The organism is uncultured Psychroserpens sp. (assembly GCF_947492715.1).
Taxonomy (GTDB): domain Bacteria; phylum Bacteroidota; class Bacteroidia; order Flavobacteriales; family Flavobacteriaceae; genus Psychroserpens.
This window is the reverse complement of the sequence record NZ_CANLNS010000001.1, coordinates 1-57,671: the sequence shown is the minus strand read 5'-3', so window position 1 is coordinate 57,671 and position 57,671 is coordinate 1. Positions and strand designations below refer to the sequence as shown.

Here is a 57,671-nt window from a genome sequence, read left to right as displayed (position 1 = left end):
GACCAATGGTATTAGGACATGCTTATGCGCCTGTTGTTGATGCTGTGATAGAGAGGGCAAAACTCGGTACGTCTTATGGAATGCCTACTGAAATTGAAACAAAAATAGCAGAGCTGGCCGTATCAATGGTGCCTAATATTGATAAAATTCGCTTCGTTAATTCAGGAACTGAGGCTTGCATGAGCGCTGTGCGTTTGGCACGTGGTTATACTGGAAAGGAAAAAATAATAAAATTTGCTGGTTGTTACCATGGACATAGTGATGCTTTTTTAATTCAAGCTGGAAGTGGAGCTGTTACTTTTGGGAGTCCAAACAGTCCAGGGGTAACTCAAGGAACGGCTAAAGATACCCTATTGGCACGTTTTAACGACATTGAGCATGTTAAAACACTAGTTGCTGCGAATGCTGGTGATATTGCTTGCATTATTATAGAGCCTGTCCCAGGAAATATGGGGTGTATTCCTCCTAAAGAAAACTTTTTAGAAGCACTAAGACTTGTTTGTGATGCGCATGATATCTTGCTTATTTTTGATGAGGTGATGACTGGTTTTAGGTTAGCTAAAGGTGGGGTTCAGGAGCTTTACAATGTTAACGCAGATATCGTTTGCTTCGGAAAAGTAATAGGTGGAGGACTGCCAGTGGGAGCATTTGCGGCACGTAATGAGATTATGAATCATTTGGCTCCGTTAGGAAGAGTGTATCAGGCAGGAACATTAAGTGGTAATCCCTTGGCAATGGCAGCTGGACTTACAATGTTAACTGCTATAAACGCTGATGAAGACTTGTTTAGTCGATTGGCAGATAAGACAGAGTACTTACACGAAGGTTGTGCAAAGGCTCTCGATAAATATGGTGTTGTACATACAATTAATAGACGAGGTTCGATGATATCAATTCATTTTTCTGAAGATGAAGTTGTTGATTTTGACACTGCCGCAAAAGGGAATAATGAGACTTTTAAACGCTTTTTTCACGGCTTACTAAAGGAAGGTATTTATATTGCTCCAAGTGCATTTGAGACCTGGTTTATCACAGACGCCTTGAGTTATGCCGATTTGGATGAAACTATTAGAGCTGTAGAAACAGTGGCTCAAACATTATAACAATAAAAAAAAAGCGACTTATAGTCGCTTTTTTTTTATTGTTATCTTTAATCTCTGCTATAGACCTCTTATGAGTTCTAAATAGTTGTGAAATTGTTCTTCAGTAAGTATCGTTTTTAGCTTTTCATCTAACACTTTTTCAATTTTTTCTAGACGAACTTTATTACCTTCTAGATTGCCACTTATTTTTTTGTATGCTATACCATAGGCTTGATAAGCTCTATATACATCATCCATTTTATTTTGCTCAAACTTAATTTTTTTTCTAAGTTCTTTGGTTTTTGCATTTGCAGTCTCATTGATTTCCAATGTGTTCTGAGCAGTTGCATTTTGTGTGCTGCATAATAATGCAAAGGCAAATAAGCAAAGTGTAATTAATTTTTTCATTGTCTTTTTCGTAAATAGTTCAACAGCCTTAAAATTAGTGATTTTTATGATAAAAAAAAGCATCGACTGTTAAAATCGATGCTTTGTTTATAAATATCTGCGAAATACATTTAATGTTTAGACTTCTTCTTGGCTTTTCCTTTCATTTTATGATGACGTCTGCTTTGCATTTTTTCCCATTTCTCATATTGCTCAGAAGTTAAAATAGATTTCATTTTCTTTTTCATCTCAATTTGGTGATCGAGTTTTTCGTTTAGGATTTTAACGCGTTGTTCTTTTGCGATCTTTTTATCCCCTTTTTCTTTTCCCATTTTCTCACGTTTATCCCTTTTTGCTTTCAAGGTCTCTGCCTGCTCCAACATTAGTTTTTTTACTTGCACTTGCTGTTGGTCCGATAAATCTAAAGCGAGGGTCATTTTTTTTGTGCTGATAGTGGCCATGTCTTCAGCAGACATGTCATGTCTCATATCTATTTTAGCTTTTTTAGCTTCTTTAAGCTCCTTTTTTTCTTTGTTTTGAGCAAAGGCTTGGACCGATACAAATGCTAGAGCAATTAAAATTAATTTTTTCATAATCTGTTTTGTTTTAATTTAATATTATACGTTTTTTTAATCGATGTATCTTTGACCTCATTTGGCAGAAATAGTTTAATTAGGCTTGTAATTTTAACCTCTAATTAACAATTTGTGCTTTTTTTACAAGTTCTAATGTTGTTTCGTATAAGGGTTTTGATTCCATTTTACTTTTGAGCCATGCATAAAAACTCATTACAAAAATGTCTTCTTGTTTTTCATCAATCCAGATAAACGCATTTTCAACTTTATTTTTGAAATCTTTAGATCTAATTGTCTCAGGATTTTTAAAATAAAATGTGACTAAATTTATAAAAATAATTGCTCTTTCTTGGTTAATCTGCTGTAAATAATCAAAATAGGAACGTTTGAAACTTAATAATCTAGATTCAACAAGATCAATTTCACCCAATTCAATGAAGAGAATTATTTCGGCTAGGTTCTTTTTTATAACCCATTCTTTACCCGCTTTTTCTATGTAATATTTGTCGGTGTGGTAAAATTTTGAGAAGATAGTTTTGGCATTTTTAAAATCGGATTTTTGGATGTAAAACATGACTAAACCTAAATGAATATCTAAAAGCGATTCTATATCGGTGTGTTTTGTTTGTTTCACAGATTCTAAAAGTTTAACAGCATCTTCTTGCTTATTGCTGTAGTTGTAATTTAATGCTGTAAGGAGGCTATGTTTTAATTTAAATGTGGCATAATATTTTCTTCGTTGTTGAGTCATTAATAATTGCATCTCATTTAGATAGTTTAAGGAATGATCAAATTTTTTATTCCTAAACAAGGTGTTGGCAATCATGTAGACCACTTGGATATGATAAACCAATTGCTTGTCTTTGGTTTTATGGTCTTTGATGCTTTGGTAGGTGTCGACTAAAAAGGATTCAATCTTGAGGTAGTCATTGGTTACAAAAGCAGAAAGACTTACAATTGTAATGAGTTGGTATAAAGATTTAAATGATAGTGATTCTGAAACATCAATATTGTGTTCTTCTAGAGTGTTTTTTAGGATTGTTTCAAAATCTAAAACCTTGCCTTTGTAGGTCATATCGCTTAAGGTTTGTCTTATTTTGGCGTAAACCAAATTAAGTTCCTCTTCAATAAAATGTTGCTTTTGATTATATCTAAACTTTATAATAAGGTCGTTAATGTCAATTGATGGGTTTAAATAAGCGTACTGAATCTTCGTGTGATAAATTTCATTGAGAATTGGGAATAAGTGGTGCTCTTTCGCTAGTGTTTCTGCTTTATCTAAAATGTGATAACCAATCTTAGGTTTTTTGTGAATTAGAAAGGTTCTAGATGCCAAAATGTATTTGATGATCTGCATATCCACCGAATTTTCCTCTTCTAAATTGGTGTTGGCTATAAAATCGATAAGCGATTGATAAAGGCGTTTTCGCAAGGCGTGATAGGCATCTTTCCTATAGCTTTTGTAAATGCTAACACAAATTTCTTTGGACGTTAGTTCATTTTGAGCCAATAGTTTGAATAGTGCGATGTTTTTGGTGTCGTTTCTTTTGTTTTTCTTTTCTAAATAGTTGATGAAACGCTGCTCATCTTCCGAAGAAAAGGTTGAAACTATCGCATTTAAATCTGTCATTAAATCGTCAGTTATTATTAATAAATATATGTAAATATAGTATTTATATGTGTAATAAAATATAATATATCGTCAGTTTTTTGTAAAAACTGTGTTTCTGTATTGAGCTAACTGTCGCACATTTGTAGTGTAATCAACAAAACAAAATATTATGAAACGATTTATTCAAACTACAGCTTTTTTAATAGCGATTAGTACAGTGATTATCTTTTCAAAAGAGATTCAAAATGAAATTATAGAAGGTTATAACCATTGCGTAGAGCAACTCGCAAGTCGTACTATAACCAATGCGAATCTTACACGTTTCTAAAATGAAACTCAAGCAAGTCAATACAGCATTTATTGTCACTACTGGAGTATCGGTAGTTGTGTTTGTCTATTTAGTGTTTTTGGGCTATGATGAGATCAAAACTTTAAAGGATGTTATTAAAATTATTGCATCTATTTTGTTCCCATTACCAATGTTATTTTTTGTCCGTTTTCTATTGATTGAACATTTTATACCAGAAAATACAGATGAATACAAACTAAAAAACCAAAAACCAGCTACCATACTTCTTGTAGTGAGTATGCTAATAGGTGTGTTGAGCATGCAGTTTATAGAATGGATGACAGGTCAGAAATTAGAAAACCATCTCATTTTTGCACATCTCATTAACTCCACGACCATTAGCAGTTATGTGCTCAATTACATCTTGTACAATAATTTGAGAGTCAACGGTATTTTAAGCGGTGTCCTACTCTCATTAGCCATTCATATCTTTTTTCTAACCGCTTAATTAATTTAAATAAAGTAAAATCATCAAAAACTTAAAATTATGAATCCAATTATGCAACCTCCGAAACCGAGAACCAATGCAAACAAAAGGGAATTGTTATTTACATTCCAAGCGATTATAGTTACAGCTTTATTAGCATTTACCGCTATAGCGTTTTTTATCTATAATGACCCTCGCATTATTAAGGGGATCAAAGTTATTTTTGCTCCATTTTTATCTGTAGTTCCATTACTTTTTATTTTATCTATTCTTAGAGATTTGAGACGAGGCTTTAAGGAAGGCAACTACACTAAAGATGAGATTGTCAAATTTTGTCTTATTACTGCAGGAATTACAGCCACGTTTACAGGAATAACATTCTTGCTTTCAAAAATAGGGGCATTAGAAATTTTATTAGCTGCTATAATGGCCATTTTAAGTGTCGTGTTCTTTTTAAGAAGTAAAATCAAAGATATTTTAGGAATGAGCATCATCACAGGAATCGCAGAAGGGATTATCGTATATATGATTTTTTTGTTTTGATGATGGGTTGGTTAGTTACCCTAAACCTTTCGGGCGTCATGCCTGAAAGGTTTTAAATAAAGCAAATTTAATATAGAAAAATGTTTTTAAAGCTCAAGAGACAATTCGGTTTTATAATGAAACAACAACTTCACTATGGTCACTTTATTTTAGTTGCAGTTGTTTTATCAGGTCTTGCTTATATGGTTTTCTTGTTAGGCATTATTTTAAGCTGGCTGTGCTGCATGGAACCTGCAGCAAGTGAACACATGTTTTCAGATTGGACGCTTTTTATGATGTTCACTATAGATTTCATAGTCTTAGAATTGATTCTCTATGGATTTTACTGTGGAGCTCGATTGAAAAGTAAAATACGTAGATGTAAATCGTATTTCGTTTTGGGAATTATTATATCAATACTGTATGTATGGACATTGCTTTATTTTTTGGTTGTTATTTAGATCTCATTCGTTATCCTTATGCTAATTAATATGAAAGACACACATAAAATTATATCATTAATTGTTGCTGGATTTTTAACAGTGATTATGGCCGCAGTTGTTCCTACGGAAACAGGAACATCCATGTTATTTATTATTACGGGACCTTTTTTTATTGTGATAGGCTTTGTATTAGCATTCTTATATAAGCGCTTATCACGAAAAATCCGAGATCGAGATGTAAAAGAAATCACGTTTATGATATTGATGTTTTTTATAATCGTTTTCAGTGTATTAGCATTTCCGTTTAAAAATCACAGTTGGATATGAAAGTGAAGCTCACGAAATATTTGATAGATTTTTCAAACTATAGATTGACGAGACCTATTTCTGATAAAGTAAGATTATTAGAGATCATTGCCGTTGCCTTAACAGGAGCTGGTAAGTTTATATTTATGGATTACCTTAATTGGAGATTGCCTTTTGTAGTTAGTGCAATTTTGGCATGGTCTATTTATGTGTATTATCGCTATAAAAAAGATAAGCATGTTTTAAAAGATTGGGGATTTAGATGCGATAATTTCAAAAAAGCGCTAAAACTAGTACTGCCTTTTGGCGTGATTTCGGTCATTAGTTTTATTGTTATTGGATTAGTTCAGGGTACGTTAAACTTAACATGGCATGTGTTGCCGTTGCTAATCACATATCCTATTTGGGGTACTGTACAACAGTTTCTTACTATAGGTTTGGTGGCCGGAAATTTAAGTACATTAAAGTCTATTAAACTTAAGAATGGTCTTGTTGTACTTTTAACAGCGATACTGTTTTCTGTTGTGCATTACCCTTCAGTTTGGCTTATGATAGCCACATTTATTTTGGCTTTGTTCTACGGTTATGTTTATCTGAAAGTTAAAAACTTATATGTACTGGGCCTTTTTCATGGCTGGCTTGGTGCGTTGTTTTACTATACAGTCTTGAATCAAGATCCATTTGCTGATATATTTTTAAAATTTTTAAATTAAAAAAAATGAATTCAAAATTTATAAAAGAATTGCCCCATTTAGTAAGCGAGAATGTGATTTCGTCTGAAGTTGCTTCAAAAATTGAGGCTTATTATCAATCTAAAGCATCACCTTCATCCAATAAATTGTTTACAGTTTTTGGGGTGTTAGGTTCCTTATTGGTTGGTTTGGGTATCATTCTAATTCTCGCACACAATTGGGATCATTTTAATAGAATGACAAAGACAACTTTTGCATTTTTACCATTAGTAATTGGTCAGGTTTTCGTAGCATTTTCAATTTTAAAAAAGAAAAGTGTTGCATGGAAAGAATCTTCTGGAACCTTCTTGTTTTTTGCTATCGGATCTAGTATAGCCCTTGTGAGTCAGATTTATAATATTCCTGGTAATTTAAGTACGTACGTGCTTACTTGGATAGCATTAAGTTTGCCATTAATCTATTTACTTAAATCTAATACAATTGCTTTTTTAAACATAATATTTATTACGTTTTATGCCATTGAAATTGGTTATACTAGCTATTTTTCGATGCCTCAAACGCCATGGATGTACTTGGTGGTTATAGCAGCAATTATGCCTCATTATTTAGTGTTGCTTAAAAAGCAAGAAGCCCCTAACATAACATCAATTTTTAGTTGGTTGTTGCCTTTGAGTTTAACCATTGTGATTGGTGCGTTCGTTAAAGATGTGTCTGAACTTGGTTTTTTAATGTATGTATTACTCTTTAGTTTGTTTTATAACATAGGGAAAATACCATTGCTTGAGTCGCAAAAGTTAAGACGTAATGGTTATCTTATCTTTGGATCTTTGGGTATTGTTATGATGTTGCTAATCATGAGTTTTGATAGTTTTTGGCATATTGAGCATTTCTTTTTTGGAGCTCAAGAAAGTGTTGTTTCAGTGGTTCTTTTGGTGGCAAATATATATGTGCTCTTGTATTCTTATTTTAAAAAATGGCTAAAAGAATTTAACGCATTTCAATACGTATTCATTTTTTGTGCTCTGCTGTATGTGTTTGGATTAAATATTCCTGTGTTAGGCACAATAGCAATTAATTTTAGTGTTTTAGCCCTTGGAATTACAACTATTAAAATAGGAGCCGATAAATTTCATTTCGGAATACTTAACTATGGGTTATTAATTATTGCAGCCTTAGTTACGTGTAGGTTTTTTGATACTAATATGAGCTTTGTTATTAGAGGGTTGTTATTTGTGTCTGTTGGCCTAGGCTTCTTTTTTACCAATTATGTTATGCTTAAAAAACAAAAATCTAGAGTAGAATCTCAAAATCAATAAATCATGAAAACTAAATATATATTTATAATGTTCATTGCATTAGCCATTGTACAAATTGGTATTCCTGGACAAATGATTTTTAAACGTGAGTCCGTTTTAAAAACAGGGACGGCCTATAAGTTTAAAACCCAACCTATTGATCCTTCCGATCCGTTTAAAGGAAAATATATTTTTCTTAATTATGATTTGGACAGCGCTATGGCTAATGATGAAAACTGGCAAAGACATCAAGATGTTTATGTATCTATTGCTAATGACAGCTTGGGGTTTGTGAAAGCCCTTTCAGTTCATGCATATACACCAGAGTCGGGAGATTTTGTAAAGGCAAAAGTAAGATGGTTTAGTGATTCAAATAGTGTTTTGGAGTTTAGCCTTCCGTTTAATGAATTTTATATGGAAGAAAGTAAAGCCTATGATGCAGAAGTAGCACATAGAAATGCTCAGCGTGATTCGATTCCTAACAATACGTATGCTTTGGTTTATGTAAAAAATGGAGAAGCCGTTTTAGATAATGTTTTCATTAATGATATCCCTATAGCAAAAGTCGTGGAGATGCAATAATGAAGAATTGGTAGTAATTTTTTGCTATCTTGTTACAACAAAACCTTTTCTATGCCTTATTGGTTGTCTATTGTAATAACAGTTCTTGCTATTTATATTGCTATTAGTATAGCCCTATACTATTTGCAGGATTATATGTTGTTTAAACCCGAAAAGTTGCCCGCCGATTTTCAATTTGATTATGAAAATCAAGAGACCAAAGAATATAACTTAGAAACACGAGATGGTGCCATTATTAATGGGTTGCGTTTTTTTCCAAAAGGAGAGAGTAAGGGTGTTGTGTTGTATTTAAAAGGAAATTCTAAGAGTATTAAAGGATGGGGGAAATTTGCCGTAGATTTTACAAGACATGGTTATAATGTGTTAATGGTAGATTATCGTGGTTTTGGAAAAAGTACTGGAAGACGATCACAAAAAGCGATTAAACGTGATTTACAATTGGTATATAATAAGCTCAAAGAACAAACGACCGAAGATCGAATTATTCTTTATGGTAGATCATTAGGCTCTGGTTTTGCCGCGAAATTGGCATCGATGAATCATCCTAAAATGCTTGTGCTAGACGCACCATATTATAGTTTAACCAAAGTCACGGCTAGGTATGCACCATTTATGCCTTTGTCTTTATTAATGAAATATCCTTTGCCAACTTATAAATGGCTAAAGTATGTGCAATGTCCTATTCATATTATTCATGGTACGCATGATAAATTGATTCCGTACAAAACGAGCGTCAAGCTATCTCAGGTAAACCCGAAATTAACCAAGCTACATACCGTAATTGGTGGCGGACATAAAAATCTTAATAACTTTGAATCATACCATCGTATGTTAGACGATATTTTAAATAAAGCACCCAAAACCATCGATTTAGAAACCACTAGTATTAATGTCATTCACTCCTCAAAACCGACTAAAAAAAAGGCTTAAAACCGCTATAACGGTAGTTGTATTAATTTATGTTATGATAGGCGCATCACTTCATTTTTTGCAGGAAAAAATACTGTTTTTGCCAACGGTTTTAGAACAGGATTATCAATATGAATTTGATTATCCTTTTGAGGAATTGTTTTTAAAACCAGAGGAAGGTGTTAGTCTTAATGCCATTCATTTTAAAGTTGAAAACCCCAAAGGCGTTATTTTGTATTTCCATGGAAACGCTGGTGACCTTAGTAGATGGGGTGCTATAGCTGAATACTTTGTGGCCAAACATTATGATGTGCTAATTATAGATTATCGTACTTATGGAAAAAGTAAAGGTAAACTCAGTGAAGAGGCATTTTACAGAGATGCTCAATACTGCTATGATTATCTTTTAAATGATTATTCTGAAGATGATATCGTTATCTATGGACGTTCTTTAGGAACAGGAGTGGCGACATATTTAGCTTCAAAAAATAAACCCAAACAATTGATTTTAGAAACGCCATATTATAGTATTTTGGATGTGGCAAAACACCGCTTCCCTATTTTTCCAGTATCTACTTTGCTGAAATATAAATTCCCTTCAAATGAATTTATTGTTGATGTGAGTTGTCCTATAACCATATTTCATGGTACAGACGATGCTGTAGTGCCTTATTCTTCTGCTGAAAAATTGAATACAGTGGCTCCTAGTCAAACAAATTTTATAACTATTAAAGGTGGAGGTCATAATAATTTAGAAGACTTTGATAAGTACCAAATTGTTATTGACGAGATTTTAAATAATTAGATTTTAATTGCATGCCTATTTTATAAAGAAAGTATAGAATTGGGCCTCCAGAAATGGCGGTTAAAACTAACGTAGCCATAGCAAGTTTTCCGCCAATAAATGGGATCTTACTTATCTCTGAAAACACATCAGTCCTGCCCATTATATAATACATAGACATAATAGAAATGCCTATTCCAAATCCAAGTAAAAGATAAGGATAATTAATAATTTTAGAAACAAACAATTGGTATGCCAGAAAGATTAAGCCAACAATAATACCCGAGCATACCATTCTTATAATCTGTCGTTGATTTTCGTAAGCACTACTTAATTTAAAAGATTGTCTTAGGCAACTTGAGCAATAATCGTTGTGTTGATTAATACAGGTGTGACACATGCCTCTTCTACAGCCTTTACAACGCTTTTGAAGAAATAAGTTTGGGTGTGTGTGGCAAAAAAATTGAGCTTTAGTGTTGTGTTCGTTCAAGTATTTGTTTGTTATGATATGTAATAATATAAAAAAAGCTCCAGAATTACCTGAAGCTTTTTCATTATATAGTTTTATAACTACATATTTTATCCGTTCGGATTTAATATTGCATCAATACGCTCTAAAGCATCTGCTATATGAATTCTACTTATAGCATCACCTCCTCGCGCGCTACGTAGCTGACTGCGTAGAGATTTTAATTCGGCTCTAACAACAGCTCTAATGTCAGATTGACTTGTATTGACTCCAGTTGTTTTTACATAAGGACTGAAGGTTCTACCGCTCTGGTTAGGAGCTGTCATTAAAAATGCTAATCTGTCTATATAAGCACGTTGTAGATTACGTCTGTAAGTATCAATTTTTCTACCTGTACGTAATTCACTCCATACACCATTACGTAAATCTCTCATCATTTCAGTTAATGAATAAGCATTACTGTCGTAAGTGTTTGCTTCAATTAAACGTTGCATTTTACCAAGACTCATAATGTTATTTAGCGTTCTAGCTTGTAAACCTCTTACACGTTCTACTGATCCTGTGTATTCAATACGGTCAAAAATGTTCTTATCTAATAACCAACTTGGTGTTGTAAATAAGTTATCCTGAATAAATTTCATTGCTTTCTTTTGGTGCTCTTTTGGAACAGCTGTATAAACAGCACCTGGTTGATCTGCAGCTTTATAATGCTCATAAACACCTCCAATATTATTAGATACGTGTCCCATATAACGGTTAAACTGAGAAATCACATGGCCATACATTTCTTGTAAGTCACCATAATCTTCTCCTGCTTCGGTTGTCCAGTTAATTAAATTTGGAACAATACGTTTTAGGTTTTTAATACCATAATCACTGGCTAACATGGCATCATCACCTAAGTCTTCAGTTTGAGAACTAGGGTCTACGACATCACCCGCTTGTTGATGGCCAAAACGATACATTGGATCGCCTTCGTGGTTTCTAATCCACTGATTTAAAATCACTTTTTCTTCTTCGGCTGTTTTTCCTAAAATAGGCGTGTAACCCCAAGCAATAGCATACTTGTCATAAATACCAATATTTGGCATTAGTGCTACACCTTCATCACCAGGTTGAGCGACGTAGTTAAAACGTGCATAATCCATAATTGAAGGAGCTGTTCCGTATTTTTGAGTAAACTCAGCATCACGCAATTTTTCAACTGGATAAGCCACACTACTTCCCATGTTATGTGGTAACCCTAAAGTATGTCCTACCTCATGAGCAGAAACAAAGCGAATCAAACGTCCCATAACTTCATCCTTAAATTGCGGACTTTGAGCTTCTGGGTTAATAGCTGCGGTTTGTACGAAGAACCATCCACGTAATAATGACATCACATTATGATACCAATTGATATCACTTTCAAGAATTTCTCCAGTTCTAGGGTCACTTACGTGTGGTCCATTGGCATTAGGAATAGGAGAAGCTAAGTAACGCACAACAGAATATCTCGCATCTTCAGGACTCCACTCTGGGTCTTCTTCAATTGAAGGAGCGTCTTTTGCTATAATAGCATCTTTGAAGCCTGCCGCTTCAAAAGCAACTTGCCAATCTTCAATACCTTGTTTGATGTACTTTCTCCATTTTACTGGTGTTGCTCTATCTATATAGTATACTATTTGTTTTTTTGGAACAACCAATTCACCACGCTTAAATTTCGCAATATCCTCATCTCTAACTTCTAATCTCCAACGGTCTAAGTACGTAAGTGATTTACTCTTTTGATCTTCTAAACCATAATCTGTAGTATTACTTGTAAACCATCCTACACGCTCATCAAAATAACGACGCTTCATAGGATTGTCAGGTAACAAAATCATTGAGTTATTTATTTCAATTGAAATGCTTCCTGTACTAAAGTTAGAAGGAGGCCTTCCTGCCGCATATGTTTTTACATGTCGTGCTTCAATATTTCTAGGATAACTTTTTATGTCTTCAATAAAAGATTTGTCACTTTCTAAACGTGTTACACGATAAGGTGTTCTTCTAAACTGAGGTAAACCTAATGACTTTACATCTTTTTGAAATAAAGGCGTTGCATCAATAACTGTACTTGTTGAGTCTTTGCTGTATGCTTTAATAGGAAACGTAAATAAAACAGGTTCGAAATTTGAATTGACTACAGCTTCATTAACAGGAAGAGAATCCGCAGCTGTTACGTTGTATGACACAACGCGTAAAATAACTTTCTTTCCTTTTTTCTGCCAACGTAGCACTTGTTCGTTTTGTTTTCCTCCACCGAAACCTAATCCGCTTGCAGTTTTAGAAATACGTGTAACCATTAACATTTCTCTGTCAAAAAGAGAATCTGGTATTTCGTAATAGTATTTGTCATCTAAGGTATGAACCGTAAATAATCCTTTATCAGTTTTGGCATCTTTAGTGATGACTTTATTGTAAGGTTTTGGGTCATTTTTTCCAGGTTTTTTGCCAGGAGGTTTAGCGGCAGTAGTTGCTGGTTTTGCTTTGCTTGCTTTTTTCGCTGTTGAACACGAAACCGCAACAAAGAATACGGAAACTACCAAAAGTAGTTTAATAGAAAAGTGTTTCAATGTGGTTGATTTTTTAAAATTAGTCACCTAAAGTAATAAATCTCCCATAAGCATAAAAAGGTTCCAATGGTTTTAATACTATTTTAACTATAAAGGCTAGTAATAAAAACAAAAAGAGCTACTTACAAGTAGCTCTTTGATTATATTTTATGCGTTAGAGATTATTCTATAGTATCTAGGTATTCCAATATTAAGGCAACACCTTCATCATGAATTATTGTTGTTCCATTTAGCGGCATACTAAATCCTTGATTATAAGTTGAAATTCTACTAATAATGCTATTTCTTCTACTTTCAATATTAGAATCGCCAAATGGTCTTTCGTAATCTAAACGCAATGAAGATTGTAATTCGCAAAAACCACCTTCAATATGACAGTGTGCACAATTGATGTCGAAGTATGCTCGAGCACGCTCTTCTAAAGTGTAATTAACATCATCATCCCATTTTGGCAATACACTAACCGAAGAAGGATCTGAAAGCCCATCTATCAAGTCGCTGTTTATCAAGCTCTGAAGTTGATTTAACCCACTCACATTAAAGTTGAGTGTTCTCATTTTTGGCCCTATCGGAGACTTGTCATTACCTATACGATGGCAGGTAAAACAATCTGTATCTGATGGAATTTGATAATTAACATTGTTAGTATCGCCATCTGCATCAATCCATGTTACAGGAACCATACTCCCATTAGGGTCTAAAAAGGCTTCTGTTTGTTCGTCATTCCATTTGTAATCACCAGTTTCCCAAGCACCATTAATTTTAATAAGGACTCTCGTTTCTATAATTTTACGTCCCAATGATAAATCACGTTCATCATTGTTGTAGAAAAAAGTTTTTGCTATAACTGTATTATCTGGAAATAGAGGCAAGCCGTCACCATCATAGGTTAATTTTTGACCTTGAGGTAAGACCATGAAACGCTGTTTGTGGGCATAGTCTGAAAATAATGCTGTACTTAGCTCATACTGAAATCCGTATGTTGTTGGTCGCAGCACGTCTAAACTTTCTCCTCCATAAAGGTTTAATTCTGAAAGCGTAGGTAGAAATTCAGGAACCACAAAAGGAGCTGATGTTGTAAAACTATAGACTTCAGAGTACATGCTTACATTAGTAGCAGTACAAACAGTTTGAATATATACATCGTAAGTGGTAGCTGCGTCTAGATTAATTAAAACAGCATCAGTATCGGTTTCTGAAATTGTTGTACCAGTACCTATTGCAAATCCAGAGACACCATATTCTAAGGTATACAATGCTGAAATATTAGCAGGATCCCAAGTAATGATTGCTGAGTTATTGGTAACGACAGTAGATGTTACATTATTGACTGTTTCACAGGCCACTACAAAATCATCATCATTATCACACGCGAATAACAAACTAGCGAATAGAACGATTAGATAGGCTTTTTTTAACATTTGGGTTGTTTTTTCTTATTAATAGCTGATTGCGAATGTAATAAAAATCTTTTTGACCAAAAAGATTTAATCGTTGTGAAGCATATTTTGAGGTATTAATTAACGCTTTAAGGTTTTCATTATTAATCTGATTGTTGATCAAATAGTAATGGAATTAATTCCTTTCCTCCTTTGTCGTTTAAATGATCTTGATTAGAAAAGTAATCATTATTGTTAATGAAAATAGTTCTGTAATCCAGAACCTTAAGTCCTTTTTTTGTAAATAATTCGGAAGCACCATGAGACACATTTCTTGTCAATTCTAAATAATCCCTGGTTAAAGGATATTGTATACCAATAAGCGTAATATTATGATCATTACATAATTTTATAATAGCTTCGAGATGAGAAATAAGTTGTTCCGAATTATAAGAATCGGGGTGTTGATATTCAAACCTAATATTAGCATCAGCCAAGCGCTCTACTTCACTTAATTGCTCCCATGATTTTATAGCTCTATTATTAATTTGATTGCTATCACTTTTAAAGTAGGAAGTGATGTGGTTTTTTAAAATTGTACGTTTCTTAGGTTGTAAAAGAGCAATGTTAAACAGTAATTTGTCTTTAAAATATTGAAATGAATTTGGATAATCTTCTTGTGTAGCATAGTAAATCGAACGATCTAAATTATTAGAACCTTCTCTATAAGGACTTAAAGTGTGATCGTCTACAGTAAGATAAATGGTATCTACCTTGGTATACTTTATAAGATAATTAAGTTTTCTTTTCATATCCATATAGGAATCACTCTCTGCCGAAAAATTATAAATCCCATATGTTTCTGTGTGTGTTTTTAATGGTAAACCACGAGAGTCAGATAGTAAATAGGAATGAAAGTCTAATGCATGTTCTTTGTAAGAGCCCAAGTATAATTCATTTCCGTAGTGGTTAAGTATTGTGTTTAAAACCACTAGAATGGATAAAAAATAAAAAATATTGATAATGAATTTTTTCATATAGATCACCGTTAGAATTGAAAATATATAAATTCAATTTCTTCAGAAAAGTTACCGAAAAAATAAATTACGATTATAAGTATAATATAAATTAACCAACGTAAGAATTTGTTTGCAGGAAGACATTCTATACCATATTTGTTTTCTCTTCCGAGCCACTCTACAATACTAAAAGTTATAATAAGTATAATTATATCTGTAGGTCTAATTTCTGGAATTGTAAAAAGAGATTTTGAAAACATCAAAGAAATGTAGCTCCAAGCATGCTGAATACTTTCAGCTCTAAAAAATATCCAAGCAAAGACAGTAAGTGAAAAAGTTAGCAGTATTTGAACTGACGCTTTGAAGGAGGGGAAGTAACTTCCTTGTGCAACAACGTCTAAATTGTTTCTATTGTTTTTTGTAAGAAATAGAGGTAAAAAGAATAAGGCATTTAAGGCACCCCAAGCTATAAAAGTCCAATTGGCACCATGCCAAAAGCCACTAACAATGAAAATAATAAAGACATTTCGTATTTTAATTTGTACAGGACCGCGACTTCCTCCCAATGGAATATAAAGATAGTCTCTAAACCAAGTTGAAAGTGAGATGTGCCAGCGTCTCCAAAACTCTGCAATGTCTCGAGAAAAATATGGAAAAGCAAAGTTTTGTTTTAGATTGAAACCAAACAAACGAGATGTCCCTATGGCAATATCAGAATAGCCTGAAAAATCGCCATAGATTTGAAATGTAAAAAACAAGGCACCTATAGCTAAAGTACTTCCAGAGTATTCAGATGAGTTGTTAAAAATGGCATTGGCGTATTGGGCACAATTATCTGCAATAACGATTTTTTTAAATAAGCCCCAAAGTATTTGTCGCATACCATCAACGGCTTTTGAGTAATCAAATTTCCGTTTAATATAAAACTGAGGCAGTAGGTTGGTTGCACGCTCAATAGGGCCAGCTACTAATTGAGGAAAGAAACTTACAAATGCCGAGAATGCAATCAAATCTTTAGTTGGTTCAAGTTTTCTTTTGTAAACATCTATAGAATAACTTAGTGTCTGAAATGTGTAAAAACTGATACCAACGGGTAAAATAATGTTGAGAGAACCTACGCTGATATCTGCCCCAAAGAAGGAAAAAGCAGTTATAAAGTTATCTACAAAGAAGTTATAATATTTAAAGAAACCAAGAAAGCCAATATTAACGAAAATGCTTGTCCATAGAAGCAGCTTTCTTTTAGTAGCGTTCTCTTGTTTTGATAGGCTAATTCCTATGAAATAATCAACTAGTGTGCTGGTTAATATTAATGATAAAAATCTCCAATCCCACCATCCATAGAAGAGGTAGCTGGCCAAAACAATTAGCAGGTTTTGTGATTTTAAGTTTTTGTTTGTGACAAACCAATATAGTATAAAAACAATGGGTAAAAATACGGCAAAGTCAATAGAGTTAAATAGCATTCTTTAGTTTTAACTGTTTAAGATTTTAGACGCTATATTAGATGAAGAATTAAATTTTTGTATAATTCTGGTCGAAATTGGTCAACACTAAAGTAGGAAAAGAAACGGAATCTATATAGAATTAATATTGAATTTTTCAAATGCGATTCATTGGATTATTTTACTTCGATTTGGAGATAAAATAAATGCACTATGCTGAATACTATAGGCTTATTGCCATGAGATTTCCTTGCGCAACTACACATATTATTTAAAAGTGTCAGTTCCTTAGTCTAAAGTCAGAAATGAGCATGGCATGATCAGAGGCATTATGATAATGTTTAGTCAACTTAATTGGCTCGTGTCGCTTAGATAACCAAATATGATCTAGTTCTAATAAGGGAATACCAAGCGGCCAAGTTGCGGTAAATCCATTGCTGAAATGATGAAAACTGGTAAAATTAGATTCGTATGGTTTAAAAAACGTGCTCTCATATGGCGCATTAAAATCGCCAACAATAAGGTCTACATCATTATTTTGAGCATAGTTAACTACAAACTCTAAAGGTGCTTTTTTGTTAACAAAAACATTTGCTGTTAGATCTGTAATCATCAACTTAATATGAGATGTTTTAGTACTAATGTCTAATAAATTGACTTTATAAGCATCTTCTTTTAGGTTAAAATCAAGTAATGTAATATCTCCTTTAGCAGCAACCAACATGGCTCCTTTTAAAGTTATAAAGTTATAATTTGATAATGCTGTTTTTAGGGCATCCAAATTTTTTAATGTTGTATGAGGGGCTTCAACAAATGCTAAAATTTCGGGTTGGTAAACATTAACTTGGTTTGTAATACTAGAAATAGATAATTGTTCTCGCTTTGCGAGATTCCAAAATAAAATTTTAGAATTCCCTTTATTTGCTAGTGGTTTAGAAGATAAATAGTAATTCCCGAGCCAATGGAGACTGAGTAAGCACACCACTATTAATAAGGCAATTCTATATGTTTTTCTTCGGAAATATAAACCTAGTAATAGCAATCCAGAAAGTATTAAAAGAGGTAGAGGGGAAGCATAAAATACAATACTCAATGGAAAGAGATAATCTTTCAAAATGAAATGTGTCAGCAACAAAAAAGCATATCCAATGAGGAAAAATGCTTTGTAGTTTTTTTTAAGTTTTAGAGTCAAGACCATAATACAGGTTCTAAAACAAAAAGTCTTTAGAATTATTGTATGAGATCATTTCAGGGAGGACATTCTTTTCTACCTTTTTTTTTGTCTTCACGAATGATAAGCAATTAGGAGTTGTATTAAAGCACAAAGGGAACCTGTACAATGTTATGGCTATTACTTAGATGTTCAAAATGGAGTGCTGACCTATCACGAGTTACAATAAAAAAAGATTGCCAACGGGCAACCTTTTTTATTAATCTATAAAATGTATATAGTTATAGCATTGAAACAAATAGACCTTCATCGGTTTTTTCAACTTTAGCAACCTTCTTACTAGTTAAACCCTTGATGGTTTTGTCCCATTTTTTATTACTCAATCCAGATTGAGACTTTAAGCTGTTTAAATCAACTGGAGAGTTAGATTTAAGTAATTCAAAAACAGCTTTTTCTTCTTCGGTCATCTCTACTTGCTTTTTCTCTGGTCGCATTTGCGGAAAGAATAGCACTTCTTGAATTGATTGATTGTTCGTTAAAAACATGATTAATCTATCCATTCCAATTCCCATTCCAGATGTAGGAGGCATACCATATTCTAGGGCTCGAAGAAAATCATGATCAATAAATTCGGTAGCTTCGTCATCACCTTTTGCAGCCAATTTCAGTTGGTGTTCAAAGCGTTCACGTTGATCAATTGGATCATTTAATTCTGAGTATGCATTAGCAATTTCCTTACCACAAACCATTAATTCAAAACGCTCTGTTAAATCTGGGTTTTCTCGATGCTCTTTACATAATGGGCTCATTTCCTTAGGGTAGTCTGTAATAAATGTTGGTTGAATGTAATTACCCTCACATTTCTCACCAAAAATTTCATCTATCAATTTACCTTTACCCATGGTGTCATCAACCTCAATGCCCATATCTTTTGCAGCTTGACGAATGTCGTCTTCCGATTTACCAGTAATGTCAAAACCTGTAAAATGTTTTATAGAATCTGCCATTGTAACACGAGCATAGGGTGCTTTGAAGTTAATGTGGTGTTCACCAAAAGTAGCTTCAGTTGTTCCATTAACAGCCATTGCACAGTGCTCTAATAAACGCTCACAAAAATCCATCATCCAGTTGTAATCTTTATAAGATACATAGATTTCCATGGCTGTAAATTCAGGGTTGTGAGTTCTATCCATACCTTCATTTCTGAAATTCTTAGAGAACTCATAGACACCATCAAAACCGCCTACAATAAGACGTTTTAAGTACAGTTCATTTGCAATTCTCATATACAACGGAATATCCAAACTATTGTGATGTGTCACAAACGGTCGTGCAGCAGCCCCTCCAGGAATAGGTTGTAAAATAGGAGTCTCTACTTCAAAGTATCCAGAGTTATTAAAAAACTCACGCATAGCATTGAATAATTTTGTTCTCTTAACGAATACCTCTTTAACATGAGGATTTACAACAAGATCAGCATAGCGTTGTCTGTAACGTTGTTCAGCATCAGTAAAAGCATCATGTACTTTTCCTTCACTGTCAACACGTGGTTGAGGTAGTGGCTTAAGCGCTTTACTTAACAATGTGAAGTCTTTTACCATAACCGTTTTTTCTCCAACTTTGGTAGTAAATAGTTCGCCTTCAATACCAATAAAGTCGCCAATATCTAGGAGTTTTTTATAAACATCATTGTATTTGCTTTTATCATCTCCTGTACAAATTTCATCCCTGTTAAAATACACCTGAATTCTACCCGCACTATCCTGTAGCTCAGCAAAACTGGCGCTTCCTTGAATACGACGAGACATTAATCGACCAGCAATAACCACTTTTTTGCTTTCCTCAAACATATCTTTTATCTGTTTGGAAGTATGATTTACAGGATATAAATCTGCAGGATAAGGGTTAATACCTAAGTCTCTTAATTTTGCGAGTTTATCGCGTCTTACCAATTCTTGTTCTGAAAGTTGCATTCTATATTTATTTTAGGCAGCAAAATTACATTATTTACAAGAATTAACGTAAAAAAACCACTGGGTTTTATGTTCCTAGTGGTCTTTATAAGTGATGTTTGTTTTATTTTGATTTTAAAGCCTCTAGATTTTCAACGAGGTCTTTGTTGTCTGGAAATAATTTAATTGCCTTTTCTATAACGTCTACTGCTTTTTTTGAGTGGCCATTAGCACCTAAAGTGTTGGCCAAACTCATGTAAGTTCTTGGGTTGTCTGGGAACAGTTTTGTGTTTAATTTAAATACCTCAAGAGCTTCCTCTATTTCATTATTAGCATATAGGATTCTTCCATAGGTATTGAGTTCAAACATACTAGATACTTTTCCTTCAAAAGACTTAACCAATTTTTTAGCTCGTTTCTTTAAGCCATTTAACCCATCATCTTTTAAGATATTATGAACTTTTGATACGATATGGTAGTTTGAAGTGTAGTTATTTTTAGTGACAATATTTAACATGTCCTTTTCTAAAGTCTCTACTGGATGTTCTACAATACGATTTACTTCAGTGCGATTTTTATAGAAAATAATTGTTGGCACGCGATGAATGTTTAAACCTGCTTCATCATGGTTGGGGCTTTGTTTGTACATGTATGGTTTTCTACTTACAGCAATTACAGTAAGTTGCTCTTTGGGGAAATTGCAGGCCTCTAAAATTTTATAGAAATGGGGTACTTCTTTTTTACTATCGCCACACCAAGTTCCCATAAACAAAGTAATGTTGAAATCACTTAGTTTAGATTTTAATTCTGAAATTGTGGCTTGATCGATTTTATAGTCATCATAGTTTTTTGAAAACCAAGAATTGTAATGACCAGATGTTAATCCAGTTTTGTCAATTTTTCCGAGCAAAAAAGGTGTTTCTCCTTCAATTGTAACTTCATTATTTATGGATTGAGCATGTATATGAAAGGAGATAGCTAGTGTAATTATAAGTGTGGTAATGTTTTTTATCATGATGATGGTTTATATTAATAAGGAAAAGTAACCTACCCTTTTTGAGCATCGTCAAAAAAATTATAATCAAATCCTGACGTGTTTTGACGCTGCTCAAAGCGTAGATGTAAAAACTAAAACGAATTACTTCGATGCGACGATGTTTCCTTTGATTTTAAGAATTTTGTTACCACCTTCAGCATTAGATGTTACAGTAATGGTCTTGGTAAAAGCACCAAGTCTCTTAGTGTCATACTTAATACTTAACTCCCCAGATTCACCTGGCATGATAGGAGTTTTAGAATAGCTTGGTACAGTACACCCACAACTCGTTTTTACCTTAGTAATTAATAAAGGTGCATCTCCCGTATTTGTAAAACTAAAAAGTCTTGTGCCATCAGAATTTTGAGTTATGGTTCCATAATCAACCGTTTCGGTTTTAAATTTGATTACGGCAACTTTTGTGTCATAGTTGTAAAATTCTGCTGGAGCAGCATTAAATAAACCTAGTGTTAGTACTAGTAAGATTGCAATGTTTAATGTTCGTTTCATAATTGAAATTTTAAATGATTAATATGAAAACAAACATCTAGATTATTGATGTGAAATTTGTGAAAGTTAAGGTTGAAATGAGTACTAGTACCTGGGTTGAAATTTGTAACTAACTGTTAAACAGTGATTTTAGTTCGTCTCTTGAGTTGACGTTTAATTTCTTATAAACGTTGTTTACGTGTGTTTTTACAGTACTTACACTAACAAAAAGGGCGTCGGCAATGTCTTTATTCGTTTTATTGTCTAGTAAAAGGTCTAACACATTTTGTTCTTGTTTTGTAAGTTGCTCTTTGGCTTGGCTTTGTTGTTTTGCTTTTCTTTTTTTTACCGAAGTAATAAACCAAACGTTAGCTAAAAGTGATAGTATTAATAATCCTATTAAGAGATAAGTCCAGTTAAAATCAGATTTGTAATCAGAGGGTGATACAATAAATTTATCGGAGGTTAATTCGGCTTCATACTGTTTCGCATATGACGAATTAGGATAATCATCTTGTAGACGACCAAGTAATTCGTCATAGTAGTTATTAGATTTTAAATCCTCAAGATAATAGTTGTGAAATTGATTGCCGCGATCAGATAAAAAAGCATAAATGTATAGTTCGGCCAAAGGTTCATCAAGTGTTTCTCCAAAATCTTGGAGGGTTTTAAACCATTTTTTGTTATTGAGATCTCTATTGGCTTTACTTCGAAACTCTGAATAAGCAAACTTCATTTCTTCTTTTAGAGAGTCTACCTTAATAAATGCAGCAGTTCTAGGATTATTAGAAATAATGTCGCAAAACATTTGAGCATCAAACGAAAGAGGAAATGTAATAGTGTCTGTACGTTTTGCAATAAAGAGAATGTCTTTACTATCTGTGCAATGCCCTTCAAAGTGATTACTGCCTTGATTAAAAGATGTACAGTTATCTACATGTAACTTGTATATTTTTTGATTAGGATCTAGTTGATTACCAGTAAATTGAAAAAAGCCATCGGCGTTTGTTGATGTTTTAGTTATAATTTGCTCGTCATTAATGCCATCAAGTGTACGATAATCTTCAATCACAGAGAGGTAAACCTCGTTTTGCCAGCGGTTGTTGTCAATATAACCTTTAAAATTATGTTGAGCTGTAGCAGCCGTTCCAAAGCAAATAAATATAAGTATATAGAGTAGGTGTCTCACAGCACTAAACTAGTATTTTTTTAATTAATAGGAAATGTGAAGTTCAAATAAATTGAAATGTAACAATTGTTTAAAGATAACGTCCTATAGTTACATCATCAATCATCAAAAAAATTAAATTATGAGTTTTTGGAGAGTAATACTCGCAATCATTTTTCCGCCTTTATCGGTTATTGGAAAAGGATGTGGGTCAATTTTCATTGTTTTTCTACTGTGGATTTGTGGCTGGGTTCCTGGAGTAATAGCAGCTTTAGTTATTCTTAACAATCCTGAAAGATAAATTGTATCTTTGCGTTTCTTAATCAATTATATTTTAAAATGAAACGATATTTATTTGTAGTAGCAAGTCTTTTATTATTAACAAGTTGCAACTTTACTGAAGAAATTACATTTAACGAAGATGGCTCTGGTGAGTTTATCATGAGTTATGATATGGGGGAAGTCATGAAAACCGTAGAAGAGAAAATGGGCGGAGGCCAAAGTGACGAAGGAAAGGAAAATGTAAAGATGGATAGTATTATCTATTTTAAAGATATGTTGACAGAAAAGGCAGATAGTATTTCGAAATTACCTCAAGAAGAACAAGATAAACTCAAAGCATTAGAAAATATTGTAATGCGTATGAAAATGGATCAGGAAGAAGGTCTGTTTAATATTGGCATAGGATCATCTTTTAAGAGTTTAGCAGAACTTCCTGAAACCTTAGAAAATATAGAGAATGCTAAATCTCTAAACTCTAAGGGAGACCCATCATTTTCAAAAATGGGAGAAAGTCAAGTGGCAAAGGCATCTGAAGGTATGTTTGAGTATATCGATTTTTCCTATGATGGAAAAACATTCTCAAGAAGTTTAAAAGAAGGATATAAAAAGTCCGATCAAGATTTTGAAGCTTTGAACACAGAGATTTCTGAAATGGGAGAAGCTAAAGAAATGTTTGAAGCTATGAGTTATACTGTAATTTATAACTTTCCGAAGCCTATTAAATCTGTGACTAATAAAAATGCCGAAATTAGCAAGGATAGGAAAACAGTACGGCTAAAAATGAACTTTATCGAAATGATAAAATCACCTGAAAAGATGGTTTTAGACGTGGTACTAGAAGATTAGACTATTGAATAAAAACATAAAACTTGAAGATTTAGGAACTAAAGACTTTAAAGAAACTTGGGATTACCAAGAACAACTTTTTAAAGGGATTTTAGATACTAAAATTAAAAATAGACGTGAGGATGCTGGATTGGAAACAGATAATTACTTTCTGTTTGTAGAGCATCCTCATGTTTATACTTTAGGCAAAAGCGGAGATGTTTCTAATATGCTTTTATCTGAAGAACAGCTTACTCAAAAAGGAGCTACATTCTATAAAATAAATAGAGGAGGAGATATTACCTATCATGGCCCTGGGCAAATTGTGGGTTACCCTATTTTAGATTTAGATAATTTCTTTACAGACATTCATAAATATCTTAGATTTCTGGAAGAAGTTATCATTCTTACCCTAGCAGAATATGGGTTAGAAACCAAACGAAGTCCTGGCGAAACAGGAGTTTGGCTTGATGTTGGAACACCATTTGCACGGAAAATTTGTGCCATGGGAGTACGTGCTAGTCGCTGGGTGACCATGCATGGTTTTGCTCTTAATGTTAATGCTAATTTGGGGTATTTTGATAATATTATCCCTTGTGGAATTAGAGGGAAAGCTGTCACATCCTTAAATGTAGAATTAGGTGTTGATAGGGTTAATGAGGATGAGGTAAAAGAGAAACTGCTCAAACATTTTAAAGCACTTTTTGAAGCCACATTTGTCTAGTTAATTTTTAACTTTATAGCGTTTTCTTTTCTTTAATTCTTTATTTGGATAACCTTCAAAGTATATTGGAATAGCAAGGTCTCTTTCTTTTCTAACTACAAAATGCAAATGAGGCCCACTAGTGAAACCAGTTAAACCTGAAACTCCAATTTTTTGACCTTTTACGATACGATCTCCAATCTTTACAAAACTACCTTTGTAGTCGAGATGAACATATGATGCCATTGTACCATCATCATGCAAAACTACTATTCTGTTTGCTTTCTTAACAAATGATTTGTCGCCATGTAGATTAAACCAATCAATAACCTGTACAACAAGTCCCTCTCTAGCGGCATAGACTGGTTCACCTATATCCATTTGAAAATCAATAGCGAACAATGACGTTGGTTTGCTGTGCGACGATTTTCCTCCAAAACTTTGACTTACACTATATTTTTTGCCCTCTTGAAAGGGTAGTCGATACTGATAGCTTGTATCAGGATTTATAAGCGATTTATGTCCATAATAATAACCAACTTTAAGACTGTCATTAAAGCGTTTTGCGATGACTGTATCCGATGTGTTAAGCTCGTAGGAAATAACAACGATACTATCCTGCGCTTTTAGTAATTTAGAAAACAATTCGTTATTTGTTTTTCTATCTCTTATGATAATTTCAGTGGCGATTAACAGTTTGTTTTTAGCTTTAAGTTTTAAGCTATCCCCTTCAGTCTTCCAATAAAATTCTATTTCATCGTCATAAGAAAAAGGTTGGTTTTTTGCTTTTTGCCCGAAACTAAACTTAGATATTAATGTAAAAATGATAACGTAATAAAGTAATTTCATACTACATAGATGTACTGATATCGATTTTGTTACAGGCGGTTACCAATGAAAATTTCTGTTTTTTATCGATACACTATCTGGAACTAACACATCAACAATAGTGCTTTCTTTCGAAGAAAACTGTTTATGTCTAAATTCTAAAACCAATTGTGCTTCACTAAGGTCTAAAATTTTAAAGAATTTATAGTTCACATCTAAATGTAATAACTTTTGAAGTTGCCCTCCTTTAAGCTTTATGTATGGATAACCATCATCTGAGGAGTATAGTGTCCAATTCGTTGTAAGGGTCTCACCGCAATCACTAAAATGGCCGTTATTGTCGTGCATCGTACTGTCGGTTTTATAAGTCACTCTATAAGATAAAAAGCAATCTCCCATGTTCATTCGTACATTATTGTTTGTGCGTTTTGCGAGTTTCCAAACTTTAGCAGAATCTCCAGCAATTAAACGGATAGCATTTTTAGGCATTTTGAAAGGTGCTTTCTTTTCATTAGCACAAGAAGACAGAATAAAAACACTAATAAAGATGCAAAGAATTTGGTGTTTTGAACAAATCATTATTTTATAATTGGTTAGTTATATTTTAGCTACACTTTTCATGCCAACCAGAAATGTTAGTAATTTATAAATGAGATTATATTGATATATAGAAAATTTTCTATATATTTGTTTTATGAAAGAAGAGTTTCTTCATTATGTATGGATGTACAAGAAATTCGATGTTCTCAATTTACAAACTACGCAACAAGAACCGTTGCAAATAATTTCGGGTGGAAGATTGAATTCCAATAGCGGTCCAGATTTTTTCAACGGTCAGTTGCGTATTAATCAGCAACTTTGGGTTGGAAACATAGAGATTCATGTGAAATCTAGTGATTGGTATGTTCATGGGCATGAAAAAGATTGTACTTATGATAATGTGATTTTGCACGTGGTCTATGATCATGATACAGAAATTTTCAGAAAAGACAACTCAATCATTCCAACCTTGGTACTCAAGCCTCTTATCAAACCTAGCGTATTTAAAAACTATCAACGTCTTTTGAGTTCAAAGAATGCTTGGATTAATTGTGAAAAGGACTGTTCAAATGTGTCTACATTTGTTTTGAATAATTGGTTTGAACGCCTTTACATAGAGCGTCTAGAACGAAAATCCAAAATGATTGAAGATCTACTTAAATCTTCAAAAAATGACTGGGAAGCTGTATTATTTAAACTACTAGCTAGGAATTTCGGGCTTAAAGTCAATGGTGAATCTTTTTTTAGTTTGGCCCATTCTATTCCATATGTAATTATAAGAAAATCGCACACGCAATTATTAACATTAGAAGCACTGCTATTTGGACAAGCTGGATTATTAGATGATAAAAGTAGCGCTGTTTATTATAATAATCTTCAAAAAGAATACCAGTTTCTTAAGCAAAAATTTGGATTAAATAATTATGGAGTAATCCCATTTCAATTTTTTCGATTACGGCCTTCAAATTTTCCAACGATAAGATTATCACAATTAGCCAATTTATATCATAGAGAGCATGCAGTTTTTTCTAAGGCAATGTCACTTGATAAACTTTCAGACTTTTATAAGTTGTTTGGCACTGAGGCATCATTATTTTGGGAGTCTCATTTTACATTTAGTAAAAGTTCTAAGCAATCAAAAAAACAAACAACTAAAACCTTTATGGATTTACTTATAATAAATACAGTATTGCCCTTGAAGTTTTATTACACAAATCAAAAAGGACATTCAGATCACGAAAACATCTTTAATATTATAAAAGAAATTGCCTCAGAAAAAAATACGATAGTTGAAGGTTTTGGCAAGTTGAAGCTCGTTTCGAATTCTGCAATGACTTCTCAAGCATTAATTCAGCTAAAAACAGAATATTGTGATAAAAACAAGTGTTTAAAATGTGCGATTGGGAATTCACTTTTAAGTAAATAAAGTTTAAATTGCGGTGTGAAACAGTTTTATCAAATACTATATTATTTTCAAAAACGAGGGTATTATGTTTGCCAACGTATAGCAGATCGTTTAGGAATAAGAGCAAAGGTTGTACGAACGTCTTTTATGTACTTGACGTTTGCTACACTTGGTTTTGGTTTCGCATTGTATTTGTTTTTTGCATTTTGGATAAAAATCAAAGACATTATTTATACCAAACGATCTTCAGTATTTGACCTTTAACCTTTTAGCACGTGATAAAACCTATAAATCCTTTGATAAAACTATTTAGAGTTAAAATCTACACAGCAGTTTTTTTGTTGTTGATACTGCTTTTTATTGGGGTTATCGGATTTAAAATCATGTCTAATTATTCATGGGTTGATGCTTTATATATGACCGTAATTACGATTACTACGGTAGGATTTCAAGAAGTGCATCCGCTAGATGATACAGGTAAAATTTTCACTATTTTTTTAATCTTGGCAAGCGTTGTTATTCTTGGTTATGCCATTACGGTAATTACAGAGTATATATTAAGCAAGAACAATTTTGAAGAACTAAAACAAAAAAAGATGCAAAAGAAAATAGACAGCTTAGCTAACCATATCATTATTTGTGGTTATGGAAGAAATGGCAAACAGGCAGCCAAAAAACTTCTAGCTTATAAGAAACCGTTTGTGGTCATTGAAAAGGACAAAGATATTATGGATAAGTTTCAAAGTGAAATGGTACCATTTGTTTTAGGAAATGCCAATGAAGATGAAATACTTTTGCAAGCAGGAATAGATAGAGCAGATACCTTAATATCGGCATTACCAAATGATGCTGATAATTTGTTTGTCGTACTATCTGCTAGGCAAATTAATACGAATATGAACATTATAAGCCGAGCATCTCAGGAAACGTCCTATCAAAAATTAAAACTAGCAGGAGCGAATAATGTGATTTTGCCAGATAGAATAGGTGGAGATCATATGGCGTCTTTGGTTGTTGTCCCAGATTTAATAGAATTTATTGATAACCTGTCGATAGTTGGTAAAGCAAATATTAATATAGAGGAAATATCCATAGAAAAGTTATACGATGCTACCAAAACTAAAACCATCCGAGATTTAGACCTCAGAAAAAAAACGGGCTGTACGGTAATTGGTTATAAGGACGAGGCTGGAGATTATATTGTAAACCCAGAGGCAGATATGAAGTTAGTGCCAAAATCAAAAATTATTGTTTTAGGAAGACCAGAGCAAATCCAAAAGCTTAATTCCATTTACAATATAGACTAATCTCGATTTCATTTTAACAAGGTGTTCTTTAAAAAGTCGATTTTTTTTAGCATCTTGTGACCTTTATTAAAAACTAACTAATTTAAATATATCAAGTATGAAGAAGTATCTTCTTTCCATTTTCACAGTTATTTTACCATTATTAACTTTTGCTCAAGAGCCTGAAAAAGGAATAGACCAAATTATTGATGAAAAATTTGGTGATGCAACAGGCTGGTTTGTAAATTTCATATTCTATCAAATTGATTTTGGTGGAGGCGTTAAGGTGTTTTGGGTGCTATTCCCATTAATTCTGGGAGCACTTTATTTTACATTCTATTTTAAAGGAATCAACCTTAGAGGATTTTTTACTTCAATTAATATTGTAAGAGGAAAATATGATGATATAGATCACCATGAATCTCTTGTAGGAGCAGGTGATTCTACACCTGGAGGAGATGCTATAGAAACAATAGCTGTTGAAGGACACGAAGGAGAGGTATCACACTTCCAAGCATTAACTGCAGCCTTATCTGCAACAGTAGGTTTAGGAAATATAGCAGGTGTAGCTATTGCAGTATCGATTGGTGGAGCAGGAGCAACATTCTGGATGATTGTTGCAGGTTTATTAGGTATGGCTTCAAAATTTGTAGAATGTACATTAGGTGTAAAGTATAGAGATATTGCAGAAGATGGTACTGTTTATGGAGGTCCTATGTATTACTTAACTAAAGGACTTAAGTCTAAAGGTTTTGCGGGCTTAGGAAAGGTTTTAGCTGTGCTGTTTGCCATTTTTGTTATTGGCGGATCTTTTGGTGGAGGAAATATGTTCCAAGTTAATCAGGCTTTTCAATTAGTTGAAAGTATTACTGGTGGAAGTGAATCATTTTTACATGGTAAAGGATGGTTGTTTGGACTCGTAATGGCTGTATTTGTAGGTATTGTAATTATTGGTGGTATTAAGAAGATTGCCAAGGTAACAGATAAGATTGTACCATTTATGGTTGTTATTTATGTTGCGGCTTCACTCTTTGTGATTTTTGCTAATTATAATATGATTGGAGATGCTTTTGCTCAAATATTTAATGGAGCATTTAGCCCAGAAGGAGTTGCTGGTGGAGCAATTGGTGTATTGGTTCAAGGATTTAGACGAGCGGCATTTTCTAATGAAGCAGGGGTTGGATCGGCTTCTATTGCCCATTCAGCTGTAAAAACAAAGTATGCAGCAAGTGAAGGAATGGTAGCATTATTAGAACCATTTATTGACACTGTTGTGGTTTGTACAATGACAGCTTTAGTTTTAATTATAACAGGAAATGTAACGGCTGCAAATGCAGGATTAAATGATGCGCAAGCTATATTATTAACGTCTGGAGCATTTGAATCTGCTATTTCATGGTTCCCATATGTATTAACTGTAGCAGTTGTTCTATTTGCTTTTAGTACAATGATCTCTTGGTCTTACTATGGCTTCCAAGGTTGGGCATACCTATTTGGTAGAACTAAAAAAATGGAATATACTTATAAAGTTATTTTCTGCATGTTTGTAGTTGTTGGAGCGGCAGCAAGTTTAGGCTCTGTTATTGGATTCTCCGATGCCATGATTTTTGCAATGATGGTACCAAACATGGTCGGTTTAGTTATTCTGGCACCTAAAGTACGAGATGAATTGTCTAAATATATGAAAGCGATTAAAGACGGTCGAAAAGCATAGTATAAAATGAAAAATATAAAATCCCACTTCACGTTTACTAAACAACAACGGAGTGGGATTTTTTTGTTGGTAGTACTCATATTGGTGCTCCAAGTTATTTACTTTACAGTTGATTTTTCTTCGGAAAAGTATGATGACAACACAGAAATTGTAGCACAATTTAGAGCTGAAGTAGATTCTTTAAACTTAGTAAAACTTGAAGAAACTAAACCTAAAATATATCCGTTCAACCCTAATTTTATTACCGACTATAAAGGCTATACACTTGGCATGTCTAATGAAGAGATTGACAGGTTGCATACTTTCAGAAATGCTAATAAGTGGGTGAATTCTGCTAAAGAATTTCAGAAAATAACAAAGATATCTGATACCTTATTAGCTAAAATATCTCCTTACTTTAAGTTTCCAGATTGGGTTACAAATCCGAAGTCAAAAATAAAGTATCAAAACTCATATACATACGATTCGAAGCCCAAAGATTATGAACAGAAGATAGATTTGAATACAGCTTCGGCAGCTCAGCTAAAACGGGTCAATGGCATTGGTGAAAAGTTGTCTGAGCGTATTGTTAAATACAGAGACCGTTCAGGTGGTTTTATTGCAGACGTTCAGCTTCAAGAAGTGTATGGTCTGTCTCCAGAGGTTATAGAGCGAGTGCTCAATGAGTTTACAGTAAAGTCTGCAAAACCCATTTCAAAATTAAATATAAATACAGCTACAATTGACGAATTGGTAACCATAAAATATATCGACTACGAGATTGCTCATCATATCATCGAGCAACGTACACTGCGAGAGGGATTTAAATCTTTCGATGAATTAACAAAAGTTAAAGGTTTTCCTGTTAAAAAAAGTGAGATAATTAAGCTATATTTGACATTCGATTAATGATCACTAAAAAAGCAGACCATGAGCAGTATGTACTTCACAGAAGAACATGAATTATTTCGACAAAGTTTAAAGGATTTTTTACAAAAAGAAGTTGTTCCACATCTAGATAAATGGGAAGAAACTGGACATATTGAACGTTTCATCTGGAAGAAATTTGGTGAAATGGGGTTTTTCGGATTGGCATATCCTGAAGCTTATGGTGGTATGGATCTCGATTTGTTTTACACCGTGATTTTGCTTGAAGAACTCCAAAAGATAAACTCTGGAGGATTCGCGGCTGCAATTTGGGCGCATGCTTATTTGGCAATGACACATGTTAATAAAGAAGGAGATCATGCAATCAAAGAAAAATATTTAGCACCTAGTATTACAGGTGATAAAATAGGGTGTCTATGTATTACCGAACCTTTTGGAGGTAGTGATGTAGCAGGAATGAGAACTACTGCCGTTAAAGAAGGTGATAGTTACGTGATTAACGGTTCAAAAACGTTTATTACAAATGGCGTATATAGTGATTATCTCGTTGTAGCTGCAAAAACAAACCCTGAACTTGGGAATAAAGGTATTAGTATATTTATAATGGATCGCGATTTGCCTGGAGTTTCTGCAACAAAACTAGATAAGCTAGGATGGAGAGCTTCAGATACAGGAGAGATTGCTTTTGATAATGTAAAAATTCCAGCATCTAATTTAATGGGTGAAGAAAACAAAGGGTTTCCTTACATTATGCAGCACTTTGCTTTAGAACGCCTCATCATGGGAATTAATGCACATGCAAGAGCAGAATTTGCTCTAGATTATGCTAAAACTTATATGGGCGAAAGACAAGCCTTTGGAAAGTCTATTAATAAATTTCAAGCCTTACGTCATGCGTTTGCAGATTGTTATGCCGACATGACGATGTGTAAGGAATTTAACTATACTGTTGCTAGCAGATTAGATAAAGGAGAATATGTAGTAAAGGAAGCAACAATTTCTAAATTGCGCTCTACTAAAATGGCTGATGAAGTCATTTATCAATGTCTCCAATTTTTAGGAGGTTATGGATATATGGAAGAGTATCCAATGGCAAGATTGTTACGTGATAGTAGATTAGGACCAATAGGAGGTGGAACATCGGAGATCCTTAGAGAAATAATTGCGAAGATGGTAATCGATGATAAAGATTACAAACCCGCCACCTGATATAAGTTCAGGAATAGATACTGGCTCATCAATTAAATAACATGCTTAGAATGGGAATTAAATTTTTAAAACATTGTTTAGCACTAGGAATATTGCTAATAACAACCACAGTATTCTCACAAACAGAAGTCAAAAATAAAATTGTTGACTTCGGAACGCTCTTACCTATTGAAAGTGCTAGTATTTATGTAAAGAATACAACTATTGGTACCGTGAGTAATTCTGACGGAAAGTTTCTACTTCAAGTCCCACAAGAATTTGCAAAAGACACCTTAATTATTTCTTCAATTGGATACAAAAGTTACAAGATACCTGTAAACGAATTTGATAATACAGTTGATGTTTATTTAGAAGAAGATGTGGCGTCATTGGATGAGATTGTTCTTATAGCAGAAACGCGCCCAAAAACAGGGAATGAGATTGTACTAAGAGCCATGGAAAAGCTCTCTAATAATTTGCCAGACTCTGCATACATACAAAAAGGATTCTTAAGACATAAAGAACGAAATAAAATTGAGTTTAAATGGCTTATTGAAAGTGCGATAACGGTCTATGATTCTGGTTATGGTTCTAAAAGTTCAGATTACTTAAAAATTAATGTAGATCAAATGAGAAAGAGCTACGACCTTAGGGATGTGGATAGTATATTTTCATACGTGTCTTATAAAAATCAAAATACAAGAAGTAGACGTTTAAAACCTAAAGACGTAAGACGGAGTCAGTTGCGTACATCTCAATTAGTAGACGCCATAAAATGGAATGACAATAGAGTGAACGGGCTTCAGAATATCTTTCAAGGCAAATTGAATTTGCTTCGTAATTCAAATGATGCAAAAGCCTTATTTGGAGAGAATATCCTAGATAAACATCAATTTGAATTGGATACAATTTTGGTGGATAATGATCGAAAAATCTATAAAATTAAAATTTCAGAAAGTACAGATTTTGTTGGACTTGGTACTAAAGGTATTTTTAATGAAGGCTACGTTGCCAATGGTTGGTTGTATATCTATTATGATAATTATGCTATAAAAAAGATAGAGTACGAACTTGTAGCTGCCTCAGATGCTCAAAAAGTAAGAAGTAAACGCTTGTTTGACACGCAAACGAATCATAAATTAATTATCACGTATATAGAATACGAAGATAAAATGTATCCTAATTACATTTATTATGAAACTCCTAAATTAGTTAACGTTGGCTTTAAAGCCGATGAAAAAGTAAGTGACGAAGAAAAAGAACGCTACAATAAAGAGGAACGTTATTATTACACAGTTCAAGAAATTCTCTTTTCTGAAATCATCTTAGATAAAGAGGTTATAAAGACAACTTTGGATGGCGAATGGGATATGGATATTTTTTCGCCAAAACCTTATAACAAAGCCTTTTGGAAAAATTATAATATCCTTCTTGAGAGCGAAGAGGATGAAAAAATGATTGAAGATTTAAGTCAGAGAGCATCACTTTTTAAAGATTAATCACATTTTCAGGCTTAAAAGCACTTAGTTATTAACACGAAAACGTTTTCGTAAACCTTTTGATTTTGGTTTAGTTACAGAATTATGTAACTTTTTTACGTAACCAAATCTTATATCTTATGAAAAACCTTAAACGTTATGGTATGGCATTAGTAATGTTGTGCCTTTTTAATTGCGAAAAAGAAAACCTTTCTAGTTCAGACGAACCGATTCAGCAAAAAGAGAATAGTGAAATAGTTCAACGTGCAGGATTAAAGCCTATTGGTGAGGGCGTTATGATGCAAGCCTTCTATTGGGATGTCCCATCAGGTGGAACTTGGTGGAATACAATAAACTCTAAAGTCGCAGATTGGAGTAATGCAGGAATAGATGCTATTTGGCTTCCGCCTGCCACTAAAGCTCAAAATGGACCATTTTCAATGGGATATGATCCTTTTGATTATTACGATTTTGGAGAGTACAATCAAATGGGAAGCATCGAAACACGTTTCGGATCCAGAACCGAACTCACAACGATGATAAGTACCGCTCATCAAAACGGGCTTAGTGTTATTGCAGATATTGTTATTAATCATAACAGTGGAGGAGATACAGAAGTTAACCCTTATACAGGAGGTAATACCTATACCGATTTTAACCCGCTTTCGGGTAACTTCTATAGATCGTCATCAGATTTTCACCCTAATAATATACATTCAAATGATACAGGAGTCTTTGGTGGTTTTCCAGATTTGTGTCATCATCAAACTTATGTTCAAGATTGGCTCTGGAAAAATTCTAATAGCGTCGCAAAGTATTATAGAGATGTCATTGGTTTTGACGGATGGCGTTTTGATTACGTAAAAGGCTTTGAACCTTGGGTAGTAAAAGATTGGAAAAACGAAGTAGGTGGTTTTTCGGTTGGCGAATATTGGGATAGTAATGTATCAACTCTAGATTGGTGGACGAACGCAGCAGAGGTAAGTGCTTTTGATTTTGCTTGCTACTATAAAATGAGAGATGCATTTATGGGTAATAACTTAAATGCTTTAAACGATAATATGCTTTGGAAACAAAATGCATCAAGAGCTGTCACTTTTGTTACTAACCACGATACCGATGAAATCATTAATAATAAGATCTTAGCTTATGCCTATATTTTGACTCACGAAGGGTATCCTACCATTTTCTATAGAGATTATGAAGAATGGTTAAATAAGGAACGTCTAAACAATCTCATTTGGATACATAATAATTTGGCCAGCGGTAATACTACGATCTTGCATACAGATAATGATGAATATGTTGCAAGGAGAAATGGCTATAATGGCCCAGGTTTGGTTGTATATATTAATAACTCAGACAACTGGCAAGAACGCTGGGTAGAAACGAATTGGTCAAATACTGTTATTAAAGATTTTACAGGTCATTCTAACTGGGAGCCAACAACTCAATATGGTAAATGGGTTAAGATACAAGCACCTCCTAAAAGTTATTCCGTTTGGTCTGTGAAATAGTGCTGAGTTAAAATTTATTTTTTTTAGTTGTGCATATTAAATTTGTTCCTATATTTGCAGCCTTAAAAAATCTAAAAGAGAGGAGGTTAAGAACTATGTTAATAATTCCAGTTAAAGAAGGAGAAAATATAGATAGAGCGTTAAAACGTTACAAGCGTAAGTTTGTGAAGACAACGGTTAAAAACCAGTTGCAAGAGCGCAAGCAATTTACAAAACCTTCAATTGCACGTAGAGCACAAATACAAAAAGCACAGTATGTTCAAGGTCTTAGAGATCAAGAAGCTGTATAACACGTGTTTTTTATCATATAAATCCTGCTAAATTTTAGCAGGATTTTTTTTGAGCATTAGTGAAGTTCAAATAAAAGGTTGTACATTTAAGATACACTTCAAGAGTTAATACCATTACTATGACTTTCAAAGCATTTTCAGACTATTTATTACTGGAAAGAAATTATTCAAAATTAACATTGAAAGCCTATATCAATGACCTAAAAGAATTTCAAGGGTTTATATGGTCTCAGTTTGATACAGATAATATAGATACGGTAAATTATCAACAAATTAGAAATTGGATTGTTCATCTTGTCGAAAGTCAAATCACCAATAGAAGCATCAATAGAAAAATATCTTCCTTAAACACCTATTATAAGTTTCTGCTTAAAACGAAACAAATTACTATAAATCCATTAGCCAAACACAAAGCATTAAAGGTGAGTAAAAAAGTTCAGGTGCCATTCTCAGAAACTGAAATGAAAGAGGTTATCGAAGAGTTGCAATCTGCAAAAGATTATGAAGGTTTAAGGAATAGATTAATAATAGAGTTGTTTTATGCTACAGGAATTCGAAGAATAGAATTGGTTCAACTGAAATTATCAGATGTTGATATGTCTAATAAATCGTTAAAAGTATTAGGGAAAAGAAATAAGGAACGAATCATTCCGTTAATTGATTCTGTGATAGATACAATCAAAGACTATTTAGATCAGAGAAAGAGTTTAGAAACTATAGTAGATCATTCCTATTTATTTTTAACTAAAAAAGGGGTTAAAATTTATGAAACTCTTGTTTACAGAATTATAAATGACTACTTTAGTAAGGTATCTACCAAAGTGAAAAGAAGTCCGCATATATTGAGGCACTCATTTGCGACTCATTTGCTTAATCAAGGTGCAAACCTAAATGCTGTGAAAGAACTCCTTGGTCATTCAAGTTTAGCAGCAACACAAGTCTATACTCATAACAGTATAGCAGAATTAAAAAAAGTGTATTCTAATACACACCCAAGAAGTAAAAAATAATATTGTCTAACCAATAAAAGAACGATTATGAAGGTAAACACACAATCTGTAAATTTCAGCGCAGACAGAAAGCTCATTGACTTTATTCAAAAACGAATGGATAAACTAGATATGTTTTATGATAAGGTCATTCAATCTGACGTGTATTTGAAAGTTGAAAACACAAGTGACAAAGAGAATAAAATTTTTGAAGCACGCGTTAAAGTTCCAGGAGATAGTTTTATTGTGAAAAAACAATGTAAAACATTTGAAGAAGGAACAGATATGGCAGTTTCGTCTCTAGAAAGACAGCTAAAAAAGCGAAAAGAAAAATTAAGAGCACATATCTGATAAAATTTTTCAAAAAATGTTTTGAATAAATAAATAAATCTTTACATTTGCAGTCCGTTAGAAATAGCGGGCTTTTTTTATAGCGAAAAAGTTATAGAAAAGCCGATGTAGCTCAGCTGGCTAGAGCAGCTGATTTGTAATCAGCAGGTCGTGGGTTCGAGTCCCTCCATCGGCTCTAAAAAAGTCTAGAAATAACAAGTGTTAGATTTAGCAAAAGTTCTTTAAAATTGGGGAGATACTCAAGCGGCCAACGAGGGCAGACTGTAAATCTGCTGACTACGTCTTCGCAGGTTCGAATCCTGCTCTCCCCACAAACAATTTTTAATAAGGAAGTTGTCAAAAGTTAGCTTTTGATAAAACAGAATTAAAAAATTGCTTGGATTGTTAACTCAATCTAGGATCACCGAACAACGCGAGGTGATCCAATTTGAAATATTGAAAACCTATAATCAGTAAAAAGATTATAAAAGCGGGAGTAGCTCAGTTGGTAGAGCGTCAGCCTTCCAAGCTGAATGTCGCCGGTTCGAACCCGGTCTCCCGCTCAAAAATTCCTGCGAAGGCAGGAATCTCATTTAATAAATGAGGAAGTAAACACTTTACGCCGGTGTAGCTCAGGGGTAGAGCGTTTCCTTGGTAAGGAAGAGGTCACGAGTTCAAATCTCGTCATTGGCTCTTTTCGAATTAAAATTAAATTGAACACTAATATAAATAAGATTAAATAAATTAAACAATGGCAAAGGCAACTTTCGATCGTTCAAAACCACACTTAAACATTGGTACTATTGGACACGTAGATCACGGTAAAACAACTTTAACTGCTGCTATTACTAAAGTATTAGCTGATGCAGGTTTATCTGAAGCAAGAGATTTCGATACTATCGATAACGCTCCTGAAGAAAAAGAGAGAGGTATAACAATTAACACATCTCACGTAGAGTATCAAACATCAAATCGTCATTACGCTCACGTTGACTGTCCAGGTCACGCCGATTACGTAAAGAACATGGTAACTGGTGCTGCTCAAATGGATGGTGCTATTTTAGTTGTAGCTGCTACAGATGGTCCAATGCCACAAACTCGTGAGCACATCCTTTTAGGACGTCAGGTAGGTATTCCACGTATAGTTGTATTCATGAATAAAGTGGATATGGTTGATGATGAAGAGTTATTAGAATTAGTAGAGATGGAAATCAGAGATTTATTATCATTCTATGAGTATGATGGAGATAATGGTCCTGTAATCGCTGGTTCTGCTTTAGGTGCACTTAATGGTGAGCAAAAGTGGGTAGATACAGTAATGGAATTAATGGAAGCTGTTGATAGCTGGATCGAAGAGCCAGTACGTGATATGGATAAGCCATTCTTAATGCCAATTGAAGATGTATTCTCAATTACTGGTCGTGGAACTGTTGCTACAGGTCGTATCGAAACAGGTGTTGCAAATACAGGTGATCCAGTTGAGATCATTGGTATGGGTGCTGAGAAATTAACATCTACTATTACTGGTATTGAAATGTTCCGTCAAATCCTTGATAGAGGAGAAGCTGGAGATAATGCTGGTATCTTATTAAGAGGTATTGAGAAAACTCAAATCTCTAGAGGTATGGTTATTACTAAGCCAGGATCTGTAACACCACACGCTAAATTTAAAGCTGAGGTTTATATCCTTAAGAAAGAAGAAGGTGGACGTCACACTCCATTCCATAACAACTACCGTCCACAGTTCTACGTACGTACAACTGACGTAACTGGAAACATTGCGCTTCCTGATGGAGTTGAAATGGTAATGCCTGGAGATAACCTTACTATCACTGTTGAATTAATTCAACCAATTGCAATGAACGTTGGTTTACGTTTCGCAATCCGTGAAGGTGGTAGAACAGTAGGTGCAGGTCAGGTTACTGAAATTTTAGACTAAATATTTATCAAATAAATATTAATTAAGGTGTTCCGATTTGTCGGAACGCCTTGATTTATATTTACGGGTTTAGCTCAGTTGGTAGAGCACTGGTCTCCAAAACCAGGTGTCGGGAGTTCGAGTCTCTCAACCCGTGCAAATTAAAAATCAAATGGCAGGAATTGTAAATTATATAAAAGAATCTTTTGACGAGTTAAAGAATAATGTGTCTTGGCCAACATTGGCAGAGGGGCAAAGCTTAACCGTATTAGTCGCTGTATTTTCAATCATATTCTCATTGGCTATTTGGGGAGTTGATACTGTTTTTAGTAAAGTCATTGAGGCTTACTTTACTTTAATGAACTAAACAACACAGAAGAGGATGTCTGAAACTAATGTAAATAAAAAATGGTACGTTGTTAGAGCTGTAAGTGGTCAAGAAAATAAAATCAAAGCCTATATCGAAAATGAAATTTCGAGATTAGGGTTAGAGGATTATGTTGACCAAGTATTAGTTCCAACGGAAAAAGTAATCCAGATTCGTAATGGAAAGAAGATAAATAAAGAACGTGTTTATTTTCCTGGATATATTATGATTCAGGCTAACTTAAGTGGTGAGATTCCTCATATTATTAAATCTATTACTAATGTTATAGGTTTTTTAGGTGAAACAAAAGGAGGTGATCCTGTGCCATTAAGACAAGCTGAAGTAAATAGAATGCTAGGTAAGGTTGATGAATTAGCTGTTGATGCAGATGCAAATGTAGCAATACCTTACACGCTAGGAGAAACAGTGAAAGTTATCGACGGTCCTTTTAACGGATTTGATGGTACTATTGAAAAGATAAATGAAGAAAAGCGTAAACTTGAAGTAATGGTTAAGATCTTCGGAAGAAAGACACCGTTAGAATTAAGTTATATGCAAGTTGAAAAAGTATAATAATTGTTACAAATATAGATAGTATGTCTTTTTTGCTTCCACAATAAAGGATATACAAAACTAAAATTTTTAAAATGGCAAAAGAATTAGGTAAAGTAGTTAAATTACAAGTTCGGGGAGGTGCTGCGAATCCGTCGCCACCGGTTGGACCCGCTTTAGGAGCTGCTGGAGTTAATATTATGGAATTTTGTAAGCAATTCAACGCTAGAACTCAGGATAAACCTGGTAAAGTTCTTCCAGTTGTAATTTCAGTTTACAAAGACAAGTCGTTCGACTTTGTTATCAAGACTCCTCCAGCTGCGGTACAATTATTGGAAGCGGCCAAAGTAAAAAAAGGATCTGGTGAACCGAACAGAAAGAAAGTAGCAAAAGTAACTTGGGATCAAGTGAAAGCTATCGCAGAAGACAAAATGCAAGATTTAAATGCATTTAGCATAAACTCTGCAATGAAGATGGTTGCAGGAACTGCAAGATCAATGGGTATCACTGTTAGAGGCGGAGAAGCTCCTAACTAAAAACGATTTGAAATGGCAATAACAAAAAAACAAAAAGAAGCAAGAGCTAAAGTAGAGAAGAATAAATTATACTCTCTAGAAGAAGCTTCGGCATTATTAAAGGAAATTACGTATACAAAGTTTGATGCCTCTGTAGATTTAGCTGTAAGACTTGGAGTAGATCCTCGTAAAGCAAATCAAATGGTAAGAGGTGTAGTATCTCTTCCTCACGGAACAGGTAAAGACATGAAAGTTCTTGCATTAGTTACTCCAGATAAAGAAGAGGAAGCTAAAGCGGCAGGAGCAGATTACGTAGGATTAGATGAGTACCTAGAGAAAATCAAAGGTGGCTGGACAGATGTTGACGTTATCGTTACCATGCCCGCTATCATGGGGAAACTAGGACCGTTAGGTAGAGTATTAGGACCAAGAGGTCTTATGCCAAACCCAAAAACAGGAACTGTTACTATGGATGTTGCTAAAGCAGTATCTGAGGTGAAAGCTGGTAAAATTGATTTTAAAGTAGATAAAACAGGAATCGTTCACGCTCCAATTGGAAAAGCATCTTTTAGTGCTGAAAAATTAGTTGGTAACGCAAATGAGTTATTATCAACGTTAAATAAATTAAAACCAACTGCGTCTAAAGGTGTTTATATGAAAAGTATTTTCATGTCAAGCACAATGAGTCCTAGTATAGCAATTGATCCTAAATTTAGTTAAGTAGTTAAATCTTTAATATTATGACAAGAGAAGAAAAATCACAAGTAATTGAAGAGTTAACTGCACAGTTAGCAGATAATACAAATATCTATTTAACAGATATATCTGGATTAAACGCAGGTAGCACTTCAGATTTACGTCGTGCTTGTTACAAAGCAAACGTACAATTAAACGTAGTAAAAAATACATTATTAACTAAAGCTATGGAGGCCTCTGATAGAGATTTCGGAGAACTTCCTACAGTTTTAAAAGGTAATACTTCTGTAATGTATTCTGAAACTGGTAACGCTCCAGCTAAAGTAATTAAGAACTTCCGTAAAAAATCTGAAAAGCCGTTGCTTAAAGGAGCTTTTATTGAAGAGGCAGTTTACATTGGCGATGATCAATTAGACATGTTAGTTGATATCAAGTCTAAAGAAGAGTTGATAGGAGAGATTGTTGGATTATTACAATCGCCAGCTAAGAATGTTATTTCAGCACTTAAATCAGGTGGTGGAACAATTGCAGGTATTATCAAAACATTATCCGAAAAAGAAGGATAATCAAATAAGTACGCACTTAAAACAAATTATATTTTATTAAAATTATTAAAACGATAGAAAATGGCAGATTTAAAAGATTTCGCAGAACAATTAGTTAATTTAACAGTAAAAGAAGTTAATGAATTAGCTACAATATTAAAAGACGAATATGGTATCGAACCAGCAGCAGCAGCAGTAGCAGTAGCAGCAGGTGGCGGAGCAGCAGGTGGAGACGCAGCTGAAGAAAAAACAGAATTCGACGTAATCCTTAAAGCAGCAGGTGGTTCTAAATTAGCTGTTGTAAAATTAGTTAAAGAATTAACTGGTTTAGGATTAAAAGAAGCTAAAGGTTTAGTAGACGAAGCACCAAGTGCTATCAAAGAAGGTGTTGCTAAAGACGAAGCTGAAGCTCTAAAATCTCAATTAGAAGAAGCAGGAGCGGAGGTTGAGCTTAAGTAAGCTTAACAAACCTACAAATTATGGTTTAGGTCTTCCGAAACACTCGGAATGACCTAAACCCTTTTGTGTATAAAAAGGTGCACAAATAAACTAGTAAATTTTTTAATCAAAATCTCGTTCATCGATGTTAGCAAATACAGCTGAAAGATTAAATTTCTCTTCCATAGTAAACAGAACTGAATATCCAGATTTCTTGGATATTCAAATCAAATCCTTCCAGGATTTTTTCCAGTTAGAGACAAAATCAGAAGAAAGAGGAAATGAAGGACTATACAATACCTTCATGGAAAACTTTCCAATTACAGATACTCGTAACCAATTTGTATTAGAATTCTTGGATTATTTTATTGATCCACCTAGATATACAATTGAAGAATGTATCGAAAGAGGACTTACATACAGTGTGCCACTTAAAGCACGTCTAAAACTGTATTGTACAGATCCAGAACATGAAGACTTTGAAACGATTGTTCAAGACGTATATTTAGGAACTATTCCTTACATGACTCCTAGCGGAACTTTCTGTATCAATGGTGCAGAGCGCGTTGTAGTATCACAATTACATAGATCACCTGGTGTATTCTTTAGCCAGTCGTTCCATGCTAATGGTACTAAATTATATTCTGCAAGAGTTATCCCATTTAAAGGATCTTGGATTGAATTCGCTACAGATATCAATCAAGTAATGTATGCTTATATCGATAGAAAGAAAAAGTTACCTGTAACAACACTTTTTAGAGCTATCGGTTTTGAACGCGATAAAGATATTCTTGAGATTTTTGATCTTGCCGAAGAGGTTAAAGTATCAAAATCTGGACTTAAAAAAGTAATCGATCGTAAGCTAGCTGCACGTGTGTTAAATACATGGCATGAAGATTTCGTAGATGAAGATACTGGAGAGGTTGTATCTATCGAGCGTAACGAAATTGTATTAGATCGTGATACTGTTATAGATAAAGACAATATTGAAGAAATTCTTGAAGCAGGTGTGAAAACTATTCTTTTACATAAAGAAACATCACAACAAGGAGATTACGCAATTATTCATAATACATTACAAAAAGATCCAACAAATTCTGAAAAAGAAGCTGTTGAACATATCTATCGTCAATTACGTAATGCTGAGCCGCCAGATGAGGAAACAGCACGTGGTATAATTGACAAGTTATTCTTTTCAGACCAACGTTACTCTTTGGGTGAAGTAGGTCGTTATAGAATGAATAAAAAATTAGGACTGGATATTGGAATGGATAAGCAAGTGCTTACCAAAGAGGATATCATTACTATTATAAAATACTTAATCGAACTTATCAATTCTAAAGCAGAGATTGATGATATTGATCACTTATCTAACCGTCGTGTACGTACAGTAGGAGAACAATTATCATCTCAATTTGGTGTTGGTTTAGCACGTATGGCTCGTACTATTCGTGAACGTATGAATGTTCGTGATAACGAAGTATTTACTCCAATTGATTTAATTAATGCAAAGACATTATCGTCTGTTATTAATTCATTCTTTGGAACAAACCAATTATCTCAGTTTATGGATCAAACCAATCCATTGGCAGAGATTACGCATAAACGTCGTTTATCAGCTTTAGGACCAGGAGGTTTATCTAGAGAAAGAGCAGGTTTTGAGGTTCGTGATGTTCACTATACGCACTACGGAAGATTATGTCCAATTGAAACTCCTGAAGGGCCAAACATTGGATTAATTTCATCTTTATCGGTATATGCTAAAGTGAATTCAATGGGATTCATTGAAACACCTTATAGAAAAGCAGATGATGGTGTTGTAGATATTAAAAATGCACCTACATATTTAAGTGCAGAAGAAGAGGAAGACATGTTAATCGCTCAGGCGAATATTCGTGTTGATGACAATGGAAAAATCCTTGAAGACAAAATTATTGCACGTCAAGAAGGTGATTTCCCTGTAATTGATCCAGCTAATGTACATTATACAGATGTTGCGCCTAATCAGATTGCATCAATTTCTGCATCATTGATTCCGTTCTTAGAACATGATGATGCCAACCGTGCATTGATGGGATCTAACATGATGCGTCAAGCTGTACCACTATTACGCCCACAAGCACCAATCGTTGGAACTGGTCTTGAGCGTCAAGTGGCTTCAGATTCTAGAGTATTAATCAATGCTGAAGGAAATGGAGTTGTAGAGTATGTAGATGCAAACGAAATCACAATAAGGTACGAACGTACAGATGAGGAAGCGATGGTAAGTTTTGATAGTGATACTAAAACGTATCCACTAGTGAAATTTAGAAAAACGAATCAAGGTACATCTATCAACCTAAAACCAATCGTTGAGAAAGGTGATAAGGTTAAAAAAGGACAAGTACTTTGTCAAGGTTATGCTACTGAAAATGGAGAATTGGCATTAGGTCGTAACATGAAAGTGGCATTCATGCCTTGGAAAGGTTACAACTTTGAGGATGCGATTGTAATTTCTGAAAAAGTAGTTCGTGACGATATATTTACTTCTATTCATATCGATGAATATTCATTAGAAGTTAGAGATACTAAATTAGGTAATGAAGAACTAACTAATGATATTCCTAATGTTTCAGAAGAGGCTACAAAAGACCTTGATGAAAATGGTATGATTAGAATTGGTGCTGAGATTAAGCCTGGTGATATTCTTATTGGTAAGATTACACCTAAAGGAGAATCTGACCCTACACCAGAAGAAAAGTTACTACGTGCTATCTTTGGAGATAAAGCAGGAGACGTAAAAGATGCGTCGTTAAAAGCTTCTCCTTCATTACATGGTGTTGTTATTGAGAAAAAATTATTCTCGAGAGCAATAAAAGACAAGCGCAAGAGAGCAAAAGATAAAGAAGATATTGAAGCATTAGAAAATATCTATTACAAGAAGTTTGATGATTTACAGGCTGTTTTAGTCGATAAATTATTTGCTCTTGTTAATGGTAAAACGGCACAAGGTATCTATAATGACTTAGGTGAAGAAATCATTCCAAAAGGAAAGAAATATACACTTAAGATGTTAAACGCTGTCGATGATTATACACATTTAACTTCAGGAACTTGGACAACAGACGATCACTTAAATTCTTTAGTTGCAGATTTAATTCACAACTATAAAATTAAAGAAAATGACCTTCAAGGATCATTACGTCGTGAGAAGTTTACAATTTCTGTAGGTGATGAATTACCAGCAGGTATTATCAAACTAGCTAAGGTTTATGTTGCTAAAAAACGTAAACTAAAAGTAGGTGATAAAATGGCAGGACGTCACGGTAACAAAGGTATTGTTGCACGTATTGTTCGTCAAGAAGATATGCCATTCTTAGAAGATGGAACGCCAGTTGATATCGTATTAAATCCATTAGGTGTACCATCTCGTATGAACATCGGACAGATATACGAAACTGTTTTAGGATGGGCCGGACAAAAATTAGGTCGTACATACGCGACTCCAATTTTTGATGGTGCTACCTTAGATCAAATTAATGCGTTTACAGATGAAGCAGATGTGCCAAGATTTGGTCATACATACTTATATGACGGTGGAACAGGAGATCGTTTTGATCAACCAGCAACAGTAGGTGTGATTTATATGATTAAACTAGGTCATATGATTGACGATAAGATGCACGCACGTTCAATTGGACCATACTCATTAATTACGCAACAACCTTTAGGTGGTAAAGCACAATTTGGTGGTCAGCGTTTTGGTGAGATGGAGGTTTGGGCACTTGAGGCTTATGGAGCGTCAAGTACATTACGTGAAATCTTAACAGTAAAATCTGATGATGTTATAGGTAGAGCTAAAACTTACGAAGCAATCGTAAAAGGAGAGCCAATGCCAGAACCAGGACTACCTGAATCTTTCAACGTACTTATGCACGAATTGAAAGGATTAGGATTAGATATTAGATTAGAAGAATAATTTGAAAAATTTTGCTAGTAAGGACAGCTTTCGAGCTGTCCATACGGTAACCACATAATATTATGGCAAGAAGACAAGATAAGAATACAGTACAGAGATTTAATAAAATCTCCATTGGTTTAGCATCTCCAGAATCTGTTTTAGCAGCATCTCGTGGTGAAGTTTTAAAACCAGAAACTATTAATTATCGAACACATAAACCAGAAAGAGATGGTTTATTCTGTGAGCGTATTTTTGGTCCTGTGAAGGATTTTGAATGTGCTTGTGGTAAATATAAAAGAATACGTTACAAAGGTATTGTTTGTGACCGTTGTGGTGTTGAAGTAACTGAAAAGAAAGTAAGACGTGATCGTGTTGGTCATATCAACCTTGTTGTGCCTGTTGCACACATTTGGTATTTCCGTTCATTACCAAATAAAATTGGATACTTATTAGGTTTACCATCAAAACGTTTGGATATGATTATCTATTACGAACGTTATGTTGTTATTCAACCTGGTGAGGCTAAAAATGCCGAAGGAGAACCATTACAAAAAATGGATTTCTTAACTGAAGAGGAATATCTAAATATCATGGAAGCTCTTCCTCAGGAGAATAGACATTTAGATGATACAGACCCTAACAAGTTTATCGCTAAAATGGGTGCTGAATGTTTAATCGAATTGTTATCAAGAATCGATTTAAACGAATTGTCATTTCAGTTACGTCACAAGGCCAATACTGAAACATCGAAGCAACGTAAAACAGAAGCATTAAAACGCTTACAAGTTGTTGAAGCATTTAGAGATTCTAATGCTAATAGAGAGAATAAGCCAGAATGGATGATCATGAAGGCTATTCCAATTATTCCACCAGAATTAAGACCTTTAGTGCCTTTAGATGGTGGACGTTTTGCAACATCTGATTTAAATGATCTTTATCGTCGTGTTATTATTCGTAATAACCGTTTAAAGCGTTTAGTTGAAATCAAAGCACCAGAAGTTATCTTACGTAATGAGAAGCGTATGCTACAAGAATCTGTAGATTCATTGTTTGATAACACACGTAAAGCATCTGCTGTAAAGACTGATTCTAATAGACCATTAAAATCATTATCCGATTCATTAAAAGGTAAGCAAGGACGTTTCCGTCAAAACTTACTTGGTAAACGTGTTGATTACTCTGCGCGTTCGGTTATTGTTGTTGGACCAGAATTAAAATTATTCGAATGTGGATTGCCTAAGAACATGGCAGCTGAACTTTATAAGCCTTTTATCATTAGAAAATTAATCGAAAGAGGAATTGTAAAAACTGTAAAATCTGCAAAGAAAATTATAGATAGAAAAGAGCCTGTAGTTTGGGATATCTTAGAGAATGTTCTTAAAGGACATCCAGTGTTATTAAACCGTGCTCCTACATTACACAGACTTGGTATTCAAGCATTCCAACCAAAATTAATTGAAGGGAAAGCAATTCAGTTACACCCTCTAGTGTGTACTGCATTTAATGCCGATTTTGATGGTGACCAAATGGCGGTTCATTTACCATTAGGTCCTGAGGCGATATTAGAAGCACAACTTTTAATGTTGGCTTCACACAATATTTTGAACCCAGCAAATGGTTCGCCAGTCACTGTACCTTCTCAAGATATGGTACTTGGTCTTTATTATATGACTAAGCACCGTAAAACAGATAAAGATTATACAGTAAAAGGCGAAGGTTTAACATTCTACTCTCCTGATGAAGTAACTATCGCTTACAATGAGAAGAAAGTTGATTTAAATGCTGGTATTAAAGTAAGAACTCAAGATTTCAACGCAGAAGGTGAGTTAACTACTCAAATTATAGAAACAACTGTTGGTCGTGTGCTTTTTAATGAAAAAGTACCTGCAGCAGCTGGATATATTAATGAAGTATTAACTAAGAAGTCCTTGAGAGATATTATACATGGTATCTTAAAAGTGACTAGTGTGCCAGAAACGGCAGCTTTCTTAGATGAAATTAAAACTTTAGGATATAAATTTGCCTTCCAAGGAGGTTTGTCATTTAGTTTAGGTGATATTATTATTCCTGCTGAAAAGCAAGGTATGATTGATAAAGCTAATGGTTTGGTTGACGGTATTATGGGTAACTATAATATGGGATTAATTACAAATAACGAACGTTATAACCAAGTTATTGATATTTGGACATCTACCAATGCCGAATTAACAGAGCTGTCAATGAAGCGTATTCGAGAAGATCAACAAGGATTTAACTCGGTATTTATGATGCTTGATTCTGGAGCTCGTGGATCTAAAGAACAGATTCGTCAGTTAACAGGTATGCGTGGATTAATGGCAAAACCTAAAAAATCTAATGCAGGTGGTGGAGAAATTATTGAAAATCCGATTCTTTCTAACTTTAAAGAAGGACTTTCAATTTTAGAATACTTTATCTCAACGCATGGTGCTCGTAAAGGTCTTGCCGATACAGCACTTAAAACGGCCGATGCAGGTTACTTAACACGTCGTTTAGTTGATGTGTCTCAAGATGTAATTATCTACACTGAAGATTGTGGAACATTAAGAGGTATTGAAGTTAATCCGTTGAAGAAAAATGAAGAGATAATTGAAACTCTTGAGAAGAGAATCGTTGGACGTACTTCATTAAATGATGTATATGACCCACTTACTGAAGAACTATTGGTTGAAGCTGGTGGTCATATTGATGACGCTATTGCTAAACGAATTGGTGACTCTCCATTAGATTCTATCGAAGTGCGCTCTGCATTAACTTGTGAAGCTAAAAAAGGTATTTGTTCTAAATGTTACGGACGTAACCTAGCTACTGGTAAAATGGTACAAAGAGGTGAAGCTGTAGGTGTAGTTGCTGCTCAATCAATTGGAGAACCAGGTACACAGTTAACGTTACGTACATTCCACGTAGGTGGTATTGCAGGTAACATTTCAGAAGAGAATAAATTAGTAGTTAAGTTTGATGGTGTTGCCGAAATAGAAGACCTAAAAACAGTTAAGAGTACTGATAACGACGGTAAAGAAGTTGATGTTGTTATTTCTCGTACATCAGAATTAAAATTAGTTGATGCTAAAACAGGTATTACTTTAAGTACAAACAATATTCCTTACGGATCGTTTATCTACGTGAAGCCAGGTGATAAAGTTAAGAATGGTGATACAATCTGTCAATGGGATCCTTATAACGGTGTAATTATTTCAGAATTTGCTGGTAAAGTGAAGTATGAAAACATCGAACAAGGTGTAACATATCAAGTTGAAATTGATGAACAAACAGGATTCCAAGAAAAGGTAATTTCAGAATCTAGAAATAAGAAACTAATTCCTACACTTCATATTGAAGACTCAAAAGGAGAAACAATACGTTCTTATAACTTACCAGTAGGAGCTCACCTTATGATTGATGATGGAGAGAAGATTAAGGTTGGTAAAATCTTAGTTAAGATTCCTCGTAAATCTGCTAAGGCAGGTGATATTACTGGAGGTTTACCTCGTGTAACAGAATTATTCGAAGCTCGTAACCCTTCTAATCCTGCTGTAGTAAGTGAGATTGATGGTGTTGTGTCTTTCGGAAAAATTAAAAGAGGTAACCGTGAGATTATCATTGAGTCAAAACTTGGAGAGATTAAGAAATACTTGGTGAAATTATCTAATCAGATTCTTGTTCAAGAAAATGATTATGTGAAAGCAGGTATGCCTTTATCTGATGGGTCTATTACACCAAACGATATCTTGAATATTAAAGGACCTGCTGCTGTTCAACAATATCTAGTTAACGAAGTACAAGAAGTATATCGTCTACAAGGTGTGAAGATTAATGATAAGCACTTCGAGGTTGTTGTGAGACAGATGATGCGTAAAGTAAAAATCATTGATTCTGGTGATACTATTTTCTTAGAAGATCAATTAGTTCATAAATCAGATTTCATCGAAGAAAACGATAAGATTTTTGGAATGAAAGTGGTTGAAGAACCTGGAGATTCAGAGAATTTAAAAGCTGGTCAAATTTTATCATCAAGAGAGTTAAGAGACGAGAACTCAATACTAAGAAGAGAGGACAAAACATTAGTTTCGGCTCGAGATGCACAGCCAGCTACTGCAACACCTATCTTACAAGGTATTACAAGAGCATCGTTACAGACCAAATCATTTATATCTGCAGCATCGTTCCAGGAAACAACTAAGGTTCTGAATGAAGCGGCTGTAAATGCTAAAGTTGACGATCTTGAAGGACTCAAAGAAAATGTTATTGTTGGTCATAGAATTCCAGCAGGAACAGGTGTTAGAAAATTTGATAGCATCATCGTAGGTTCTAAAGAAGAGTTCAATGAAATGATGAAAGCAAAAGAAGAGATGAACTATAACTAGTAATCTCATTCCTGCGGAGCCAGGATTTTATAACATAAAAGCCTTCACGCATTAATTTGTTTGAAGGCTTTTTTAATAAGAATATATAATTAATGAGTTTTCGTTTTCACGGAAATATAACAACGTTTGAGATGGCAGAAGAGAATAAAAACAAAAAACCAGGGATAAATATAGAACTGGATGAAAAAATTGCAGAAGGAACATATTCTAACCTAGCAATTATAAATCATTCGGTTTCAGAATTTGTAATTGATTTCGTGAGCATTATGCCCGGAACGCCTAAGAGTAAAGTAAAATCTAGAATTATATTAACACCACAGCATGCTAAGCGCTTATTAAAAGCTCTTGGTGATAATGTGAACCGATTTGAAAAAGCACATGGCGAGATTAAAGATTACGAGCAGCCTCCAATTCCACTGAATTTTGGTCCGACAGGACAGGCATAATATTAAAAAAGCCTTTGAAATTTAAATTTCAAAGGCTTTTTTATTGAAATAATGTAGGTAGTTAAGCATGGTTTTCTTTAGTTCGAAATGCTTCATCCGAATATAAGTTCATTAAGCTACTTTAGAGAGCTTTACTCTTCGCATATACTTATTTCTGAGAAAATTGTATAGCAATTTTAACAAGACAAAAATCATTTAAGCCACTTCCTGATTTACATGAAACTGTAAAGCACCAGATGGACACTTCTTAACTTGTTCAATAATTTTTTTTGTAGATGCTCCATCTAAATCGATCCATGGTATCACAGATTGACGGAATACATTAGAAAGTTCTTTGGCACAACGCTCAGCGTTTATGCACTTGCACGGGTTGTAAGTTACAGTAATATCGCTATTACTGAAAACATTGGGATTTGTTTTCATGAGTAGATCAATTTTGGGGTTTTAATCTATATTAAATTTAGATAACTAAAACGTTATCGCAACCTAATCATCGATTAAAAGTATAAAATCATCGTTAAAAAACAAATTTATTCCGAAATTTTAGACGAATGACACTTTTTTTAACTTAATCAAACTCCGATGTTAGATGAAATGTAATACTTGGATACTTTTGCTGAGTCATTTGCAATGAAAATGCCGAATCTGCCAAAAACACTAGCTGTTCGCGCTTATCTTTGGCTAAAAAACGTTGCTTTACTCTTAAAAACTCTTTAAATTCTTCACTTTTTACATCATCAGTCTCTACCCAACATGCTTTATGTACATTTAAGTTCTCATAGGTACATTTAGCTCCATACTCATGTTCCAGTCTATATTGAATAACTTCATATTGTAATGCTCCAACGGTTCCAATCACTTTCCTTCCGTTTAATTCTAGGGTAAATAATTGGGCCACACCTTCATCCATAAGCTGGTCTATACCTTTATATAGTTGCTTGGATTTTAGAGGATCGGCGTTATTTATATATCTAAAGTGTTCAGGGGAAAAACTTGGTATACCTTTATAGTGAAGTATCTCACCTTGAGTTAAAGTATCTCCAATTTTAAAGTTTCCTGTATCTTGTAATCCTACAATATCGCCAGGGTATGAAATATCAACAATCTCCTTTTTTTCAGCGAAGAATGCATTAGGGCTAGAAAACTTCAACTTTTTATTATGCCTTACGTGAAGATAAGGCGTATTACGCTTAAATTCTCCTGAAACGATTTTTATAAAGGCCAGTCGATTTCTGTGATTTGGGTCCATATTCGCATGAATTTTAAACACAAAACCAGTAAAATTGTCCTCATCGGGTTCTACCAAACGTTCTTCACTGTTTTTAGGTCTAGGCTTAGGAGCAATATCAACAAAGCAATCTAGGAGTTCTCTAACTCCAAAATTATTTAAAGCCGAACCAAAGAAAACAGGTTGTTGTTGCCCATTTAAATAGGCTTCTTTGTCAAATTTTGGGTAAATACCTTCAACGAGTTCTATTTCTTCACGTAATGTTTGAGCTGCCTTTTCCCCAACTAATTTATCTAGTTCTGAAGACTCTAAATCATTAACCTCTATAGTTTCTTCAATGTCCTTGCGACTATCACCGCTAAACAAATTAATGTTCTTTTCCCAAATATTATAAATACCTTTAAAGTCATAACCCATACCTATAGGATAACTTAAAGGAACAACGGTTAAGCCCAGTTTTTGTTCTATTTCGTCTAATAGATCAAAAGCATCTTTACCTTCTCGGTCCATTTTATTAATAAAGACAATCATTGGGATATTACGCATTCGGCAAACCTCAACTAGTTTTTCAGTCTGCTCCTCTACACCTTTAGCGACATCAATAACAACGATAACACTATCAACAGCCGTTAGGGTTCTAAATGTATCTTCAGCAAAATCTTTATGCCCAGGCGTATCAAGAATATTGATTTTTATTCCATCATATTCAAAAGCTAATACCGAAGTAGCTACAGAGATACCACGCTGGCGTTCTATTTCCATAAAATCGCTAGTTGCACCTTTTTTTATTTTATTACTTTTTACGGCTCCAGCTTCTTGTATGGCACCACCAAAAAGTAAAAGTTTTTCGGTTAATGTCGTTTTACCTGCATCTGGATGGGATATGATTCCAAATGTACGTCGTCTATTGATTTCTTCTTTAAAAGTCATTGTCATTTTTAGTAGGTGCAAATATAATTTTAATAAATTATTTAAAATTAAAAACGACGCAGATAATTTATTATCAGTGGATGATGAGACTCTAGAACACGAGTGAAATTATAATATTTTATCTCATAAATTTTTAAATATTGGTATTTCATCGAAGATTTTAAAAACATGAACGAAAAGAAATTACTTGTTAAAATATTCTTAATAAGAATGATTATTTTTGAAATTACCAAGTCCCTCTATTTGGTTTTCCAATAAATAATATAGATTAATAGCACTATTTTTGAACCTACAAAAAAATAATAATCGCCTATTTTGCATACGCAAGCGTTGTATGTGAGTGGGTTTTTTTTGTTTATAGTTTTAAGGTGATGTTGTTAATCTAGATTTAGACTAATAAGTATTATAGATATAAATAATTTTACCTTAAGATAATATGAAAATCTTTACTCGATTCTCGTTTACAAACGTTTCATTGGTGTCAAAAACTTTAGTTTTTGCGGCCATTTTATTTTCTTGGAACGGTAATTCACAAAATATTTTAACAAACCCTGGTCTCGATCAAGCTGCAGCAGACTGTACTGGCATTGATGCAGATAGAGATGAGCAACCTGATGGTTGGATTAAAACAAATACACCAGACAGATCTACAGAAGGGGAACGTTCTTGGGATGGTACTTATTTTCCTAGAACAGCGTCTCCTAGTGGTGGCTGCTATTTTGGGTTTAGAGCCTTAGGTGGAGGCGAAGAAGGAATTGGTCAAAATGTAACTTTAATAGGAGGTGAAACATATAGTTTTTCTTTTGATTATTTGATTGAAACAAGACCTGGAAGCACACCTTGTACTCCTGAATTACAAATTAGATTGGACGGCGTTACGCTTTTAACATTTGCTGCACCTCCAACCGAAAATGTTTGGACGAGACCTACAGCAACTTTTGTTGCTCCTTCTAGTGGGACATTTTTATTTGAGTTCTTTTCGGGAGGAACATGTGCGAGAACATGGAATTTTGTCGATGCATTAAATTTGTCACTTGTATGTGAGGTTACCAATATTGCAACCTCGAATGAGTCTATTTGTAATGACAATGGAACACCTCTAAATAGTACAGATGATTTTTATACAGCTGATGTGTCTGTTATTTTTGCTAATGCTCCAACAACGGGAACATTAGATTTAACAGGTGATGGAACAGCTTCTGTGGCAGTTGGTAGTTTAGATGATCCAACGTTTCATACTTTTATTGGAGTGCAATTACCGGCTGATGGAGGTGCCATAAATTTAACGGCAGCATTTTCTGATGATGCAGCGTGTACTTTGACTAATACAAATGTGGCAACGGCACCTGCGTCTTGTAGCGTGCCACCACCAACAATCACAGCAGAGGATGATGATTTTAGTGGCACTCCAATTGATGAAACAGCGGGAGGTACGACAGCAAGTGTTTTTGCTGACAACGGCAATGGTACAGATGATTCTGATGGTTCTCCAGCTTCAGATGCCAATATAAATGACAATATCAGCATTACTAATGATGGTGGTTTAACAGGAGTTACCATAAATACTGATGGAACAATTGATGTACCAGGTGGGAGTACTCCAGGGAGTTATACTGTTACATATCAAATTTGCTTGAATGCACCAGATGCTGCCATTTGTGATACAGCCGATGTTACAATAGATGTTGAAGCAACACCAACAATCACAGCGGAGGACGATGATTTTAGCGGCACTCCAATTGATGAGACAGCAGGAGGAACGACAGCAAGCGTTTTTGCTGACAATGGCAATGGTACAGATGATTCAGATGGTTCTCCAGCTTCAGATGCCAATATAAATGACAATATCAGCATTACTAATGATGGAGGTTTAACAGGAGTTACCATAAATACTGATGGAACAATTGACGTGCCAGGAGGAAGTACTCCAGGGAGTTATACTGTTACATATCAAATTTGCTTGAATGCACCAGATGCTGCCATTTGTGATATAGCCGATGTTACAATAGATGTTGACGCAACACCAACAATCACAGCAGAGGATGATGATTTTAATGGCACTCCAATTGATGAAACAACAGGAGGTACGACAGCAAGTGTTTTTGCTGACAACGGCAATGGTACAGATGATTCAGATGGTTCTCCAGCTTCAGATGCCAATATAAATGACAATATCAGCATTACTAATGATGGAGGTTTAACAGGAGTTACCATAAATACTGATGGAACAATTGACGTGCCAGGAGGAAGTACTCCAGGGAGTTATACTGTTACATATCAAATTTGCTTGAATGCACCAGATGCTGCCATTTGTGATACAGCCGATGTTACTATAGACGTAGATGCTGCAATTTCTATCACAGCAGAAGATGATGATTTTAGTGGTGTACCAATAAATCCAGTTTCTGGAGGTACGACAGCAAGTGTTTTTGCTGACAATGGCAATGGTACAGATGATTCAGATGGTTCTCTAGCTTCAGATGCCAATATAAATGACAATATCAGCATTACTAATGATGGAGGTTTAACAGGAGTTGCCATAAATACAGATGGAACAATTGATGTGCCAAGTGGAAGTACTCCAGGGAGTTATACTGTTACATATCAAATTTGCTTGAATGCACCAGATAATACCATTTGTGATACTGCTGATGTAGCAGTTGTCGTTGGAAACTGTTTAGATTTTCCTTCAAACGATTGTGATGGTGATGGTGTTGTTAATTCTTCTGACGTTTGTGAAGGTTTCGATGATAATGAGGATTTCGATGCAGACACTGTCCCAGATGGATGTGATGATGATGATGATAATGATGGTTTGCTAGATACTGTTGAAGCCAACGGAAATGATCCAGACGGTGACGAGGATGGAGATGGTATTCCTAACTGGCAAGATACGGTTGATGATGGTGGTACTGGAGATGGTAGTACAACAGATTATACAGATATTGATACTAATGGTATTCCTGATGTCTATGATTTCGAAGGTGATGGTATACCTAATCATTTAGATTCAGATAGCGACAATGATGGCTGTCCAGATGCTTTAGAAGCCGATGGAGGATACTCATTTTCAGACTTAGATGGCGATAATAGTTTGGGCAACACGTCAGATGCTAATGGTATACCGCAAGTAAGCGGTTCATCGGCTCAACAGAATAACATTTCTAGTCAGGATATTACAGCTGGAGGACCAGAATGTGACGACGATAGAGATGGTGTGCCGAATAATGCAGATATTTGTAATGGATTTGATGATAATGCTGATGCCGATGGCGATTTAGTTCCTGATGGGTGTGATGACGATGATGATAATGATGGACTCGTTGATTCATTTGAAAAAGGACAAACATCAAATACACAACCTGCTTGTGGAACACAATCTGTTTTAAACTTTAGTAGTATTCCAACCGAAGTTTCTGGTGATGGAAATGCCGCAACTTTCCTTGAAGGAGAGGTATTTAGGTTTGCAAATGTATTACCTGGAGTTGATGCCTTAGTAACAATAGTAGATTTTCAAAATGCAACTATAGGAACTTTAGATGATAACTCTGAAGAACCAAATAATTTTAGACCTTCTACAGATTTTATAGGAGCGAACTTAAATGTTGGTGATTTAGCCTACGTAGAATACAATTTTGCTTTCGTATTAGCGGCAGATGATTCACCATTCCCAATAGCAGAATTTTTTGTGAACTTTAATGATATAGATGGTAACACCGACTTATCAGAGAAAGTATGGACGCAATATCCTGCGAGTTATACTGCTGAAACACCGACTCTATTGACGTTTTCCGACGATAATGGCTTTTTAGACGCTACAACTGGAGTAGTTAACTTCCCAGGAACAACCAATGTAAACCCACAAATTAATTTTACGGCAAGGTTTGTAAATCAGTCGTCATTGACATTTAGATTGGGTGCTCAAATTAATGATTCACCTTTCGTCTTTACACAAAGACGTTCTAACCTAGAGTTTGATTGTATTGCTAATTATAGTAACCCAATAACTACGGTTCTAGACTATGATGAAGATGGAATTCCAAATTTCCTTGATACTGATAGTGATGATGATGGTTGCCCTGATGCTATTGAGGCAGATGGAGGATTTACATTGGCCGATTTAGATGCTGATGATAGCTTAGGAGATATCGTGGTGAACAACGGAAATGGTGTTCCAGATGTTGTTGCTTCTACTGGTCAGAATAATGTAAGCGCATATGATGAAACCGTAATATCAACTGAATGTTTCGATCCAAGTATAAATTTACTAAAGAGTATTCTTAGTGTGACACCAGCTGGTGCACCTGGTTTGGTTGATGATATTATTAACTATGAATTTGTTGTAACCAACACAGGAAATGTTGATTTAACTGATATTTCTGTAAGTGATCCTTTAATTGGAACGATATCTTGTGTTGCCACAACTTTGACACCTGGAACTAGTACTACATGTAGTGGAACATATACAATATTACAAAGTGATGTGGATGCTGGAGGAGTAGAAAACACAGCAGATGTATCTGCAGAAGCACCAGGAGGAGATCTTCTTGATCCTAGTGATGACGTGACCGATGATTCTGATACTGGAACCGCTGGTGATGGAAGCACTGTTACAGATCCTGCTACAGAAGAAACTCCAGATCTCGATACTGTAAATGGTGATAATAATGATGGTGATCCAACAAATGACCCAACAACTTTAGTCATTCCACAGAATCCAATGATAAGTATTGATAAGACCAGTAGTTTAGATTTAGGAGCAGATGGTGTTGTAAGTGTAGG

At 34.3% G+C, this 57,671-nt stretch carries 53 protein-coding genes and 5 tRNA genes (1 of these 58 running past the window's edge); 41 read left to right on the top strand and 17 right to left on the bottom strand.

Going from position 1 to position 57,671, the window contains the following annotated elements; genetic code table 11:
* Positions 1–1,103 carry the 3' portion of a glutamate-1-semialdehyde 2,1-aminomutase gene (hemL, locus tag Q0787_RS00290; protein ID WP_298900181.1) on the top strand. It extends 184 nt beyond the left edge of the window, so the window shows 1,103 of its 1,287 coding nt (coding positions 185–1,287); its start codon lies off the left edge, out of view; the stop codon is at positions 1,101–1,103.
* Positions 1,104–1,160: 57 nt separating this feature from the next.
* On the opposite strand, the gene Q0787_RS00285 is transcribed toward hemL, so the two are convergent.
* From Q0787_RS00285 to Q0787_RS00275, 3 genes are all read right to left on the bottom strand, one after another.
* Positions 1,161–1,490 carry a hypothetical protein gene (locus Q0787_RS00285; protein ID WP_298900180.1) on the bottom strand — a complete coding sequence of 110 codons (330 nt, stop codon included), beginning with the start codon at positions 1,488–1,490 and terminating at the stop codon, positions 1,161–1,163.
* Between the two features lie 110 nt (positions 1,491–1,600).
* Positions 1,601–2,062 carry a hypothetical protein gene (locus Q0787_RS00280; protein WP_298900179.1) on the bottom strand — a complete coding sequence of 154 codons (462 nt, stop codon included), beginning with the start codon at positions 2,060–2,062 and terminating at the stop codon, positions 1,601–1,603.
* 100 nt (positions 2,063–2,162) lie between these two features.
* Entirely contained in the window at positions 2,163–3,674 is a 1,512-nt protein-coding gene (locus Q0787_RS00275; protein WP_298900178.1) for a hypothetical protein, read from the bottom strand.
* A gap of 151 nt (positions 3,675–3,825) precedes the next feature.
* On the opposite strand from Q0787_RS00275, the gene Q0787_RS00270 reads away from it, so the two are divergent.
* From Q0787_RS00270 to Q0787_RS00225, 10 genes are all read left to right on the top strand, one after another.
* Complete coding sequence (locus tag Q0787_RS00270; protein ID WP_298900177.1) at positions 3,826–3,984, top strand: hypothetical protein; 159 nt, start codon at positions 3,826–3,828, stop codon at positions 3,982–3,984.
* A 1-nt stretch (position 3,985) separates the two neighbouring features.
* Positions 3,986–4,453 (top strand): hypothetical protein, encoded by a 468-nt coding sequence (locus Q0787_RS00265; protein ID WP_298900176.1) that lies wholly within the window; start codon positions 3,986–3,988, stop codon positions 4,451–4,453.
* 39 nt (positions 4,454–4,492) lie between these two features.
* Complete coding sequence (locus Q0787_RS00260) at positions 4,493–4,975, top strand: hypothetical protein (RefSeq protein ID WP_298900175.1); 483 nt, start codon at positions 4,493–4,495, stop codon at positions 4,973–4,975.
* Between the two features lie 116 nt (positions 4,976–5,091).
* Positions 5,092–5,415, top strand: a complete 324-nt coding sequence (locus tag Q0787_RS00255) for a hypothetical protein (RefSeq protein WP_298900174.1) — start codon at positions 5,092–5,094, stop codon at positions 5,413–5,415.
* Positions 5,416–5,445: 30 nt separating this feature from the next.
* Positions 5,446–5,724: a hypothetical protein gene (locus Q0787_RS00250; RefSeq protein ID WP_298900173.1), complete on the top strand. Its 279-nt coding sequence runs from the start codon at positions 5,446–5,448 to the stop codon at positions 5,722–5,724.
* The gene (locus Q0787_RS00245; RefSeq protein ID WP_298900172.1) at positions 5,721–6,416 is read left to right on the top strand and encodes a CPBP family intramembrane glutamic endopeptidase; all 696 of its coding nucleotides are present in this window, start codon (positions 5,721–5,723) and stop codon (positions 6,414–6,416) included. The genes Q0787_RS00250 and Q0787_RS00245 overlap by 4 nt, the downstream gene beginning before the upstream one ends.
* A gap of 5 nt (positions 6,417–6,421) precedes the next feature.
* Positions 6,422–7,711 (top strand): DUF2157 domain-containing protein, encoded by a 1,290-nt coding sequence (locus Q0787_RS00240; protein ID WP_298900171.1) that lies wholly within the window; start codon positions 6,422–6,424, stop codon positions 7,709–7,711.
* 3 nt (positions 7,712–7,714) lie between these two features.
* Positions 7,715–8,272 carry a GDYXXLXY domain-containing protein gene (locus Q0787_RS00235; RefSeq protein WP_298900170.1) on the top strand — a complete coding sequence of 186 codons (558 nt, stop codon included), beginning with the start codon at positions 7,715–7,717 and terminating at the stop codon, positions 8,270–8,272.
* Positions 8,273–8,323: 51 nt separating this feature from the next.
* Positions 8,324–9,202, top strand: coding sequence for an alpha/beta fold hydrolase (locus Q0787_RS00230; protein ID WP_298900169.1), 879 nt, complete (start codon positions 8,324–8,326; stop codon positions 9,200–9,202).
* On the top strand, positions 9,162–9,986 hold the full coding sequence (locus Q0787_RS00225; RefSeq protein WP_298900168.1) for an alpha/beta fold hydrolase: 825 nt from the start codon (positions 9,162–9,164) through the stop codon (positions 9,984–9,986). Before Q0787_RS00230 ends, Q0787_RS00225 begins: the two co-directional genes overlap by 41 nt.
* Here the strand turns inward: Q0787_RS00225 and Q0787_RS00220 are convergent.
* From Q0787_RS00220 to Q0787_RS00175, 10 genes are all read right to left on the bottom strand, one after another.
* On the bottom strand, positions 9,961–10,365 hold the full coding sequence (locus tag Q0787_RS00220) for a hypothetical protein (protein WP_298900167.1): 405 nt from the start codon (positions 10,363–10,365) through the stop codon (positions 9,961–9,963). The two genes, Q0787_RS00225 and Q0787_RS00220, sit on opposite strands and share 26 nt — an antisense overlap.
* Before the next feature lie 179 nt (positions 10,366–10,544).
* Complete coding sequence (locus Q0787_RS00215) at positions 10,545–13,031, bottom strand: zinc-dependent metalloprotease (RefSeq protein ID WP_298900166.1); 2,487 nt, start codon at positions 13,029–13,031, stop codon at positions 10,545–10,547.
* Between the two features lie 161 nt (positions 13,032–13,192).
* Complete coding sequence (locus tag Q0787_RS00210) at positions 13,193–14,452, bottom strand: hypothetical protein (RefSeq protein WP_298900165.1); 1,260 nt, start codon at positions 14,450–14,452, stop codon at positions 13,193–13,195.
* Between the two features lie 122 nt (positions 14,453–14,574).
* Positions 14,575–15,447, bottom strand: a complete 873-nt coding sequence (locus Q0787_RS00205) for a hypothetical protein (RefSeq protein WP_298900164.1) — start codon at positions 15,445–15,447, stop codon at positions 14,575–14,577.
* A gap of 11 nt (positions 15,448–15,458) precedes the next feature.
* On the bottom strand, positions 15,459–16,895 hold the full coding sequence (locus Q0787_RS00200; RefSeq protein ID WP_298900163.1) for an MBOAT family O-acyltransferase: 1,437 nt from the start codon (positions 16,893–16,895) through the stop codon (positions 15,459–15,461).
* 259 nt (positions 16,896–17,154) lie between these two features.
* Positions 17,155–17,988: an endonuclease/exonuclease/phosphatase family protein gene (locus tag Q0787_RS00195; RefSeq protein WP_298900162.1), complete on the bottom strand. Its 834-nt coding sequence runs from the start codon at positions 17,986–17,988 to the stop codon at positions 17,155–17,157.
* A gap of 338 nt (positions 17,989–18,326) precedes the next feature.
* The gene (gene lysS / locus Q0787_RS00190) at positions 18,327–20,018 is read right to left on the bottom strand and encodes a lysine--tRNA ligase (protein WP_298900161.1); all 1,692 of its coding nucleotides are present in this window, start codon (positions 20,016–20,018) and stop codon (positions 18,327–18,329) included.
* Between the two features lie 103 nt (positions 20,019–20,121).
* A complete protein-coding gene (locus Q0787_RS00185; protein WP_298900160.1) occupies positions 20,122–21,012 on the bottom strand; it encodes a hypothetical protein in 891 nt (296 codons plus the stop codon).
* Between the two features lie 123 nt (positions 21,013–21,135).
* On the bottom strand, positions 21,136–21,543 hold the full coding sequence (locus Q0787_RS00180) for a DUF1573 domain-containing protein (RefSeq protein ID WP_298900159.1): 408 nt from the start codon (positions 21,541–21,543) through the stop codon (positions 21,136–21,138).
* A gap of 109 nt (positions 21,544–21,652) precedes the next feature.
* Positions 21,653–22,711, bottom strand: a complete 1,059-nt coding sequence (locus tag Q0787_RS00175) for a helix-turn-helix transcriptional regulator (RefSeq protein ID WP_298900158.1) — start codon at positions 22,709–22,711, stop codon at positions 21,653–21,655.
* Positions 22,712–22,832: 121 nt separating this feature from the next.
* Here Q0787_RS00175 and Q0787_RS00170 point away from each other — a divergent pair, with 121 nt between their 5' ends.
* The 3 genes from Q0787_RS00170 to lipB are packed head-to-tail and all read left to right on the top strand — an operon-like array spanning position 22,833 to position 24,521.
* Complete coding sequence (locus Q0787_RS00170; protein ID WP_230936973.1) at positions 22,833–22,991, top strand: YqaE/Pmp3 family membrane protein; 159 nt, start codon at positions 22,833–22,835, stop codon at positions 22,989–22,991.
* Positions 22,992–23,029: 38 nt separating this feature from the next.
* Entirely contained in the window at positions 23,030–23,818 is a 789-nt protein-coding gene (locus tag Q0787_RS00165; RefSeq protein WP_298900157.1) for a hypothetical protein, read from the top strand.
* A gap of 4 nt (positions 23,819–23,822) precedes the next feature.
* Positions 23,823–24,521: a lipoyl(octanoyl) transferase LipB gene (gene lipB / locus Q0787_RS00160; protein WP_298900156.1), complete on the top strand. Its 699-nt coding sequence runs from the start codon at positions 23,823–23,825 to the stop codon at positions 24,519–24,521.
* On the opposite strand, the gene Q0787_RS00155 is transcribed toward lipB, so the two are convergent.
* Together Q0787_RS00155 and Q0787_RS00150 are read right to left on the bottom strand one after the other, a co-directional pair.
* A complete protein-coding gene (locus Q0787_RS00155) occupies positions 24,522–25,349 on the bottom strand; it encodes a M23 family metallopeptidase (RefSeq protein WP_298900155.1) in 828 nt (275 codons plus the stop codon).
* Positions 25,350–25,388: 39 nt separating this feature from the next.
* Complete coding sequence (locus Q0787_RS00150) at positions 25,389–25,907, bottom strand: lipocalin family protein (protein WP_298900154.1); 519 nt, start codon at positions 25,905–25,907, stop codon at positions 25,389–25,391.
* Positions 25,908–26,022: 115 nt separating this feature from the next.
* Between Q0787_RS00150 and Q0787_RS00145 the strand changes: the two genes are divergently transcribed.
* From Q0787_RS00145 to Q0787_RS00020, 26 genes are all read left to right on the top strand, one after another.
* A complete protein-coding gene (locus Q0787_RS00145) occupies positions 26,023–27,294 on the top strand; it encodes a DUF2851 family protein (protein WP_298900153.1) in 1,272 nt (423 codons plus the stop codon).
* A 15-nt stretch (positions 27,295–27,309) separates the two neighbouring features.
* The gene (locus Q0787_RS00140) at positions 27,310–27,537 is read left to right on the top strand and encodes a PspC domain-containing protein (RefSeq protein ID WP_298900152.1); all 228 of its coding nucleotides are present in this window, start codon (positions 27,310–27,312) and stop codon (positions 27,535–27,537) included.
* Positions 27,538–27,569: 32 nt separating this feature from the next.
* Positions 27,570–28,580: a TrkA family potassium uptake protein gene (locus Q0787_RS00135; protein WP_298901507.1), complete on the top strand. Its 1,011-nt coding sequence runs from the start codon at positions 27,570–27,572 to the stop codon at positions 28,578–28,580.
* Between the two features lie 97 nt (positions 28,581–28,677).
* Positions 28,678–30,273 (top strand): sodium:alanine symporter family protein, encoded by a 1,596-nt coding sequence (locus Q0787_RS00130; protein ID WP_298900151.1) that lies wholly within the window; start codon positions 28,678–28,680, stop codon positions 30,271–30,273.
* A 6-nt stretch (positions 30,274–30,279) separates the two neighbouring features.
* On the top strand, positions 30,280–31,161 hold the full coding sequence (locus Q0787_RS00125; RefSeq protein WP_298900150.1) for a helix-hairpin-helix domain-containing protein: 882 nt from the start codon (positions 30,280–30,282) through the stop codon (positions 31,159–31,161).
* Between the two features lie 21 nt (positions 31,162–31,182).
* The gene (locus Q0787_RS00120) at positions 31,183–32,349 is read left to right on the top strand and encodes an acyl-CoA dehydrogenase family protein (protein WP_298900149.1); all 1,167 of its coding nucleotides are present in this window, start codon (positions 31,183–31,185) and stop codon (positions 32,347–32,349) included.
* A gap of 50 nt (positions 32,350–32,399) precedes the next feature.
* Positions 32,400–33,827, top strand: coding sequence for a carboxypeptidase-like regulatory domain-containing protein (locus Q0787_RS00115; protein ID WP_298900148.1), 1,428 nt, complete (start codon positions 32,400–32,402; stop codon positions 33,825–33,827).
* A gap of 119 nt (positions 33,828–33,946) precedes the next feature.
* The gene (locus Q0787_RS00110) at positions 33,947–35,323 is read left to right on the top strand and encodes an alpha-amylase (protein ID WP_298900147.1); all 1,377 of its coding nucleotides are present in this window, start codon (positions 33,947–33,949) and stop codon (positions 35,321–35,323) included.
* 95 nt (positions 35,324–35,418) lie between these two features.
* Complete coding sequence (rpsU, locus tag Q0787_RS00105) at positions 35,419–35,613, top strand: 30S ribosomal protein S21 (protein ID WP_230936960.1); 195 nt, start codon at positions 35,419–35,421, stop codon at positions 35,611–35,613.
* Positions 35,614–35,732: 119 nt separating this feature from the next.
* A complete protein-coding gene (locus tag Q0787_RS00100; RefSeq protein ID WP_298900146.1) occupies positions 35,733–36,623 on the top strand; it encodes a tyrosine-type recombinase/integrase in 891 nt (296 codons plus the stop codon).
* Between the two features lie 27 nt (positions 36,624–36,650).
* Complete coding sequence (raiA, locus tag Q0787_RS00095; RefSeq protein WP_298900145.1) at positions 36,651–36,953, top strand: ribosome-associated translation inhibitor RaiA; 303 nt, start codon at positions 36,651–36,653, stop codon at positions 36,951–36,953.
* 101 nt (positions 36,954–37,054) lie between these two features.
* A tRNA-Thr gene (locus tag Q0787_RS00090) sits at positions 37,055–37,128 on the top strand.
* A 54-nt stretch (positions 37,129–37,182) separates the two neighbouring features.
* Positions 37,183–37,264, top strand: a tRNA-Tyr gene (locus tag Q0787_RS00085).
* 158 nt (positions 37,265–37,422) lie between these two features.
* Positions 37,423–37,495 (top strand) — tRNA-Gly (locus tag Q0787_RS00080).
* Positions 37,496–37,553: 58 nt separating this feature from the next.
* Positions 37,554–37,625 (top strand) — tRNA-Thr (locus Q0787_RS00075).
* Between the two features lie 58 nt (positions 37,626–37,683).
* Entirely contained in the window at positions 37,684–38,871 is a 1,188-nt protein-coding gene (tuf, locus tag Q0787_RS00070; protein WP_298900144.1) for an elongation factor Tu, read from the top strand.
* A gap of 63 nt (positions 38,872–38,934) precedes the next feature.
* Positions 38,935–39,007: transfer RNA gene (locus Q0787_RS00065), tRNA-Trp, on the top strand.
* Positions 39,008–39,022: 15 nt separating this feature from the next.
* Positions 39,023–39,217: a preprotein translocase subunit SecE gene (secE, locus tag Q0787_RS00060; RefSeq protein WP_298900143.1), complete on the top strand. Its 195-nt coding sequence runs from the start codon at positions 39,023–39,025 to the stop codon at positions 39,215–39,217.
* Positions 39,218–39,232: 15 nt separating this feature from the next.
* Complete coding sequence (gene nusG / locus Q0787_RS00055) at positions 39,233–39,790, top strand: transcription termination/antitermination protein NusG (protein ID WP_298900142.1); 558 nt, start codon at positions 39,233–39,235, stop codon at positions 39,788–39,790.
* A gap of 74 nt (positions 39,791–39,864) precedes the next feature.
* Positions 39,865–40,305, top strand: a complete 441-nt coding sequence (gene rplK, locus Q0787_RS00050; protein WP_298900141.1) for a 50S ribosomal protein L11 — start codon at positions 39,865–39,867, stop codon at positions 40,303–40,305.
* 12 nt (positions 40,306–40,317) lie between these two features.
* Entirely contained in the window at positions 40,318–41,004 is a 687-nt protein-coding gene (gene rplA, locus Q0787_RS00045) for a 50S ribosomal protein L1 (RefSeq protein ID WP_298900140.1), read from the top strand.
* A 20-nt stretch (positions 41,005–41,024) separates the two neighbouring features.
* Positions 41,025–41,546, top strand: coding sequence for a 50S ribosomal protein L10 (gene rplJ / locus Q0787_RS00040; protein ID WP_298900139.1), 522 nt, complete (start codon positions 41,025–41,027; stop codon positions 41,544–41,546).
* 60 nt (positions 41,547–41,606) lie between these two features.
* Positions 41,607–41,984, top strand: coding sequence for a 50S ribosomal protein L7/L12 (gene rplL, locus Q0787_RS00035; RefSeq protein ID WP_298900138.1), 378 nt, complete (start codon positions 41,607–41,609; stop codon positions 41,982–41,984).
* A 124-nt stretch (positions 41,985–42,108) separates the two neighbouring features.
* Positions 42,109–45,921 carry a DNA-directed RNA polymerase subunit beta gene (gene rpoB, locus Q0787_RS00030; protein WP_298900137.1) on the top strand — a complete coding sequence of 1,271 codons (3,813 nt, stop codon included), beginning with the start codon at positions 42,109–42,111 and terminating at the stop codon, positions 45,919–45,921.
* 62 nt (positions 45,922–45,983) lie between these two features.
* Entirely contained in the window at positions 45,984–50,285 is a 4,302-nt protein-coding gene (gene rpoC / locus Q0787_RS00025) for a DNA-directed RNA polymerase subunit beta' (RefSeq protein ID WP_298900136.1), read from the top strand.
* 131 nt (positions 50,286–50,416) lie between these two features.
* Complete coding sequence (locus Q0787_RS00020; RefSeq protein WP_230936948.1) at positions 50,417–50,731, top strand: DUF3467 domain-containing protein; 315 nt, start codon at positions 50,417–50,419, stop codon at positions 50,729–50,731.
* Between the two features lie 195 nt (positions 50,732–50,926).
* Here Q0787_RS00020 and Q0787_RS00015 read toward each other — a convergent pair whose 3' ends face one another.
* On the bottom strand, positions 50,927–51,154 hold the full coding sequence (locus Q0787_RS00015) for a (4Fe-4S)-binding protein (protein ID WP_298900135.1): 228 nt from the start codon (positions 51,152–51,154) through the stop codon (positions 50,927–50,929).
* Between the two features lie 145 nt (positions 51,155–51,299).
* Entirely contained in the window at positions 51,300–52,889 is a 1,590-nt protein-coding gene (locus tag Q0787_RS00010; protein WP_298900134.1) for a peptide chain release factor 3, read from the bottom strand.
* A gap of 478 nt (positions 52,890–53,367) precedes the next feature.
* On the opposite strand from Q0787_RS00010, the gene Q0787_RS00005 reads away from it, so the two are divergent.
* Positions 53,368–57,671, top strand: a 4,304-nt coding sequence (locus Q0787_RS00005) for a hypothetical protein (protein ID WP_298900133.1), incomplete at its 3' end; no start/stop codon positions are given.

Excerpts from the sequence above, each read along its gene's own strand:
- Q0787_RS00185 (WP_298900160.1), bottom strand. The coding sequence starts at position 21,012 with ATGATAAAAAACATTACCACACTTATAATTACACTAGCTATCTCCTTT.
- Q0787_RS00130 (WP_298900151.1), top strand. The coding sequence starts at position 28,678 with ATGAAGAAGTATCTTCTTTCCATTTTCACAGTTATTTTACCATTATTA.
- Q0787_RS00015 (WP_298900135.1), bottom strand. The coding sequence starts at position 51,154 with ATGAAAACAAATCCCAATGTTTTCAGTAATAGCGATATTACTGTAACT.
- Q0787_RS00115 (WP_298900148.1), top strand. The coding sequence starts at position 32,400 with ATGGGAATTAAATTTTTAAAACATTGTTTAGCACTAGGAATATTGCTA.
- Q0787_RS00200 (WP_298900163.1), bottom strand. The coding sequence starts at position 16,895 with ATGCTATTTAACTCTATTGACTTTGCCGTATTTTTACCCATTGTTTTT.
- Q0787_RS00225 (WP_298900168.1), top strand. The coding sequence starts at position 9,162 with ATGTCATTCACTCCTCAAAACCGACTAAAAAAAAGGCTTAAAACCGCT.
- Q0787_RS00145 (WP_298900153.1), top strand. The coding sequence starts at position 26,023 with ATGAAAGAAGAGTTTCTTCATTATGTATGGATGTACAAGAAATTCGAT.
- Q0787_RS00240 (WP_298900171.1), top strand. The coding sequence starts at position 6,422 with ATGAATTCAAAATTTATAAAAGAATTGCCCCATTTAGTAAGCGAGAAT.
- Q0787_RS00180 (WP_298900159.1), bottom strand. The coding sequence starts at position 21,543 with ATGAAACGAACATTAAACATTGCAATCTTACTAGTACTAACACTAGGT.
- nusG (WP_298900142.1), top strand. The coding sequence starts at position 39,233 with ATGTCTGAAACTAATGTAAATAAAAAATGGTACGTTGTTAGAGCTGTA.
- rpoB (WP_298900137.1), top strand. The coding sequence starts at position 42,109 with ATGTTAGCAAATACAGCTGAAAGATTAAATTTCTCTTCCATAGTAAAC.
- Q0787_RS00210 (WP_298900165.1), bottom strand. The coding sequence starts at position 14,452 with ATGTTAAAAAAAGCCTATCTAATCGTTCTATTCGCTAGTTTGTTATTC.
- Q0787_RS00260 (WP_298900175.1), top strand. The coding sequence starts at position 4,493 with ATGAATCCAATTATGCAACCTCCGAAACCGAGAACCAATGCAAACAAA.
- Q0787_RS00100 (WP_298900146.1), top strand. The coding sequence starts at position 35,733 with ATGACTTTCAAAGCATTTTCAGACTATTTATTACTGGAAAGAAATTAT.
- raiA (WP_298900145.1), top strand. The coding sequence starts at position 36,651 with ATGAAGGTAAACACACAATCTGTAAATTTCAGCGCAGACAGAAAGCTC.
- rplA (WP_298900140.1), top strand. The coding sequence starts at position 40,318 with ATGGCAATAACAAAAAAACAAAAAGAAGCAAGAGCTAAAGTAGAGAAG.
- Q0787_RS00150 (WP_298900154.1), bottom strand. The coding sequence starts at position 25,907 with ATGATTTGTTCAAAACACCAAATTCTTTGCATCTTTATTAGTGTTTTT.
- Q0787_RS00010 (WP_298900134.1), bottom strand. The coding sequence starts at position 52,889 with ATGACTTTTAAAGAAGAAATCAATAGACGACGTACATTTGGAATCATA.
- Q0787_RS00245 (WP_298900172.1), top strand. The coding sequence starts at position 5,721 with ATGAAAGTGAAGCTCACGAAATATTTGATAGATTTTTCAAACTATAGA.
- rpsU (WP_230936960.1), top strand. The coding sequence starts at position 35,419 with ATGTTAATAATTCCAGTTAAAGAAGGAGAAAATATAGATAGAGCGTTA.
- rpoC (WP_298900136.1), top strand. The coding sequence starts at position 45,984 with ATGGCAAGAAGACAAGATAAGAATACAGTACAGAGATTTAATAAAATC.
- Q0787_RS00220 (WP_298900167.1), bottom strand. The coding sequence starts at position 10,365 with ATGTGTCACACCTGTATTAATCAACACAACGATTATTGCTCAAGTTGC.
- Q0787_RS00275 (WP_298900178.1), bottom strand. The coding sequence starts at position 3,674 with ATGACAGATTTAAATGCGATAGTTTCAACCTTTTCTTCGGAAGATGAG.
- rplL (WP_298900138.1), top strand. The coding sequence starts at position 41,607 with ATGGCAGATTTAAAAGATTTCGCAGAACAATTAGTTAATTTAACAGTA.
- Q0787_RS00235 (WP_298900170.1), top strand. The coding sequence starts at position 7,715 with ATGAAAACTAAATATATATTTATAATGTTCATTGCATTAGCCATTGTA.
- Q0787_RS00230 (WP_298900169.1), top strand. The coding sequence starts at position 8,324 with ATGCCTTATTGGTTGTCTATTGTAATAACAGTTCTTGCTATTTATATT.
- Q0787_RS00120 (WP_298900149.1), top strand. The coding sequence starts at position 31,183 with ATGAGCAGTATGTACTTCACAGAAGAACATGAATTATTTCGACAAAGT.
- Q0787_RS00170 (WP_230936973.1), top strand. The coding sequence starts at position 22,833 with ATGAGTTTTTGGAGAGTAATACTCGCAATCATTTTTCCGCCTTTATCG.
- secE (WP_298900143.1), top strand. The coding sequence starts at position 39,023 with ATGGCAGGAATTGTAAATTATATAAAAGAATCTTTTGACGAGTTAAAG.
- Q0787_RS00270 (WP_298900177.1), top strand. The coding sequence starts at position 3,826 with ATGAAACGATTTATTCAAACTACAGCTTTTTTAATAGCGATTAGTACA.
- Q0787_RS00205 (WP_298900164.1), bottom strand. The coding sequence starts at position 15,447 with ATGAAAAAATTCATTATCAATATTTTTTATTTTTTATCCATTCTAGTG.
- Q0787_RS00125 (WP_298900150.1), top strand. The coding sequence starts at position 30,280 with ATGAAAAATATAAAATCCCACTTCACGTTTACTAAACAACAACGGAGT.
- Q0787_RS00285 (WP_298900180.1), bottom strand. The coding sequence starts at position 1,490 with ATGAAAAAATTAATTACACTTTGCTTATTTGCCTTTGCATTATTATGC.
- Q0787_RS00280 (WP_298900179.1), bottom strand. The coding sequence starts at position 2,062 with ATGAAAAAATTAATTTTAATTGCTCTAGCATTTGTATCGGTCCAAGCC.
- Q0787_RS00110 (WP_298900147.1), top strand. The coding sequence starts at position 33,947 with ATGAAAAACCTTAAACGTTATGGTATGGCATTAGTAATGTTGTGCCTT.
- Q0787_RS00020 (WP_230936948.1), top strand. The coding sequence starts at position 50,417 with ATGGCAGAAGAGAATAAAAACAAAAAACCAGGGATAAATATAGAACTG.
- lysS (WP_298900161.1), bottom strand. The coding sequence starts at position 20,018 with ATGCAACTTTCAGAACAAGAATTGGTAAGACGCGATAAACTCGCAAAA.
- rplK (WP_298900141.1), top strand. The coding sequence starts at position 39,865 with ATGGCAAAAGAATTAGGTAAAGTAGTTAAATTACAAGTTCGGGGAGGT.
- Q0787_RS00250 (WP_298900173.1), top strand. The coding sequence starts at position 5,446 with ATGAAAGACACACATAAAATTATATCATTAATTGTTGCTGGATTTTTA.
- Q0787_RS00255 (WP_298900174.1), top strand. The coding sequence starts at position 5,092 with ATGAAACAACAACTTCACTATGGTCACTTTATTTTAGTTGCAGTTGTT.
- Q0787_RS00265 (WP_298900176.1), top strand. The coding sequence starts at position 3,986 with ATGAAACTCAAGCAAGTCAATACAGCATTTATTGTCACTACTGGAGTA.
- rplJ (WP_298900139.1), top strand. The coding sequence starts at position 41,025 with ATGACAAGAGAAGAAAAATCACAAGTAATTGAAGAGTTAACTGCACAG.
- Q0787_RS00165 (WP_298900157.1), top strand. The coding sequence starts at position 23,030 with ATGAAACGATATTTATTTGTAGTAGCAAGTCTTTTATTATTAACAAGT.
- tuf (WP_298900144.1), top strand. The coding sequence starts at position 37,684 with ATGGCAAAGGCAACTTTCGATCGTTCAAAACCACACTTAAACATTGGT.
- Q0787_RS00155 (WP_298900155.1), bottom strand. The coding sequence starts at position 25,349 with ATGAAATTACTTTATTACGTTATCATTTTTACATTAATATCTAAGTTT.